The organism is Sphingomonas sp. GlSt437 (assembly GCF_048015635.2).
Classification (GTDB): domain Bacteria; phylum Pseudomonadota; class Alphaproteobacteria; order Sphingomonadales; family Sphingomonadaceae; genus Sphingomonas.
This window is the reverse complement of sequence record NZ_JBPGYA010000001.1, coordinates 1,198,727-1,255,101: the sequence shown is the minus strand read 5'-3', so window position 1 is coordinate 1,255,101 and position 56,375 is coordinate 1,198,727. Positions and strand designations below refer to the sequence as shown.

Below are 56,375 nucleotides of genomic sequence, written 5' to 3'. Positions count from 1 at the left end.
GCGCGAGGAAGGTCTGCGGATCGTCATGCTGACGGGCGATGCGCAAGGCACGGCGAACGCTGTCGCCAAAGCGATCGGCGGTATCGATGAGGTCCATGCCGGCCTCAAGCCCGAGGACAAGGCGCGCATCGTCGGCGAACTGAGGGCCAAGGGCGCAAGAGTAGCGATGGCGGGGGACGGCATCAACGATGCGCCGGCGCTGGCGGCGGCCGAGGTGGGTGTTGCGATGGGCACCGGGACCGACGTGGCGATCGAGAGCGCTGGCATGACTTTAACGAAGGGCGATCTCGCGGCGATGGTGCGCGCTCGCCGACTGGCGAAGGCGACGATGCGCAACATCCGTCAGAACCTGTTCTTCTCGTTTTTGTTCAATGGAATTGGGGTGCCGGTGGCCGCAGGCGTCCTTTACCCGGTCGCCGGCATTCTTCTGTCACCGATGATTGCTGGAGCAGCGATGGCGCTGTCGAGCTTCACGGTGGTGACAAACGCGCTCAGACTGAATGCGGCCAAGCTGTGAAGATCGGTCCGGCCTCGGCCGCCAGTGGCGTCTCGCCGCGCATGATCCGCCACTACGAGAAGATCGGTCTCGTTCCCTCGGCACCGCGCCGGGACAGCGGCTATCGTGACTATTCCGACACCGAGGTTCACCGTTTGCGGTTCATCGCCAACGCGCGCGACCTCGGATTTCCGGTCGAGGAGATCAGGACGCTTCTGGGACTGTGGAGCGATGCTTCTCGATCGAGCGCCGACGTCAAGCTGCTTGCCACCGCACGCGCCGACGAACTAGGTCGCAAGGCGGCTGCGCTCGAAGCAATGCGGCGGTCACTTCTCGACCTTGCCGGACGCTGCCACGGTGACGACCGGCCCGATTGCCCGATAATCGACGACCTCGTGGGCGATATCCCTGTCGCGTTGCGGAAGGACTATTTGCCCGACGACCAGTGAATGTGGACGATCTTCCAGATCTTGCCGAAGCGCCGCAGCACCATTGGTTCGGTCGAACTGATGTCGATTGCCCGCCCCTTGTAGATACTGCTCGTTCGAGATTCCGTTGCGATCCATGCCACGTCATCGATTGCCTCGCCCGATTGGCTCTTCACCGTTTGGGTGGTTGACTTGGAAAATTCCGCGTCGGCAGTAAGGTGATGTCCGGCGTATTCCGCCTTGCTGCGCTCGACGCCGCCGCTCTCGTAAATCAATGCACTGCTGTCGAGGAGTGCAGGGGCGACGCTCGGATTGCCATTCTTCAGCGATCGGTGAAACGCCTCAACGACCGCTGCCGCGTCGCGCGCTCCCGCCGGGATCGAAGAAGAAGTGGCCGAAGCCGCACCGGGATCATGAGCCTGAACGGACGTCGTCAGCAACGGCACCAAGATCGAGAGACAGAACAGTGCAAAGGTTGAACGCATTTTTACCCCGAACGACTTGAACGATGTCGAACCACCATACGGGTCGGAGCGGCCACCCCTCATAGGTCGAAATTCAGTTTTCGGGGGTTCCGGACTGTTGCCCGATCGACTTGCCGCAAAAGAAGGTCTGCTTGCCGCAGGAGTTCGTACCAATCCGCCACTGAAACCCGGACGCGAACCCGGATGCCGAGGCCGATTTCTAAAATAATTCAATGACTTCAGCGATCTTTGACGGAGCGGGAGGGAAGAGACCCCCATTGATTGGGATCTCTCTAAGCGCGAAATTGCAGGCGAGACTCATGTCCGCTACGGCTACCGCCGTGTCTATCACCTCCTTCGCCGGGAAGGCTGGGCGGTGAATGCCAAGAAGGTTTACAGGCTTTACAGGGCGTTGGGCCTTCAGCTGCGCAACAAGACACCCAAGCGGCGGGTGAAGGCAAAGCTGCGGGAGGACCGTGCGCCGGCGGTCCGCCCGAACAATGTGTGGGCGATGGACTTCGTCCACGACCAGCTGGCGACGGGTCGCAAGCTGCGCATCCTGACCGTGGTCGACACGTTCAGCCGGTTCTCGCCGGTGATCGATGCGCGGTTCAGCTACCGCGGCGAGGACGTCGTGGCCACGCTCGATCGCACCTGCCGGAAGGTGGGCTATCCGAAGACCATCAGGGTGGACAATGGCAGCGAGTTCGTCTCGCGAGACATGGATCTATGGGCTTATCAGAGGGGTGTGACGCTAGGCTTCTCGCGGCCTGGCAAGCCGACCGACAATGCCTTCATCGAGGCGTTCAACAGCAAGCTGCGCAGCGAATGCGTGAACACCCACTGGTTCCTGTCGCTGGAAGACGCTTGCGAGAAGCTGGACCGCTGGCGTAGACACTACAACGAAGAGCGACCGCACAGCGCGATCGGGAATATCCCCCCGATCATGCTGGCAAACCCGACCGGGGCCACCAGCCCTCCGGATCCAGGCCAGGCGGAAAACTCTAGACCCGAGCGTTCCAAGGTTGGGTAGCAGTGCAAAGAGAGCCGGACTCTACCTCTGACTGGTAACAATCAGGGGAGCACGTCACGGCGCTTGCTGCTTCGATCACATTGCCCGAAGGAAGCTAATCGGGCAAGGCGCAGCGATGAGAAGCCGCTAAATTCCGTTCAAGGTCGGGGCAATGTAAAGCCCCTGAAAGACGGTGTGGAATGTTGTACGCGTGGATCGATGGGGCAAAGCGCCCTCCCTTAGAGAAGGGCGAAAGCACGACCTGTCATGATTGCGGCAACCTGCTGACTTCCGTCATTCCCGTCGAGAACGTCAAGCACTGGCGACACAAGGCCGGGGATTGCGATGCCTGGAGCGAGCCGGAAGGTCCGTGGCATCTCGGCTGGAAAGAGCAGTTTCCAGAAGGCTGCCGCGAAATCGGGCTGATCGACCCCGCGACCGGGGAGCGCCACAGGGCCGATGTGCTCTGCGGAGCCGGCACGCCTGCTGCGACCGTGCTGGAGTTGCAGTTTTCACCAATATCGGAGGACGAGCGCACCGCGCGGGAGGTCTTCTATCGTCAGGCGCACCGCATGTTCTGGCTGGTGCACGTCCACGATACCCAGTCGAGCTTCACGGGTTGGAGCTTTGCCAGCTCCATCGACTTCAGTTCGCGGCCCGTCGACATTGACGGCCGCCGTTACGCGATCATGCAATGGTTCGGTCGGAGCAAGCAGTTCATCGAGAAGTGGAAGCGCGCGACCGCGCATGTCTTTTTCGAGTGCCAAGGCCGAATCTTCTTCCTCGCCGGCGATGCCCTGTCGCGCCGCATGACGGGCGGCGCGCCGCTGAAGCGGGGCCAATATGCCCTCACGTCATTGACGCGAGAAGAATTCATGCGCGCCGTTCAGGGGATCGGCTGACCCATGACGAATGGTAGCGGCATCCGCGTGGTGATGGATGGTAGTATGGACGCCTATATGGCCGCCGCCGACGAGACCTTGGCCGAGCTGCTCGTGTCAGATAGCGTGCTGGTCGCGGCGCTCAGGGAATATGATAGCTTTTTCCGGACACGCCTTTTTACGCAAGGCCCTGCCGAGCCCATTGCGCTTGTGCTCTTCATGAACGCCTATCAGCTGTTCCTCGCCGGCGCGCGCATGGCTTTGAGCGGCCATTGCGCCGCGGTCTTCCCGTTGCTGCGCACTGCTCTCGAATCTGCCGCCTATGGTGGACTGAGCGCCAGAAACCCCGCGCTAAGCGAGGTCTGGGCGGGCCGACATCGGGGCGATGCCGAGAAGAAGGCGTGCCGCAAGAGCTTCACCTTCGAGAAGGCCATTTCCCCACTGGAGGATCGCGCGCCCGATATTCACGCCCTGGCTGTTTTGGGCTACGAAGGGGAGATCGACTACGGCGCCCACCCCAATATCAAGGGCGTGTTCGGGCATGTCTCGCTTAACGACCAGCGGGAGGACGGCTGTAAGGCCGTGACCCATACTAGCCTTTATGGCTCCGCGCACATCGAGACCATCCGGGGTTTATGCGCCTGTCTCGATTTCGGGTTTGCCATCATCGGCATCATCGCCCTGTCGGGTCCGACGATCAGCGACAATCTGGTGGACGGGCTTCAGTCGCTCAACGACGCGAAAAATACTGCGGTTGCACCCTATCAGTCCCCGAATAGCTAGAAGCAGTACGGCGCTCGTGGCTATCAGCTAGACCGATGACGGCGTTTTTCTGGCGCTTTCATCGATCCAGCGCAAATAGCGGGACGGGCGCATTTTGAGGGCTGATAGCTCAATTCATCCGAGAGAGCCCACGGTTGGCCGCATCGTTCCACGCGGAGAACCGGGTCGCTAACCGGGTTGCTAGCCCCTCAGCTATAGAAAAATCTAATAAAATCAATTGGTTTTGGCGGAGACGGAGGGATTCGAACCCTCGGTACCCCTAATCGGAGTACGGCGGTTTAGCAAACCGCTGGTTTCAGCCACTCACCCACGTCTCCGGACAAAGCGCTGACACGGGCGGCTATAGACGGGGCTATGGGACGGATCAACCGCGCATCGTTCTCCGCGTGGCCAATCATTAAGCCTGTTCAGACTCGGTCTGGCGCACGTTCGATTCGGGTCACCGCGCCGCGATTGCATGCGGCCTGCGGTGGGCCGTACTGTTTCAAGATGATGGGTAGGGTCCGGGTCACGTCGCGATATGGCAAGGTGTTGGAGCTGGTCGCGGCACTCGCTCTGGCAGGTTCGGGCGCTGTGCCGAGCATGGCGCAGGTCAAAACCGTCGACCCCAATCAAGCCATCGACAGTGACTTGAGCAGTGGGCAGAAGCCGGCGCAGCCGCCGACGTCACCTGCATCGGCACAGACCGCGCCTGACAACGGCCTGGGCGAGCCGATCAAGCCCGACCAATCCGCCGGATCAGCGTCCGCCCCGGCCGCCGCTGCGCCAACGGCGGGCAGCCCCGACGCGACCCGATCCGCCGAGTCGACCTATTCGCGCAAAGACCTGCTGAGCGCCGGCGAAGGCGTTTTCGGCAAGGGCGCGCAAGGGCTAGCCGGCCTTTTGGAGAAGGTCCTGCGGGAGCAGGGCGAACCCAACGCCTATATCGCCGGCCGCGAAGCATCGGGCGCCTTTGTGCTCGGCGCGCGCTACGGCTCGGGTCTGATGTCGCACAAGGTAGAGGGCGATCGGCCGATCTACTGGACGGGGCCGTCGGTTGGCTTCGATCTCGGCGGTAATGCCAGCAAGGTGTTCGTGCTGGTGTATAACCTCTACGACACCGAAGACATTTTCCGCCGCTACCCGGAAGGCGAAGGCCATCTCTATTTTGTCGGCGGCTTTTCGGCGACCTATCTCCGGCGCGGCAACATCGTGCTCATCCCGATCCGGCTCGGCGTCGGGCTGCGGGCCGGCGTCAATCTCGGCTATATGAAGTTCAGCAAAAAGGCGAAGTGGCTGCCGCTTTGATCGGTTTCCGCCCGCGATGAAGGCTCCCGAGCGAGAAAGCGCGGCGCGGGCGGCGGGCCGTATCGTGCTCGCGCTGCTGTTTTTCGCGGTCGGCATCATCCACCTGAAATCGCCGGGCGGTTTCATGCCGATCATGCCCGATTGGGTGCCGTATCCCCGCCAGGTGATTATCGCGACCGGCTGGTGCGAGCTGTTCGGCGCGGCGGGCCTGCTTGCGCCGGTCAAGCGGCTGCGCTGGTGGGCGGGGCTGATGCTCGCGCTTTATGCGGTGTGCGTCTACCCGGCCAATATCAAGCACGCGGTGGACCATGTCACTGTTGCCGGCGTGTCGCTCGGCTGGGCCTATCACGCGCCCCGCCTGCTGCTCCAGCCGGTGATCGTCTGGTGGGCACTCTTCGCCGGCGGCGTGATCGACTGGCCGTGGCGGCGCTAAGCTAGCAGCGTCCAGCGGAGCACCTCGCCGGCGTGGAACGGTACGACGTCGGTGTCGCCCGCAGCGACGCGCGCCGGCACAGCGACGTCGCTGCGGCCAAGCGTGACGGTCGCGCCGTTCAGCGGCAAGCCATAGAAAGCGGGTCCGTGTTCGGACGCAAACGCCTCGAGCCGGTCAAGCGCGCCTTCCTGTTCGAAGACCGTCGCATAGCTCTCCAGCGCATAAGGCGCGTTGAAAATGCCGGCGCATCCGCACGCCGCTTCCTTTGCGCTGATCGCGTGTGGCGCACTATCCGTGCCGAGGAAGAATTTCGGCGAGCCTGACGTGGCGGCTCGGCGGAGCGCGAGCCGGTGCTGCTCGCGCTTGGCGATGGGCAGGCAATAAGCGTGGGGGCGGATGCCGCCGGCGAACATCGCGTTGCGATTGATATGGAGGTGGTGCGGCGTGATCGTCGCAGCGACCGTCGCGGATGCCGCGGCAACGAATTCCGCGGCCTCGGCGGTCGTGATGTGCTCGAACACGATCTTGAGCGCGGGGAAGTTGCGGACGAGGCCGTTCAGCACCCGATCGATGAATATTTTTTCCCGATCAAAAATATCGATGTCGGCATCGGTGACTTCGCCATGGACGAGCAGCGGCATGCCGATTGTCTGCATCCGCTCGAGTGTGGCGTGCAGCTTGGCGATGTCGGTCACGCCATGGGCAGAGTTGGTGGTGGCATGGGCGGGGTAAAGCTTCGCGGCGGTGAAAACCCCATCGACATGGCCGCGTGCCAGCTCGTCCGGATCGGTATCGTCCGTCAGGTAGCATGTCATCAGCGGCGTAAAGGGGGTCTCAGCTGGCAGTGCTGCCAAGATGCGGGCGCGATAGGCAGCGGCGTCCGCCGCGCGCGTCACCGGTGGCGCCAGATTGGGCATCACGATCGCGCGAGCAAACTGGCGTGCGGTGTAGGGCACCACCGATTGCAGCATCGCCCCGTCACGCAGATGGACATGCCAGTCATCGGGGCGGCGGATCACGAGGCGATCGGGTGCTTGGGAATTCATGCTCGGCGTCCTAGCTATAGGCGATGAGCGATACCAGCCCCGCCACGCTGCTTGACGACCGCGCACTGATCCGCGTGTCGGGAGACGATCCCCGCGCGTTCTTGAACGGCTTGGTGACCAATGACGTCGCGACGCTGGCGCCGGATAGGCCGCTTTGGGCTGGACTGCTGACGCCGCAGGGCAAGGCGCTGTTCGATTTCATCCTGTGGGACAATGGCGACGCGGTGCTGATCGATTGCGCCGCGTCCTCGGCAGAGCTGCTGGCACGGCGTCTCGCCGTCTATCGCCTGCGGCGCGCCATCGCGATTGAGCCGGTCGCCGACCTGGGGGTGCATTGGGGAGTCGATCGCGAGCACGGCGTTGCCGACCCGCGGTTGCAGGGCCTTGGCCGGCGATGGCTCGGGCCAAAAACCGGCGAGAGCGCTGCGGCGGCTTGGCGCGCGCATCGATTATCGCTGGGGGTGACCGAGGGCGTTGACGAGCTGGGCAGCGACAAGACGCTTTGGCTCGAAGCCAACGCCGATCTGCTCAACGGCGTCAGCTTCGCCAAGGGGTGTTATGTCGGCCAGGAGAACACCGCGCGGATGCATTACCGCGCCAAGGTCAACCGTCGGCTAGTCGTGGCGCCGATAAGCGAGGCGAGCGAGCGGACGCGCGCCAGTTATGAGGACCTGGGCATAATGGTCGAGCTGCGCCGGATCGAGGCGCTCGGTGACGCGCTGATGCCAAGCTGGCTGGTCGAAGGGATTCAGCCAAACGGCGACTGATTGCAGTCGCTTAGTTTGCAGATCTAGCCGAATCGAATATCCGCGGTGAGGCCGCGATACCATCAGCGTCGGCTCGGCCCATGGCTCTTCCACAAATGAAAAGGGAGGCCGGTTGCCCGACCTCCCCGATCATTGTTTCGACTGACGTCGAGCTTAGTTGCCCGAGCCAGGTCCGTAGGTGATTTCCACACGACGGTTCTGCAGTTCGCGAACACCGTCGGCGGTCTGCACGCGCAGGTGAGCCGGATCTTCACCGAACGCCTGCGTCGAGATCACACCATCGGGGATCGAGTGCGCCGTGAAGTACGCCTTCACTGCGTCAGCACGACGCTGCGACAAGCCGAGGTTGTACTTCGGCGTGCCCGAACGGTCGGTGAAGCCCGCGAGCATCACCTTCGCATTGCCGCAGCTCTGATACGAGGTGATGGCATTGTCGAGAATGCCGGCAGCCTCAGGGGTGATCGCCGACTTATCCCATTCGAAGAACACGATGAACGGGCCCGGGGCGCACACCACTGCCGGAGGTGGCGGGGGTGGCGGCGGCGGGGGTGGCGGCGGCGGAGGCGGCGGAGGCGGCGGGGGAGGCGGCGGCGGCGGCGTCGGCTCACCGAAGTTGTACGCCAGGCCCGCGAGCAGGCTGTGGCTGCGGAAGGTGCCATGATAGTTGGCAACTGTGCCCGCGCCAGTGAGGCCAGTCAGGTTCACACCCTGCGCCGTGAAGAAGCGATACTTCAGCGACACGTCGACATGGTGCGTCAGCGGCGCACGGACACCGGCGATCGCCTGATAAGCGAAGACCGTATCCGAGTCGTTCAGGAACGACGGGCCGACACGACCGCCCGAAATATCATACTTCGATGCACGGACGCGGGCGATACCGGCACCGCCGCCGACGAAGCCGTTAAGCTTGTCGTCGTCACCGAAGTCGAACAGGCCATTGACCATGAAGCTCAGCGCCGAATCCGCGCCGCCGGAGCTGTAGCTACCGGCCGGAGCGGCGACTACCCGACCACCCTGATTGATCAGGATCGACTGGGTCGACTGATAAGTCGAAATCGTCGCGCGCTTGTAGGCGACTTCGGCCTCAAGGCGGAATACGCCGAAATCATAACCGATGTTGCCGTCCACGTCGAAGCCGCCGTCGTGGTGCGACGTGCCAGCCTGCGTGTTGGTGCCGATATCATACTTGATGTTCTCAACCAGCAAAACACCGCCGTCGACACCGACATACCACGACTTGTCGCGGGCAATGGCCGGTGTGGCGAGCGCGGTGGATGCAAGTGCCAGTGTTACGGCAAGCTTCCGCATCATAATCCCCTTCGTTGGAGCGTCACTAAGGACCGCTTAAACTCCGTAGCCAAAGGAGGGTTTCCACGCAAGAACACAAATACCCGCGATTGTTGCACTCAAGCAACACTCTGCCGCTTGGATGGCTAGGAAGCGATCAATCCATGGCGGCGCAAGGCCGCGAGAATGGCCGCAATCGCGGTCCGCGCTTCCGGATCGACGACAGTGCCGCCGGTCGGCGACTCGATCCCGGGCTGCTGGCTTCCCACCACTTGAACGCCGCCCGCCGTCAGCCGCCTTATGGGGACGTCACCCACGGCCCAGCGGATGCCGTCAAAGCGGCAAAAAACGGCATCGGCGGTGCTCCAAGCAGACAAGCCTGCGCGCGGGGTGACAAAGCGCCAGCCGCCTTCGGTCCATCCGGCAAGCGCATTCGCATGCCCCGACCAGTCGCCCGTCGGCGCGTCGCCGATGATCCAACACTGCCCAAAGGTGGGCGAGGCCGGCGGGCTATCGAGCCCAACGCTTTCGACGGCCGCTGCGACGGTAAGATCGAGCAGCGCGAGTGCCTCGTTATGATACAGTTCCTTCTGTGCCTGCCCGGCCTGAAGCAGCGGTAGCGCCAGTCGGGATGTCGTGTCGGCCATAGCGGATCTCCGTGACGTTGGGGGAATCAGTGGCTGAGCGTCGTGATTGCTGGTCGCGATTCGCCCGCGGTGCCGATCTGGCGGACCTCGATCACCGTTCCGATCGGCGTAGCCGCGGCGGGGACCGAGATGCTCGTTTCGCTTGTCTCGATCGTGCTCGTCGTGCCGCCGGGCGCGATCAGCGTGAGGCGGTAGCGTTCGCTTTCTTCAACCAGCGGCACATCGACACCGTCGGCCCATCGCCAGCCCTGCCGGCTGCGGCGAACCCAGCTTAGCGTGAGGCCGCCTGCCGCCTCGCGGCGGGCGATCAGATGCACGGGCGACGGCGGCAATACCGATGCCCCGCTCACCGCCGCCGCGATCCGTGCCGGCTCTGAGTCGCTAAGGCCGGACGCCAGGATGAGCGCCTGGCCCCCGACCGCAGACAACGCGAGGTCGGTTGCGAGCAACGACTCTGAGTCGAGGAGCACGAAGCGGTCGCCCGCGCGCTGCGTGCCGATCGCCCAGTCGGTGCCGCGCCTGCCGCGCCACAAGTTGGACAAGCGCCAGCGCGCGCCGCCCAGCGGTGCGACCGGAGCGCGAACAGCTCGACCAGTGCGCCATCGCCATCGGTCAGCAGCTGGATATAGGCATTGCCGTGGAGCAGCAGATGCGTCGCCAGCGCCTCGGTCAACGCCTGGCCGCCGGAGCGCGCCGTCACCAGCGCGGCGAGCGCGGGGTCAGACGCGGTAAGCGGCGCCGAGGCGACGCCTTCCGCGACCAGCCGCACCGCGCGCTGCGCCACCGGATTGCGCTGATAGCCATCGCGCGCCTGCGCTTCATAGCTTTGCGGCCAGTCGCCCAGCGCGACGCCGGGCCAGCTCGCATAGCGCGACAGCGCGGGACGCGAGCCGTTGCTCCCGGCGGCTTTCCAGCCGAAGAGTTTCATGCCATGCTCCTGAAAATGGGGAATATTGATTGGTCGATGGTTGAGGACGTCGCGATGATTATCGCCGTCTTGGTCATACCTGTCGGACTAGGTGTCTGGTGGCTTTACGATACCGATGCATACGACCGGTTCACTGAGCGCTTCGGCGTCCAACCGTCTATGCTTGGCCTGATGTGTTTTTGGCTTTTCTTCGCGGTCGACGGCTTCCAGCAGCACACTTGGAAAGCTTTTGCTGGCGGGCTGCTCTATATTGGATTGACGATCCTTATGATTTGGCAGCTGGTTCGCAATAACCGATCGTTCAAAGCCCCTTGACCGAAGCCACCCCCCGCTTCCCCAGCAAAAGCTCGGTCAGTGCCCACACCAGCGCGTCCGCCCGGTCCGGCGAGCGCCCCGGCCCGGCATAAGCGCCACCCGCGATCAGGCCGCACAATTCATCCTCCAGCGCCGGAAAGCGCCCGGCGTGGAGCACCTCGCCCGCTTCGTAGCGCACCGCGATCGGCTCGGCGCGCGCCACCTTGCCGCGGGTCGCGTGGACCGAGGTCACCGGCAGCCCGGCATCGACCGCATGCAGCACGCTCGCCACCATCGCGCCGCCATTATTGACCTCGGCGACCACTCGGTCCGCCCCCCAACGTGCCGCGCAGTCGGCCACCGCGCGCGCCCAGCCTTCGGGTGACAAGCCGGCAACGCTGGCATCTTCCAGCACATAGCCGCGCCGCTGCCCGTCCACCTCGGCCACCCCGGCCGCGACGATGCCGCACGCATCACCCGTCGTGCCACCGGGGGGGTCGACGCCGACCACCACCCGATCCATCGCCGGCAGCACCCCGTCAAAGCGACTCGCCTCGATCATCGCCCGCGTCCACAGCGCGCCCTCGGCATCGGCCAGCAGCTCGCCGTCGAGCTCCTGCCGGCCGAGCCGCGTGCCGCCATAAAGCGTGTCCATCGCCTCGACGAAGCTCGCCGGCAGATGCGTATTGTCGCGCGTCGCTCCCCGCTTTTCGACAAAGCCCGGCATCGCCCTGATGCGGTGCATCAGCGGCGTCGGGCGCGGCGTCGTCGTCACCAGCACGCGCCAGTCGTCGGCGCCGCGCAAGCCGAGCAGCAGATTGTCCCACGCCTTGTCACCCTGCCGCCATTTGCCGAGTTCATCGCACCAGGCGACCGAATGTTCGGGCCCGCGCAGCTTTTCCGGCGCCTCCGCCGAATAAGCAAAGGCCTGGGCGCCCGAATCGAACGACAAGGTGCCGGTGCCGCTGCGCCAGCGCAGGGGTTCGTCGTCGCGCGCCACCTTGGTCAGGCCGCGTTCGCCCTCGATCATCACCGAGACGACATCGTCGATCGTCGCGCCGACCAGCGCGATCCGCGCTTTCGGATTGTCGCGCGCATAGCTGGTGATCCACTCCGCCCCCGCGCGCGTCTTGCCGAAGCCGCGCCCGGCACGGATCATCCACACCCGCCAATCGCCGGGTGGCGCCAGCTGCCCGTGATGAGCAAAGACCGGCCAGCGTGCGCCGATCTCGCGGCGCTGCTCCAGGGTTAACGATCGCAGCACCAGCTCGCGCTGCACGGGCGGCAGCAACGACAGTTCGCCGACCAGATTTCGATCAACCATCGCCCAGCTGTGCCTTTACCTTGCGAGCCAGCGCATCGAGCTTGCGGCGCAGCGCCTCGTCGGTCTCGGTGGTGGTCGCCCGTTTGCGGCCACGTTTGTCGAACGCTTCGCCTTGGACCTCGCTTCGATGTCTAGCCCTGACGTCCATCGCCAGTTTGATCGCTTCGGGCGAAATGCTGGCGGCCGGGGCAGCGGCAATCACGGCGGCATCGCCGGTCGGCTCGCCATCGCCTTGTTCCAGCGCTTCGTCGACCTCCGATGCGCCGACCGACCTCAGGCTATAGGCCAGGATCGCTTCCTCCAGCCGCGCATAGCCGATCGCCAGCGCTTCCTGCCACTGGCCGGCAAATTCGGGGTCCGTCCGCCGCCTGGCGTAGAGAATGCTGTGGGGAATCTTGGCGAGCTGCGCTGATCGACGGACGTTGCAATTGCCGGCAAGCGCATTGAGAAATCGTTTGCGCCGCGCAGCGGTCAGCCCGCGCTTATGCGTCTTGCGCTTCTGTAGCACGCGCCCGCGGCCGGGCCCTATTTCCTCATCCATGGAGCAGCCTCACCCACTACCAGCCCAAACAAAAAAGGCCGTGCAGGCGTTGCCGCCCCGGCCCTTGACGCAATTGTTCAGCGTTCCCGTTATATACCAAAAGAGCGTGACGATGTCAAGGGATTTATCCCATCTGGTTCGGGCTTTTGCGTAAAGGGCGTCGCACTGATGGCTTGAATGTCGCGCCGGTCGCGTCCATCACCACGAGCGGAACAGGGCCATCAAAACCGCCCGTCCGCAACTGGGAGCAACAATGATGTACAGCCACATCATGGTCGGCGCGAACGACCTTGCAGAATCCAAGGCATTTTATGACGCGACGCTCGGCGCGCTCGGCTATGGCCCGGGCCGTGCGGACGATAAGAACCGCGTGTTCTGGATGACGCCGACCGGCATTTTCTCGATCACCAAGCCGATCAATGGCGACGACGCCTGCCACGGCAACGGCGCGACCATCGGCTTTGCCGCCAGCTCTCCGCAAGCCGCCGATGCGTGGCACGCCGCTGGCGTCGCCACGGGTGGCACGACGTGCGAAGATCCGCCCGGCATCCGCGAAGGCGCGCTCGGCAAGCTCTACCTCGCCTATCTGCGCGATCCGGCCGGCAACAAGCTCTGCGCGCTGCACCGGATGTGACGGGAAGGGCCGCGACGAGGGTGCAAGCTCCCGTCGCGGTTACTTGCAGGTTGTCGGCAAAGGGCCGGCGCTCACCGCAGTTGTGTGAGTGCCAATGCATGATATGGTCGCGGCCTTATCGGCGAGAAAACAAGCTATGTTTGCCATTGCGCTGGCCGCCGCAAGCCACCTGATCGCCGTCGACGTGACTGGCATGCCGCCGCAGCTCGATCGGGCATTGGCCGTCGCAAAAACCGAGGGGTGGACAGTCGCGTGCAAAGGAAGCGCGGGCGAAGAAAGGGTAATCAGGTTCGCTTTTGCTCGCGATACTAACGAGGATGCCGTCGAAGCAGCCTTAGGCGGCCGCGCCCGTTTTGTGTCCTCGACCACCTATTACTATACCGACAAACCGATGCCACTGCGGTGCAACCACACCCCGGTTAGGGGCTACCTTAATCGACCGACCCAAGTGTTAGCACTAGGTCCGGACACGACGTTGGTAGCGCTCATGAATCTCGCGCATTCTTGTGGGCTCAAAAAGACTATCGTCCGCGATTTTTCGAAGCAGGACCTGGCGACGTCGACAATGGTCGTTCCCCCAGGTTGGAAGACACTCGATGCGGGTGAAGACATTGGCGCTCGCAACGGTCCGACGATTTGTTTTGCGCAGCTCATGCGTTCTGCAGTCGCGGCACGATCTGCCGACTAGCCAACGACCGACGCCGACCAATATCCTCCAACGCGGAAATGCCCATCGCGAGGCATGTCGCCCTGTTCACGCGCCTGCGGGCTCAGTCGCTCGCGATCCCATTAAGCACCCGCGCCCAAGCGGCCTGTTCGTCGGCATGGGTGCGGGTGACAACAAGATCATGCGCGACGCTGCGCTCCAGATCTACCGTCACCTCGCCTTCCCACTCGATCGTTGCGTTGCCCGCCAGCGTCACCATGCCGTCGGCGCTTGCCTCGGCGCGGATCATGCCGCCGCGGTTGAACACCGTCAGCGCGCGATCGAACGGCACGCGTGCCGTGATCCCCGCCGCATAAGTGCTCGCCGCCATCGCGCTGCCGCAGCTATCGGTGAGGCCGACCCCGCGCTCAAACGTGCGCACGTAGAGATCACCACCACGCACTTCCACGAAGGAGACGTTGGCGCGGTTGGGCAGCCAGTCGGGCGCGGCCTCGCACCGCTCGCCCAATGCCTGCAGCTCGCCATCGTCGATCCGCTCGACAAAGCTGATGAGATGCGGGTTGGGGATGGTGACGGCGGTAAAGGTGCGCGGCGAGCCCAGCATCGGCAGCGGCGCCTCGATCAGCTGTGCGGGCGCGCCGATGATCGGGAAGGCGCGCGTGTCGATGCCCGCCGGCCCTGCCGTCTCGCGCACCGTGAAGACGCCCGGCGCCATGTCCGGCTCGCGCTCGACGGCAGCCGAGGAAGTCTTGAGCTTGACCTGTGCCTGCTCGATGCCCAGCGCGGCAAACCCCGCGCGGGCCACACAGCGCAGACCGTTGAGGCACGTCTCCGCGTCCGATCCATCGCTGTTGCGCATCGACATGCCAAAGGCGTGCTCGGCATCGCCGGAGGTGAGCAGCAGCAAGCCATCGCCGCCGACCGGGCCGGCGCGATCGGCGAGCGCGCGCGCGACATTGGCCCAGGCAGCGCCATCGAGCGCGATCGCGCGCGCGTCGATCAGCGGGAAGTCATTGCCCGAGCCGTGGACCTTGGCGATGGAAAAGCGCATCGCCGCTATTTAGCGCGCCGTGGCGTTGCGGCAACGGCGCGCACGTTTCATGCGGCCGCGAGCATCTTCCGTTCGGCGCTCACGATCGGCGCGAAGCTTGGCCGGGCGACGATGCCGGCCACATAAGCGGCCAGGCGCGGATGGCTGCCGGCATCGACCGAATAGGCGCCATGGCCGAGATTGACGAAGACGCTCGCGACCGAAATATCCGCGATCGTCAGCCGGCTCGCGACGAGGAAGCCGCAATCGGGCACGGTCCGCTCGAGATAATCGAGCATCGGCGGCAATTCGGTCGAAACCGCTTCGGCGACCAGGGCCTCGTCCGTCTCGCGGTTCAGGAATTTGGGCGCGACCACGCGCTGAAAGAACACTTTAACCGCACTGGCGAACAAAATCGTGTCGGCAAACTCGTCGAACCAGATGGCGCGGCCGCGATCGACCGGATCGGCGGGGATCAGCGCCGGCTCGGGCTGTTTCGCTTCCAGATAATGGAGAATCGCGGAGGAATCGGCGAGCAGGAAGTCCTTGCCGTTGTCGGCGCCCGGGTCACGCAGCGCCGGCATCTTGCCGAACGGGCTCGCTTCGAGAAATTCCGGCGACCGATGCCCCATACCGACGCGCTCCAGCGTCACCTCGATCCCCTTCTCCCGCGCCGCCACCAACGTCTTCCGAACGAACGGTGACAGCGTCGTGCCGTACAGGATCATCTTGGCCTCCCTTATTTGACAATAAGAATGCCGATACAGCTTTCCGGGGCCGTGGCAAAGCCGGGTGTAGTCACGGCAATCGATAATGGTCCGCCAGCCGATCGAGCGCGATACCGAGCACGACGCGGCCTGATCGCGCCGGCCAGCCGAGCGCGCGTTCAGCGTGCGCCATTGGTTCGTCGGCACAAGCCACGCGCCAGAGAATATCGCTCAACCCCTGCCCGGAATTGGCCATGGCGTCGTCGAACCGGCGCTTGGCGCTGATCTGCGCGGTGGTGGGGTCCAGGCCGCCATTGGGCCGCCAACCGCCCCCGTCGACCCGCGCCGCATCCCAGCGCATCGTCACCGATGGCGCGAGCGCCGCGCCCTCATAATCGCGCCGCAACCGCTCCGCTGCCTCGAGCTGTCGCGCCGACACGAGCCCCCGTGCGGCAAGCCAGCCAAGCGTCGACTCGGCAAGGTTCACCGTCACGCTTCGGCTGCCGCGCCGAAGCGCCGTCCTCGGCGAAACGCCAAAGGCATCGACTGCCCGCTCGACCAACTGCTGTTTCAAGGCGACTCCCTCATGCTGCTCCTCGCCGCTATTGCCATTGCGGCTATGGTGTAGGACAGTACGAACCGTACCGGTTAGTGAGGGCCTATGATCACCGCTATTCGCGAAGTCCGCCGCGCTCGGGGAATGACCCTGGAAGATGTCGCGCGCGCGTGCGTACCGCCGACGACCGCACAAACCATCGGGCGGTTGGAGACGGGCACGCGCACGGTATCGGTCGCCTGGCTCAACCGTATTGCCGGCGCGCTCGGCGTGACCGCGGCCGATCTGGTTCGCTTGCCGGCGCGTGCCGACCTTGACGTCGCCGCGATCATCGACGGGGCGACCGTCAGCGCGCCGCGCCACCACGCAACACTGGCGCCGCCGGCGCCCGATGCAGCGATGGTCGGGGTCCGCGTCGTGGGCGGCGTCGGCGATTACCGCGCCGGCGATGAATTATGGTGCGAGCGGCTGTCGCCCGACCGCTATGGCCATGCGCTCAATCGCGATGTGCTGGTGCCACGCCCCGCCGGCCGTTTTCTCTTTGGTCGGCTGCTCGGGCGCGAGGCGGCGGATGGGAGCGGCAAGCTCCACCTCCTCCCGCTCGGCGCCGGCGCGCGCCAGCAAGTCGTCAATGATCCTCCGTGGATTGCGGTCGCCCGGCGCTTGATCCGGGCGCTTTGACATCGCGGTGACATGCTGGATTAAAGCAGGCGAGCGCCGCCGGCGGGCTCCTCGATCATTACCACTGGCGGGTCGCCGTCCGGGGTTCGGTAGCTGTTACCGATCGCCTGCGCCGCTTCTTCGATCACATTGCGCGCCGCAATGGCGACGACCGCACCGCCAAAGCCGCCGCCCGTCATGCGCACGCCGCCGCGATCGCCAATAAGCTCGCTTAGCTGTCCAACCAAAGCATCGATCGCAGGGGTCGTGATCTCGAAATCGTCGCGCATCGAGGTGTGCGACGCTGCCATAAGGGCGCCGAGCGTGGCCAGGTTTCCCTCGGTGAGCGCATCGGCGGCCGCCAAGGTGCGGGCATTTTCGGTAATGACGTGGCGCGCGCGGCGGAAGACGACGGGGTCCAGCCGATCGCCGGCGGCGTCGAGCTCTTCGGTGCTGGCATCGCGGAGCGCAGGGACACCGAGCCTCCGCGCGGCCTCCTCGCATTGGCGGCGGCGGGTATTGTATTCGCCCTCGACAAGTTCACGGCGGATGCCCGAATGGACGATCAGTACTGCGGTCTCAGGCGCCATTAGCACTGACATGGTCGCCAAGCTGCGGCAGTCAATCAGCAACGCGTTCCCGGCCGCCGCCCGCGCCGAAACAAGCTGATCCATGATCCCGCATTGGCAACCGGCAAAATCATGCTCGGCGCGCTGTCCGGCAAGCGCGAGCTGGGTCCGGTCATAGCCGTTCAAGCCGGCTAGCTCGGTAAGGGCGAGCCCGAGCGCGACTTCAAGCGACGCGGATGACGATAAGCCCGCGCCGGTCGGTATATTCCCGGCAATTGCGAGATCGGCACCGCGCAGATCTGCGCCTTGCGCCTGTAGTACCGCTGCGACGCCACGCAGGTAATTGCTCCAATCGCCCGGCAGGGCTCGCGTAATCGGGGCGTCGATAGGAAAATCGCAGACCGCATCGAAATCGAGCGCAGCCGCACGGATGCGGGCATCGGCCCTCGGTCGCGCCGCCACGATGGTGCCGACCGAAATCGCCGCCGGCAGCACCCAGCCGTCATTATAATCGGTATGCTCGCCGATCAGGTTGACCCGCCCCGGCGCGGCGGCGAGCAATTCTGGCGGCCCTCCAAAAGCGCGCTCGAAGCCGCTACGGGCACGTTGCTCGAGCGCCTTCATATGGCCGCGTCGCGCAGGCGCGTGGCAGCCTGCTCGGGCGTGATGTCGCGTTGCGCTTCGGCCAGCATCTCATAGCCGACCATAAACTTGCGCACCGTCGCCGAGCGGAGCAGCGGCGGGTAGAAATGCGCGTGCAGCCGCCATTCGGGGTGGTCCGCGCCATCGAACGGCGCGCCGTGCCACCCCATCGAATAAGGAAAGCTTACGCCAAATAGCCGGTCATAGGCGCGAGTAAGCTGGCCAATCGCGTCCGCCAGATCGGCGCGTTGACCGGCATTGAGATCGGGCAAGTGCTGCGCGGCGAATTTGGGCAGGAGCAGCGTCTCGAACGGCCATTTCGCCCAATAGGGCACGATCGCCAGCCAGTCGCGGGTTTCCACCACGCTGCGGAGGCCATCCGCCTCGCGCCGCATCAGGCCGGCCAGCAGTGCTTCGCCATGGTCCGCCAGCCACGCTGCTTGGGTGCGGCACTCGATCGCGGGCAAATGCGGCACGACGTCGGTCGCCCAGACTTGGCCGTGCGGGTGCGGGTTGGAGCATCCCATCTGCGCGCCCTTGTTCTCGAAGATCTGGACCCAGCGATAGCGCGCGCCCAGCTCGGCAGCTTGCGCGCTCCAGCAATCGATTACCGCGGTTACGGCAGCATGATCGAGCTCGGGCAAGGTGCGCGAATGATCAGGCGAGAAGCAGAGGACGCGCGCCTCACCGCGCGCCGGAGCAAACCGGAAATAGGGATCGTCGGCTGCCGCGCTCGCCTGATCGGCTACATCGGCTTCCAAGGCGGGGAAATCGTTGGCGAACACGAATGGCCCGCGATAGTCCGGGTTTCGCTCGCCATTGGCGCGCAAATTGCCGGGGCAAAGGTAGCAATCGGGGTCATGCGAGCGTATTGGCCGCGCCTCGGCAACCCCCTGCTCGCCAAGCCACGGCCGCTGCGTGCGCTGCGGCGACACCAGCACCCATTCGTCGCCCAGCGGATCGTAACGGCGGTGCGACTGGCGATCGGGATCGAAGCTCATGCCCGCTGCCCGTGAAAAATCGCGACCTGTTCGGCCCGGAGCGGCGGCAACGCCATGCCCGCATGTGCGAGCCAGCTCCCGCTATAGACTGTCGCCTCGCCCTGCCATCCCGGTGCGATCGGCGCGATGCGATACGCAGAGCCGGTATCGACAAACGGCATGGTGAAGGTCGGCGCGAAGCGTTGCCGCGTGGGTTCGATGCGATAGACGATCGTGATCCACTCGGCCGCGCTGCCAGCGGCGTGCCAGACGAGACCGTCGCCTAGCTCACCCTGCCAGACCGTCGCGTGGAGCAAATGGCGCCAGTGTTTGTAGAACGCGACCCAGCCCGCCAGTCGGTCCGAGTCCCCGCTGCTCAGCTGCGCGAGATCAAGCTCGATGCCGAAATGCCCCTGCAGCGCCACGGCCGCGCGGAAATCGAGCGGCTGGCTGCGGCCGGTGGTGTGTGCGGGCGCGGTGCCGACATGCGCGCCCATCAGCTCGGGCGGCAGGAACTGGAGGAAGCCACGCTGGATGTCGAGCCGCGACAGCGCATCGAGGCAATCGCTTGCCCAGAAGCGATGGACATGAGCGAGGACGCCATGGTCGATGCGGCCGCCGCCGCCGGCGCAGCTCTCGATCTCGACATTGGGGAACGCCGTGCGAAACCGGTCGAGCAGCCGGTAAAAGCCCAGCACCTGGCGCCGATAGGCCGCCTGCCCCGCCGCATCGCCCGCCGCCACCAGATCGCGATTATGATCCCATTTGAGGTAGGATAGCGGCAGATCGGCGATCAGCCCGCCGATCCGCTCGAACAGATAATCGGCGACCGCGTCGCGCGTCAGATCCAGCACCAGCTGGTTCCGGCTCAATTGCTGTAGCCGCCCCGCCAGGCCCAGCGCCCAGTCCGGGTGCGCGCGATGCAACTGGCTGTCCGGATTGACCATCTCGGGCTCGATCCACAGCCCGAACTCCATGCCGCGCGCGACGACATGGTCGGCGAGCGGCTTCAGGCCGCGCGGATATTTGGCGTCATCGGCCCACCAGTCGCCCAGCGCGCGGTGATCATCATTGCGGCGATGGAACCAGCCATCGTCGAGCACGAACCGCTCGATACCCAAGGCGGCGGCGCGATCAGCGAGCGCGATCAGTCGCGCTTCGTCATGATCGAAATAACAGCCTTCCCAGGTGTTGAGGTGGACGGGTCGCGGTCGCATCGCGCCGCCCGGCCAGTCGACGCGCCCCCGCGCAGCCCTGTGGAAATTGTGCGCGACGCCTTGCCAGCCCTGCGCGGAACACGTCGCGAGCACGGCCGGGGCGGCAACGCTTGCCCCCGGCGCCAGCCGCAGCTCGCCGGGTGCGAGGCCGATGCCGAGCTGCCATTGGCGGCGGCTATCGTCGAGCCGGTCGATCGCCTGCACATGGTTGCCCGACCAGGCCAGCTGCGCGCCATAGGCCATGCCCGCATGCGCGCTTGTCGTGCCGGCAACCGCGACCGCGCCGGGATAGGCTTCATGCGAGGTGATGCCGTGGCGGTTCTCGCGTGACCAGGTGGCGGCGCCGGGGCGATCCTCATGCAGCATGAATTCGTTGGCGTGGCGCCCGGCGTAATAGCGCACCCCATCCACGGTCGGGGGCAACGGCAGCACCGCGCTCGCCAGCCATTGGATGTCGAGCGGCTGCTCACTTTTATTGACGAGCGTCGTGGTCACCGACAGCACATCGCTCTCCGGGCACAGCGCCAGCATTACCGTGGCGCTCAGCCGGGCGACGCTGTCGCTGAGATGGATCTCAAGCCGGCCCTCGCCCGGCTCGACACGCGCCTCATCCCAGCCACAGGCGAAATCGGCACCGTTGCGATGCGCGCGCAAGCCGCTGCGGGAAAACCAGCCCAGCCCCGCGCCCGGCAGCACCGACAGCCGCGCCGGCGCATCGAGGTGGAAGCCGCGATGGTGGCGCTCCGAATGGATCGACGGGATCGTGACGCCATTGCTCAGCCGCGGTCCCCAATAGCGCCACAGCGGCGCCCCGCCCGCCACGCTTTCGATCGCGATGGAGCTGTCGCGACCCTGGAGGACGTGGATCATGCTCATGCGGTCGCGGGGTCGACCGTCGCCGCCGGCCCCATCGCCCGATTGGCCAGCAGCGCGACGGCGATACACGAGAACAGCGTCACCACCATCGCGTCGATATAGTGGAACCACGCGGGAAGAAACGCGGGCGGATCGAACGACAGCCAGGCATAAAGCGCCACCCCGAACACGATCGCCAGCGATGCCGCCGCCGCTCGCACGCCTTTGAACAACAGGCCCACCGCAAATGCCGACAGGATCGGCATCGAGGTCAGCCCATTCAGCTTTTGCAGCAGGTTGATAATGCTCGTCGCATTCTCGAAAATCGGCACCAGAACCACGCCGAGCACGGTGATGACCAGCGTTGCGCGCCATGAGACGCGCCAATGGTCGGCGATCGGCGCGATGAAGCGCTCATGGAAATCGATCGAATACAGCGCGACGGCGCCGTTCATGATCGCGGCGGTATGTGCGATCACCGCGGCCGCCATCAGCGCCGCGAAAGTGCCCGACAGCCATGGAGGCAGCACCTGCGCGACGATGCGCCCATAGCTCGCATCGCCCAGATTGCCGAACAGCTTCCACGCGACGACGCCGGGCACGACGACGATCACGGGGATGATCAGCAGGCGCACCACCGCGGCCGCGAGCACGCCGCGCTGCGCCTCGCGCACCGTTGGCGCGGTCATCGCCTTTTGGGTGATGTTCTGGTTGGTCGACCAGTAGAAGATCTGGATGAACACCATGCCGGTGAACAACGTGTGGAACGGAATCGGCGAATCATTGGCACCGATCAGCGTCACCCGCTCGGCGGGAACGCCGTTCAGCGTCCATCCTGCCGCGTTCAGGGCGAGGAAGACAACGAGCAGCGCGATCGCCAGCACGCCAATGCCGGCATAAGTATCCATCACCGCCACCGCGCGCAGGCCGCCCAGGATCGTATACAGCGCGGCGATGGCTGCCATCGGCACCGCGAACACGAGCAACGATCCCGAAAAACCGAGCATCGTCTTCAAAAACAGGCTGCCCGAATACAGCGCCGCCGGAATGTAGATGAGCACGCTGCCGATAAAGAAAATCGCGGCCACCAGCGTCCGCACGCTGCCTCCCTGGTAGCGCCGGTCGAGCAGCTCGGTCACGGTCGTGCATTGCTGGCGATAATAAATCGGCACGAAGACGAAGGCGAGGATCATCAGCCCGAAAAACCCGGCGAGTTCCCACCAGGCAAGCAGCAACATCTGGTTGCCGTTCATGCCGACGAGTTGCTCAGTCGACAGGTTCGTCAGCGTGATCGAGCCCGCGATGTAGAGCCACGATAAGCCGCCGCCCGCCAGAAACACATCCTTGCCTGATCCGTCGTGCTTGGCATGCGCGCTCGCTACCTTGCGCCAGGTGGCAAGGCCGATGAGCCCGGTGATCAGCAACGCAACCGCTATCTGGACGATCACGCGGTTCCTCCCCTAGCTAAGGCATCCGGCCACCGCGATCGGCCGTTGCCAATATTGTATCGTCCGTCGACAAGGCCTCTTATGAAGCTTGGCGTTTGTTACTACCCCGAGCATTGGCCCGAAAGCTATTGGGCAGATGATGCGCGGCGCATGGCGGAGATCGGCATCTCGCATGTCCGCATCGGCGAGTTTGCCTGGAGCCGGATCGAGCCCGAGCCGGGGCGGTTCGAATGGGATTGGCTCGATCGCGCGATCGAGACGCTGGCCGCGCGTGGCTTGTCGATCATCCTCGGCACACCCACCGCGACGCCGCCCAAATGGCTGGTCGATCGCCTGCCCGACATGATCGCTATCGATGCCGAGGGGCGCCCGCGCCGCTTCGGCTCGCGCCGGCATTACTGCTTCAGCCATGCAGGCTATGCCCGCGAATGCGACCGCATCGTGACCGCGCTCGCCCAGCGCTATGGCGAGCACCCGGCAGTCGTCGCGTGGCAAACCGACAATGAATATGGCTGCCACGATACCGCGATCAGCTACTCAGCTGCCGCCGCAGAGGCGTTCCGCGACTGGCTGGCCGCGAAATATCAATCGACGGAAGCGCTCAATCGCGCTTGGGGCAATGTCTTCTGGTCGATGGAATATTCGTCCTTCGCCGAGGTCGATCTACCAAACCTGACCGTCACTGTGCCCAATCCCGCGCACGCGCTCGACTTCCGCCGCTTTTCGTCGGATCAAGTCGTGCGGTTCAATCGTCGCCAGGTCGATGTCCTGCGGCGACTGTCGCCGGGCCGCGACATCGTCCATAATTTCATGGGCTTCTTCACTCAGTTCGATCATCACGCCGTCGCCGCCGATCTCGATGTGGCGAGCTGGGACAGCTATCCGCTCGGCTTCCTCGAGCAATTCTGGTTCTCGGCCGGGGACAAGGCGAAGTACGCGCGCCAGGGCCATCCCGATATCGCCGCTTTCCACCATGATCTTTATCGCGGTTGCCGGCCTGATGGGCGCTGGTGGGTGATGGAGCAGCAGCCAGGCCCGGTGAACTGGGCGCGCTATAATCCAGCGCCGCTGCCCGGCATGGTGCGGCTCTGGACGCTCGAAGCAATGGCGCACGGCGCCGAGCTGGTCAGCTATTTCCGCTGGCGGCAGGCACCCTTCGCACAGGAACAGATGCATGCGGGGCTGCTCCGCCCCGACAGCGCCGAGGCGCCGGGCGCGGCCGAGGCGCGGCGAGCGGCGATCGATATCGCCTCGCTGCCCGATCGTGGTGGTCCGCCGCGCAGCGTCGCGCTGCTCTTCGATTATCGCGCGGCATGGGTCACCGATATCATGCCGCAGGGTCAGGGCTTCTCGGCGCTGCGGGTCGCGTTCGATTATTACAGCGCGTTGCGCCGGCTTGGGCTCGACGTCGACATCCTCCCTCCCGATCGCGATCTCTGCGGCTATGCGATGGTCGTCATCCCGTGCCTGCCGATCATCGATGCGGCGCTCGCGGAGCAACTGGAAACGTTCAGCGGGCCAGTGGTGATCGGCGCGGCGACCGGCAGCAAGACCGTTGAATTCGCGATCCCCGCCAAGCTTCCGCCCGGCCCGCTGCAGCAGCTGATTCCGCTCAAAGTCGCTCGCGTCGAAACGCTGCGCGGCAATCCTTGCGACTGGATCGAAGAGATCGAAACCGATATGCCCGAGGGGTCGACGGGCACGTATCGCCACCATCACTATCACTACGTCGCACGCTACCCGATCAGCGCCGATGTCGAAGACTTGCTCCATCAGCTCGCACGCGATGCCGGGCTCAAGCCGGTCAGGCTCCCCGATGGCCTTCGGGTGTGCCGACGCGGCGACCTCGTCTTCGCGTTCAATTACGCAAGTCAACCGCGCGAGCTACCATCGGGCCTTATCAGCCGATTTTTGATCGGGAGCGATGATTTGCCGCCAGCGGGAGTTGCAATTGGTACGCGCGATGGTGGGCGGTGACGGGCTCGAACCGCCGACCCTCTCGGTGTAAACGAGATGCTCTACCAACTGAGCTAACCGCCCGAAGGCCGCCTCTTTGCCCAAGCCGCGCGGCGCGCGCAAGCTTCAGCTTACCATGAGGCCGTTCTGACGCAACGCGGTGAAGTATCGCGCCATGCCGTCGATCGTTGCTTCGGCAGGAGCCATATAGGCGCGCCGGCGATCGAAGGGATCGGGTCGCCGTTCGAGCATCCCGAGCTCGCTCATCCGGCCGATCCACCGCAACGCAGTGGTGGGCGGCACCGCAGCGGCGATGCACAAGCTTGAAACCGAGACTTTGTTGCCTTCAAGGTGCGCCGCGTAAAGATCGAGGAGGATGTCCCAGGCAGGGTCCTCGAACAGCCCCTCGCCCAGAATCTGGTCGCGCAATCGGCGGCCACGGATGATGCGCCGGATGTCGGCCGCCGTCGCCGCATCACCGTCGTTACCGTGATATCCGCGCCGTGTGTCGTGGATCGCCGCTGGCGGATCGGCGAACGCCGCCCTGCCGCGATCGGCGGATTCGCCGGCGGCGCGCGTCAGCCGGGCGAGCGTTTCCGCGATGCGCGCGACTTCCTCGTTGAGGCGACTAAGGCCAAGCGCATCATTGTCACGACCGGCCTCGTTGAGCGAGGTTGATCCGCCCCGATGCAGCGCCGCGGTGATCGCCCCCAGCCGTTCGGCGGCGCTCGGCGCGCACAGCAAGCTATGCGGGCCGCCGAGCATCATGGCGCTGACTGCATCGATCTGGTCGGGGTCGATCACGACCACAATCGAGCAGCCCGAGCTATCGGCAAAGGCGAGCGTGGCGTCCATGGCAGCGGTGAGCTCGCCCTCGTCGGCGCCGCCCGCTTCCACCATGATCAGATCGACGGGCGCCTGGCTCTTGAGCCGAGCAGCGCCGTCAACCAGCGGCAAGTTAGCGACGATGCGTGCACCCATTGCCGTGATAAGCGCTGCGCTGTCGTCGCTTGCCGGGTACTGGGCCGTGAGGAGCAGCGCGCTGGATTGCCAGCCAAATTGATCGACAATTCTCGCTTCGGCCATGCTGCCCCCGAATGCTCTCGACAATCAGCATTTTACGCATACCGCCAAAATGGACGAGCGGGGATGACTCCAATTCGGCGTGGTGCAGGATAATTGGCTAGGCCGGGACACGCGCGACCACATCCATTATGGATGTTGTTTCAGGAAAAATGCGGATCAGTCAGTGCTTTGCCCTACCGGCCGAAACTCGAATCGCACCGATCAGTCGAGCGACTTGACGATATCCTCGACCATCTTCTTGGCGTCGGCGAGCAGCATCATCGTGTTGTCCATGTAGAAGACGTCGTTGTCGACGCCGGCATAGCCGACACCGCCCATCGAGCGCTTGATGAACAACACCGTTTTGGCTTTTTCGACGTCGAACACCGGCATGCCGTAAATCGGTGAGCCCTTGTCGGTTTTGGCCGCCGGGTTGACCACGTCGTTCGCGCCGATGATGAACGCGACGTCGGTCTGCGCGAATTCGCTGTTGATGTCTTCGAGCTCGAAGACTTCGTCATAGGGCACATTGGCTTCGGCGAGCAGCACGTTCATGTGCCCCGGCATACGGCCGGCGACGGGGTGGATGGCGTATTTCACCCGCACGCCTTCATGCTTCAGCTTGTCGGCCATTTCGCGCAGCACGTGCTGCGCCTGCGCCACCGCCATGCCATAGCCGGGAACGATGATGACCTGCTCGGCTTGCTTCATCAGGAACGCCGCGTCCTCGGCCGATCCGCGCTTCCACGGGCGATCGACCTTGGCGGCGCCACCGCTCGAGGCTTCCGCGCCGAAGCCCCCGGCGATCACGCTGATGAAGCTGCGGTTCATCGCCCGGCACATGATGTAGCTGAGGATCGCGCCTGACGAGCCGACCAGCGCGCCGGTGATGATCATCGCGGTGTTATGGAGCGTAAAGCCCATCGCCGCGGCGGCCCAGCCCGAATAGCTGTTGAGCATGGAGACGACGACCGGCATGTCCGCCCCACCGATCGGGATGATCAGCAGGAAGCCGATCGCGAAGCTCAGGCCGGTGACGGTCCAGAAAATCCAGGGCGACTGGTCCTGCGTGAAATAGGCGACGAGCGCGAGGATCGCCGCCAGCGTGCCGAGGTTGATGAGGTGGCGGGCGGGCAGCAGGATCGGCTTGCCCGACATGTTGCCGTTGAGCTTGGCAAACGCGATCACCGAGCCGCTGAAAGTGATCGCGCCGATCGCGACGCCCAGCCCCATTTCGATGCGGCTCTGGATATGGATGACGCCCGCCTCGGCAATGCCGAACGCATCGGGATTGAGGAAAGCCGCGCCCGCGACGAGCACCGCCGCCAGGCCAACCAGCGAGTGGAAGGCGGCGACGAGCTGCGGCATCGCCGTCATCTGGATGCGCCGCGCGGTGGTGATGCCGATCGCCGCGCCGATCGCGATGGCGGCGAGGACAAGGCCCACTGCCCCGACGTCAAGATTGCCCACAGCGCGATAAGGCTCGTCCTGTCCAGGCAGGGCGTTCGCGGCGTCGGTAACGATACCCGTCGGAATATGAGTCGCCAGCGTCGTCAGCACGGCAATCGTCATGCCGATCATGCCATAGCGGTTGCCCTGGCGGCTCGATTCCGGGCTCGACAGGCCGCGCAGCGCGAGGATGAAGCATACGCCCGCCACCAGATAGGCGAGCGCTGCCCAGGGATTTACCGCGACTGCCTGTTCCATTCCTGCCCTTTGCCCTTGCCGTCGCCCCAGCGAAAGCTGGGGCCGTTCTCCGCTCGGTACGCCTGCCGCCAGCGGCCCCAGCTTTCGCTGGGGCGACGGCCTACTTAGCCGCCGGCCGCTCTTTCTTCTTGTACATCGCCAGCATCCGCTGGGTGACCGCGAAGCCGCCAAAAATGTTGATGCTCGCCAGCACGACCGCCAGCAGCCCCAGCCATTTCGACGTCGCCGATCCCGCCGCCGCACTCGCCACCAGCGCGCCGACGATGATCACCGAGCTGATCGCATTGGTCACCGCCATCAGTGGCGTGTGCAGCGCCGGCGTCACCGACCAGACGACATAATAGCCAACGAAACAGGCGAGGACGAAAATGGAGAGGATCGAGATGAATTCCATTAACCTTCTCCGATCAACCCAGCAGCCGGGCATTGACGACCTTGCCGCCTTGCGTCAGCCGCACGGCGTCGCCGATTTCCTCGTCGAGCACCGGCGCGCCCTTTTCCTTGTCCCAGAAGGTCGACAGGAAATTGTAGAGGTTGCGGGCGAACAGCGCGCTGGCGTCAGCGGGCAAGCGGCTGGCGACATTGCGATGGCCGACGATCCTGACGCCGTGGCGCTCGACCACCTCACCGGCGACCGAGCCCTCGACATTGCCGCCGCTTTCGACGGCGAGGTCGACAATCACGCTGCCCGGCCGCATTGTCGCGAGCTGCGCATCGCTGATCAGGCGTGGGGCGGGCCTGCCGGGGATCAGCGCGGTGGTGATGACGATGTCTTGCTTGGCGATGTGCGACGACACCAGCTCGGCTTGCGCCTTCTGATATTCCTCGCTCATCTCGGTCGCATAGCCGCCCGAGCCTTCGCCCTCGATGCCCTTCACATTCTCGACGAAGATGGGCTTGGCGCCGAGGCTCATGATCTGTTCCTTGGTCGCGGAGCGCACATCAGTCGCCGAAACCTGCGCGCCCAGCCGACGCGCCGTCGCAATCGCCTGCAGCCCGGCCACGCCAACGCCCATCACGAACACGCGCGCGGCAGAGACGGTGCCCGCTGCGGTCATCATCATCGGCAGCGCGCGGCCATATTCCGATGTGGCGTCGAGCACTGCCTTGTAGCCGGCAAGGTTGGATTGTGAGGAGAGGATGTCCATCGATTGCGCGCGGGTGATGCGCGGCATGAATTCCATCGCCAGCGCTTCCAGGCCGGCAGCGGCATAAGCATCGACGCGCGCGCGTTCGCCGAACGGGTTGAGGCCGGCGACAATCCAAGCACCGGGCGCCACGCCGGCCACGCTCGCCGGATCAGGCCCTTGCACGCCGAGTACGATCCCGGCGCCCTTCAGCACATCGGCGCGCGTGGCGAGCGTCGCTCCCGCCGCTTGATAATCGCTGTCGGCAATCGACGCCGTTGCGCCAGCGCCGGCCTCGACCGACACCTCCGCGCCGAGCGCGATGAATTTCTTGACTGTTTCCGGTGTCGCGGCGACCCGTTTCTCGCCGGCAGCCATTTCCTTGACGACGGCGATCTTCATGGCCACGCGCTCCGGCTCAGCCGCGCAGCAGGGCGACGACGACGAAAGCGAGGATCAGGCTTCCTGCCGCGCCCCACTTCAACAGCGACAAAACGCCCGAATAAAGCGCGCGATTGGCGTTGAGATCGCCATTGCCGGTCATGTCACTAGTCCCTTGCATGTGTATAAGCCCCCGCCACCTGCGCCCTCTTAACCATGGCATCGAGCGGGCTCAACCCCCTCACAAAGGCCATGCCCCCGGGCTTAAGAGGCCCTTTACCCGTGTCGCTTATGGTTAGCGGGACACCAGAAGTGTTCAGGGACGGGGTTGATGACAAGAAACGGCCAGCGCCTGCTGATGCTGATCGACGATGAACCCGCGCAGCGCCGGCTGATTGCGGCGCTCGCGGCGCGTGGCGGCTGGCGCGTGATCTTCGCCAATGATGCCGAAATGGCGATCGCGACACTGGGTACGCAGGACGGCATGCAGCTCGACTCCATCCTGCTCGATCAATCGATGATGACCGAGGAAGCCGCCGAGCTGATCGCGGAACTGCGCCAAAGGCGGCCCGCGCTGCCAATCCTGGTGTTGACCGCTAATGGCTCGGTTGCGGGTGCCGTCTCCGCGATGCGGTCGGGCGCAACCGATTTCCTGGTGAAGCCGCTGGCGCCGGAACGGCTGCTCGGCGCGCTTGATGCCGCCGTCACCGCCAACAGTGCCGGCGAATTGCGCCCGCTCACCGAGAAAATCCCCGCGATGCTCGGCTTCGACGAGATTGTAGGCTCGGAGCCGACGTTCCGCGCCGCGTTGGCGATTGCGGCAAAAGCCGCCCGCGCCCGGGTGCCCGTCTTGCTCGAAGGCGAAAGCGGCGTCGGCAAGGAAGTAATTGCCGAGGCGATCCATGCAGCTTCCCCGCGCTCCAAAAAGCCGATGTCGTCGCTCAATTGCGGCTCGGTGCCATCAAACCTGATCTGCTCGGAGCTGTTCGGGCATGAGAAGGGGGCGTTTACCGGGGCGTTTGAGCGTAAGATAGGGCGGTTGGCCGATGCGGATGGCGGTACGCTGTTCCTCGATGAGGTCAGCGAATTGTCGCCGGATGCGCAAGTCAGCCTGCTTCACTTCCTCCATACCGGGCTCGTTCAGCCGATTGGCGGGCGGCACCCGCGCGAAGTCGATGTCCGCATCATCGCCGCGTCGAACCGCCGCCTGCTCGACGATGTCGAGGCCGGGCGCTTCCGCGAGGACCTTTATTACCGGCTCAACGTCGTCCAGGTGACGATCCCGCCGCTGCGCGAGCGTGCAGGTGACATTCCCGCGCTGACGCGCCACCTGCTCGCGCGGATCGCGCAGCAGCCGGGCCTGCGCGCGCTGGGCATTACTGACGACGCGCTGCAGCTGCTCGTCGATTATGATTGGCCCGGCAATGTCCGCCAGTTGCAGAACGTGCTGTTCCGTGCAGCCGTGCTGTGCGAGGCGAACGCGCTCACCCGCGCCGACTTTCCCCATATCGCCGCCAGCCGGGGGGCGCGTGCGGCGGGCCCGGCGGCATCGGCAGTGCCGGCGTCGGCGGGCGTCACGCTCTATCGCGCCGACGGCAATTTGCGCCCGCTCGAAGAGATCGAGGCCGATGTCATCCGCCTTGCGATCGGCCATTATCGTGGCCGCATGACCGAAGTTGCGCGGCGGCTGGGGATCGGCCGGTCGACGCTGTACCGCAAGCTCGGCGAACTCGGGATCGACAACGCCGCCTGACCGGCGGCACGGACGACGCCGCCTGATCGGGCGCTTTAACGCCCGAGCAATACCCGCGCCTGGCCGGCGATCTGCGCGAGCATCGCCGCATTGGGCTGCGCCGCCCGCCGGGCGCGATCGACCAGCGACTTGAACTGGCGCACCCGCTCCTGATTGTCCACCAGCCAGCGATCCACCAAAGCCTGCGGTTCGCCCTCGACCGAACGTGCGAGGAATTCGAGCCGCAATTGCTGGAAATCGCGCGCCAGCCCGGCGATCAGCAGCCGCTCCCACGGATCGCTCGGCGAAATCCGCGCCGCATGCGCTTGCGCCCAATCGAGCCCCAACGCTTCGCCGAGATGGGTGAAAGCGCGCGTCAGCACCGCCTCATCAATCTTCAGCGTCGCGCCGAGATCGGCGAGCCCGACCGCACCGTCGAGATCGAACAGCCGCACGACCTTCTGCGCCAGCTTGCGGGGCGCTCCATAGGATTCGAGCCGATCCGCAATCCGCGCCGATTGTGCTCGCGCCTCGGCGATGAGCAGGTCCTTGGTCAGGCTGTCGAGGCGGCGGAAGCCCGGGCCGACGCGCGCGAGCACGGCGGCGGGGCTCGCGCCCGATCGCGTCACGCGCAGCAGATCGGCGATTTGCGACCGCGTCGCCAGCGCGACCTCATCGAACAGCGCGATGCGCGCGCCTTCCGGGATAATGGCGCTTTCGATTTCGCTCCAAAGCTTGGGCAAGTCGAACAAACGCTCGACGACGACGAACATCGCGGCGATGTCAGCCATCGCCGCGCCTTCTTCCTCGGCAAGTTCAAAGGGATGCAGCACGCCGAGCCGGTTGACGATGCGGTTGGCAAGCTTGGTCGCGACGATCTGGCCGCGCAGCCGGTGCTGCTCGATCGCCGCGCCGAATTTCTTGCGCATCGCGGGTGGGAAGGCAGCGTGCAGGTCAGGCAGCAGTTCGTCGTCGGTGGCGAGCGCGCTCTGCTCGATCGCATCCTGCAGCGCAAGCTTGGCAGTGGCGAGCAGCACGGCGAGTTCGGGTCGGGTCAGGCCGCGCCCTTCTTGCTGGCGACGCAACAGGTCATCATTTGCGGCAAGCCCCTCGACCGCGCGATCGAGCCGGCCGGCGCTTTCGAAAATCTCGATCAGGCGGACATAGCTCGGCAGTCCCTGCGCGCCGTCGGTTTCCATGATCGACAGCGCCAGCGTCTGCAGGCGGTTATCCTCGAGCACGAGATGCGCGACATCGTCGGTCATTTGGGCGAGCAGGGTGTTGCGCTTGGCTTCGGCGAGCCGGCCTTCGATCATCTCGCGGTTGAGCGCGATCTTGATGTTGACCTCATTGTCGGAGCAATCGACGCCGGCCGAATTGTCGATGAAATCGGTGTTGATCCGTCCGCCACGGGCGGCAAAGGCGATGCGGGCCGCCTGCGTGACGCCGAGATTGGCGCCTTCGCCGATCGCGGTCGCGCGCAATTCCTCGGCATTGACGCGGAGGCGATCATTGGCCGGGTCGCCGACCTGGACGTTGTTTTCGGCGGCCGCCTTCACATAAGTGCCGATGCCGCCGAACCAGATAAGATCGACCGGCGCGCGCAGGATCGCCGAGATGAGTGCCGTCGGGTCGAGCTCCGCCGCCTGAATGCCCAGCGCATCGCGCGCCTGTTTGCTGAGCTTGATCGACTTTTCGCTACGCGCATAGACGCCGCCGCCTTTGGAAATCAGCGCGGGGTTGTAATCGGCCCAGCTCGATCGCGGCAGCGCGAACATCCGCGCGCGCTCGTCCCAGCTTGCCGCTGCATCGGGATCGGGATCGATGAAGATATGGCGATGGTCGAACGCGGCGATCAGCCGGATCGACTTGGAGAGCAGCATGCCGTTGCCGAACACGTCGCCCGACATGTCACCGCAGCCGATGACGCGGACGGGATCGCTCTGCACATCGAGCCCGCGCTCGGCAAAGTGGCGCTGGACGGAAACCCAGGCGCCCTTGGCGGTGATGCCCATCGCCTTATGGTCGTAGCCGACCGAGCCGCCGCTCGCGAACGCGTCGCCCAGCCAGAAGCCGCGCTCCAGCGCGATCGCGTTGGCGACGTCGCTGAAGGTCGCGGTGCCTTTGTCGGCGGCGACGACGAAATAGGGATCCTCGCCGTCATGGATGACGACATGAGGCGGATGGACGACCTTGCCCTCGACGATGTTGTCGGTGACCGAGAGCAACGAGCGGATGAAAATGCGATAGCTTTCGGTGCCCTCGGCGAGCCAGGCGTCCCGATTGGAGGACGAAGGCAGCTGCTTGGGATAAAAGCCGCCCTTGGCGCCGGTCGGCACGATGACCGCGTTCTTCACCCGCTGCGCTTTCATCAGCCCCAGGATTTCGGTGCGGAAATCGTCGCGCCGGTCCGACCAGCGCAGGCCGCCGCGCGCGACCGGGCCGGCGCGCAAGTGGATGCCCTCGACACGCGGGCTGTACACCCAGATTTCGCGCCAGGGCAGCGGTGCGGGCAAGCCGGGGACAAGGGCGGAATCGAGCTTGAACGCCAGCGCCTCGCGTGCGGCGGGAGCAAAGGCATTGGTCCTGAGCGTCGCCTTGATGACGCCAGCGATCGCGCGGAGGATGCGGTCGTCATCGATCGCCGAAACGTCGTCCAGGCCCTTGTCGATCGCCTTGTTGGCCGCCTCGATATCGCCCTTGCTTGCCGGATGGTGCGCTGCCTCGAAGCGCTGGATCAACGCATGGGCGACCGCCGGCGCGCGGCGCAACGCGTCGACCACGGTCATCAGCCCATAAGTCAGCCCTGCCTGGCGCAGATAGCGGAACCAGGCGCGGAACAGCAGCACGCGCCCCGGCGTCATGCCGAGATCAACGATCAGGCGGTTGAAAGGGTCGTTTTCAGCAGTGCCACTCAGCACATCGGCGATCGCGCCTTCAAGCACGCTGAAATCGCCGTTCTTCAGCGCGCCGGGTGCCGCTTCGACCTCGAAGTCATGGATATAGCCGCGCGCCTCGTCCTGAAGCGCGGTCGGCACTTCCTCGATGACACGGAAGCCGAAATTCTCGAGCACCGGTACCGCGTCCGACAAGGCAAGCGCGCCGCCTTGCCGATAAATTTTGAGCCGCAGGTCCGCGCCGGCGCGATACAGCCGCACCGCGCGATCGGCATCGCTGTCGAGCGGCGCCAGCGCGACGATGTCGCGCGCGGCTTCCTCGGGCGGGTTGGTGGCGCGATAACCGGCGGGGAAGCTCGCGGCATGGCGCAGCGCGAGCCGCGTTGCGCGCGCCGGCTCGATCAGCTCGGCAAGCGCGGCTTCGACTGCCGGCTCCCAGCCGCGCACCATCCGCTCGATCCGCTCGGCAAGCGGCGCGGTCTCGGGCTTGCGGCCGTCGCCGCGCACATCGAGCGTGTAGCGGATCAGTGCGACGACGCCGTCTTCAAGCTCCATCGACCAGTTGAGCAGCGTGCCGTTGCACGCCTCGGCCAGCATATCGCCGATCGCGATGCGGCGGGCAGTCGACACATCCTCGCGCAGCAGCCAGACGAAGCCGAACAAGTGCCGGCCCAGGATCGATTCGACGAGGACCAGCTCGGGGCGCGGCCGATCGGCGAGCGACATCGCCGCCAGCGCCAGTTCTTCGAGCGCTGCGGGCGCAAAGCCGATCATCAGATCGTGCGGCAGCGCGGTCAGCGCGTGCGTCAGCGCCTTGCCGGCATGGCTTGCCGGCGCGAAGCCAAAGCGCGCTTCGAGTGCGGCGAGGCGCGCGCGGAGCACCGGCACGCTTTCGGGCAAGGCATTGAGCGCGGCGCTGGTCCATAGCCCGGCATGGATCGACAAGCCAACGAGCTCGCCACCCTCGGTCAGCGGCAGCAGGATGAGGTCGAGCGGCACGCGTCGATGGACCAGCGAGGCGAGGTTGGACTTGACCAGCAGCGGTGCGGCATTGCCCGCGGCGAACCAGTCGGCCGCCAGCGCGCGCGATGCCTCGGCGAGCAGCGGCACGCTCTGGTTGTGGCGCGCGATGCCGAGCCGCTCGCTCGATTTGCCGGTGCGGCGCCATTTCTCGTGGCCGAGCAGCGTGAAATTGCGATCGAGGAACCAGTCGAGCAGCGCGGCGCCTTCGCCGTCCAGATCGCGACCGCTGTCGCGCAACCACGCCGCATCTGCCGCCATGGCGAGTTGAAGTGCTTCCCAATCGCTGACCGCACTGCGCACATTTGCCAGCGCTGATTCGATCTCGCCGGCCAGCGCGCGGCGCGTGCGGGCGTCGGCGCGCTCCATCTCGATATAGATCATCGATTCGCGCGTGCCGTCGCCGATCTGCGTCAGCGCGCCGTCCGCACCTCGCGTGACGGGCACGATCGGATGGAGGATGCGCTCGATCGCGATGTCGTGCGCGGCAATCGCCGCCGCGATCGAATCGACCAGGAATGGCATGTCATCGTTGATGATCGCCAGCCGCATCCGCCGGTCGGTGTCGTCGGCGGAAATCGTCTCGAGGCTGAGCTTGACCGTGCCCGGCTGGCGCTCGGCAGCGGCGGCGGCAACAAACCGCGCGGCTTCCGCCCGGTCGGCTTTGCCGAACCCCTTGAGCTCGCCCGGCAGGGCCCCTTCAACCAGTCGAACGGCGAGCGCGTCCGACAGCGATTTCAGCGTCGTCTTGGCCATGGGCGCGCCCTATGCGCCCGGTGTGTGACGGGCGCAAGGCTTGTGGCGCGTGCGAAAAACTTATGCCGCAGCGCGGCGAGCGGCGCGTTCCGTAAGGGCAGGGTCGGCGACATGGGCGACGATGTCGATGCCGCCATCAGGCGCGGCGCGGCCGAGCAGCACGACGAAATCGCCGGCCGCAACGCCGGTGTCGACGGCGACGCGGGCGAGCGGCGCGCGCGCGAAAAGCTGTTCCCGCACGCGATCGAACGGCAGGGTACGCTCGGCAACGCGCCGTGCGGCGCGGGCAGCGGCAACGATGCCCTTGATGCCGCCCGGTGCAGCGTCGAGATAAGCGGAGAGACCGCCGGCAGCGACCGCATCGCGGCGCGCCTGATCGAGCACGGTCGCGAATTCGGTAATCCGCGTCTTGTCGTACTCGCTGCCGAAGACGAGCTTGACGATCGGCGTCATCGGCGCGCGATCCTGCACCTTCAGCCCAGCACGCTCGAGCAACGCAGCATAGCCCTCGGCATCATTATCGGTTGCGAGCGCGAAATCATAAGCACGGGCAAGCGCGCGATACAGTGCTGCGCGGCTGCGCACATCGGCGGCGCGCGCAGCGGCGGCGCTTTGCTGCGCCAGCATCAATTGGTCGGCCAGCGCGCCTGCAAAATCGCCAAAGTCGGCGACTGGCGGCGCGGGTGTCGCTTCTTCTGCCTCATCGAATGAAGCACTCGGGCCATCGGCCCAAACGGCCGCGGGAGCCGGTCGCGCCGGCGCTGCCTTCACCGCCTCGGCAACCTGGCTTTCCAGCGCGGCCTGCGTCGCGGCGTCGACCAGTTCCTTCCAGTTGATGACGCCATAAATGAAATCGATTTCGTCGCCGCTCGACGAGAAGGGCATCAGAATGCCGCGATACAGCGTATTGTGGCCGCGCGTACCGGTGAACTCGGCTTCAAAGCCGATCGGCGCACGATTGGCGATGATCTGGAGATAATGGTCGGTCAGCCGCGACAGCAGCGAGCGGCCCGGTACCGCGCTGATCCGCACATCATCGCCCTCCAGCCCGCATTCGGCGCGCAACGCGTTGCCGAGATAACGGATCGACGGATCCTCAATGCCATCGGTAAAGTCGAGCAAAACGCTGTGGGGGCCGAAATCGACGATATTGTCGGGGTCGAGATCGGCAATCCGGGGATAGGCGCGGCCGTCGAGCAGCGACACCCAGTGATTATAGGCGCGCACCTGCATGCGGCGCTCATCGGTGCCGATGTCGATCGTCGAGTGGTTGTCGTCCACGCTCATATCCGCCATGTCCGCTTCGCCTTCTTCGTCGATCTCGCCCCAGCCGTCGTTCGACAGGCTGCCCAGTCTGTCCATCTGCCCGATTCCCCGGCCACACGCGGATCCGCGCGCTTCAAGGCCGGTTGTGCCCGATTACGGTAAACAGAGCGTAAAGCGCAGGGGTGGCAAGCGCTGCTTCCAACCCTTGCTTGCCAGCAGCGCCGATCACTGTTATCGGCGCGCCCCGGATGACGGGGCCCACCGCCCCGCCGTGCGCCGCTTTAGCTCAGCCGGTAGAGCATCGCATTCGTAATGCGAGGGTCGCGTGTTCGAGTCACGCAAGCGGCACCATCCACTTCAAACGCGCATCATGAGTGGGGCCGCATCGGCCTTCTTCAACCCGTTTAGAACGCGTACGTCGCTTACCTGGCAGCTGTTGGGCAGCAGGCGGAATGGCCGCCAACAGTAGAGCCAAGGCCCTAAGCAGTCCTTCGGTGATTTACGCGTCCGAGCTGCGGATATGGAGAACCCGGGTGAGTACCGATCGCAGCGTTGCGGCGGGATCAGCCGCGACGTCGGCGGCGCGCCAGGCGACGAAGCGGTCGGGGCGAACCAGCACCGCACCGGCCGGGCCGATACCGCGCGCTTTTACCCAGGCCAAGCGCTGGTCGAACAAGTCGCCATCGATATGGCCGATACGGACCGCGTCGATTGGCCAGCCTTCGTCCGCCGCCAATTGCTCGGCAGCGCGACACCAGTTATCACCCTCCTCCCCCGCGATCAGGACGAACCGCCCAGCCTTTACCAGGTCCTTGATCGGTGACCGCTCGCCCGCCTCATTGTCGAGCCAGGCATGGGGCAAGGGAGCGCCGGGCCGGGCACAGGGTTGATAATCGCGAATGGCGTCGGCCAGCTCGGGCGCTGCGCTGCCATCGGGGATGATGGCGGACGAGGCGTAGTGATAGCCATATTCGACATTGAGCTCCGACGCTTCCATCGACATTTGCCGGATCGCACGCAACGCTGCGGATCGATAGGACCGGTCAGCCGGGTCATCGCTAAATACGCGTTGCAGCTGGCGCCAATTGGCCTGCTCGCCCGCGTCGAGCGACAGGCCGAACACCTGGTCCATCGCCAGATGGGCCGTCGAGTTCTGCAGGCTGCGTTCGATATTGCGCCCGTCAATCGGTCGACGCTCCGCCTCATAAGTATCGAGCAGGCCATCCCCAGCGGACCCGTTGAGCACTGCCGCGAGCTTCCAGCACAGATTGTGCGCATCCTGAATGGCGCTGTTGAGGCCAAGGCCGCCAGTGGGCGGGTGGCGGTGCGCGGCATCGCCGACCAGAAAGACGCGGCCTTGCCGGAACCTTTCCGCCAGCACGCCTTCGACTTTCCAGCGCGACAGCTTGTGGATGTGCATCGGGTGGTCGCCAATGCCGAGCGCGCCGCGCATCTGCGCTTCCACCTCGGCATCGGTCATGTTCCACAGCACGTCACCCGGATAGCTCAGGTGATAGACCCATTCCTCGCCGTCCGGCCCCCAGCGGGTCGGCCCCATCGGCACCATGGCGGACAAGGTGGCGTGGGAGGGCGACCAGATCCAGCGGATCAGCACCTCCGGGTCGCGCGCCCAGCGCGAAAAATCAGCGGTTGCGTGGATGGTCGCGGTGGTGGCGAGCACGCCCAGCCCCTGCATCTCGATGCCTAGCATGCGCGCCAGCGTGCGGCCGCCATCGGCGGCGATCAGGTAGCGGGCACGGACGCGATAATCGCTGCCGTCATCATAATTGCGGATCGTCGCGGTGACCCCGTCGTCGTCCTGCGCCAGCGCGGTCAGTTCGTGATGGAAGCGGATGCGGCCCGGCGCCAACGCATCGGCCCGCGCCTTCAGGATGGGCTCGAGCCGGATTTGCGGCAGGTTCATTGAGCGGAACGCGCTCGCGCCCGACCAGAGCGGATTGCTGCCGCCGCAGCCCCAGCTTTCGACCTTGGCGATGCACCGCCCGGCATCGGGATGGTCGCCCGCAAAGCCGGCATACCAGCCCATGGCTTTCATATTGTCGGCCGGCGTGCTCGCCTCGGCAATCGCCGCCGCCACGCCGATATCGTCCAGTATCTCCATGCTGCGCTGGTTGAGGACGTGCGCCTTGGGCAGGATCGAGGTGGTCGGCAGCGCGCTCACAAGCACGTGATCGACGCCCAGCGTCGACAGCAGCATCGTCGCGGTCAGCCCGGCGCCACCGCCGCCGACGACCAGCACGTCGATCTCGATCATGTCGGTCATCAAACCTCCGCTGGCAGGGCAAGCAGTTGCGCGCGCAATTCGGCCTTGGCGACTTTCTCCAGCGTCGACCGCGGCAAATGATCGACCAGACGGACAAGATGCGGTCGCTTGAACGGCGCGAGCGACGCCGCGCAGGCGGCATCGATCCGCACCTGAACATTGTCGGCGTCGGACGCGATGACGAAGGCGGCGGGCACTTCGTCGAACATCGGGTGCGGCATGCCGACCACGGCGACCTCGGCCACGCCGGGCACGGCGGCGATCACGCGCTCGATCTCGGACGCGGCGACATTCTCGCCCCCGACCTTGAGCATGTCCTTCGATCGATCGGCGAAGAACAATGAGCCGTCCCCGCCCAGCCGCACGCGATCCCCGGTGATGAACAGCCCATCGGGCCGAAACGCAGCGGCGGTGGCTGCCGGGTCATCGGCATATTCCTGAAACAGCGACAGGCCGCGCACGCCGCCGACCAGCAGATCGCCGGTCTCTCCGGGCCGCATCGGGCAGCCGTCATCGCCCAGCACATGAATCCGATAACCGGGCGATGGCCGGCCGATCGACAAGGGCGCGTCGACGCCATCATGCACGCCGACGGTGCCGTGGGTGACCGTTTCGGTCATGCCCCACCAGCCGATCGTCCTGACGCCGAAATGCGCGTCAGTCGGCGGCGCGCAGACGGCATTACCCCACAAGCGGTAATGATGCGCCGGCGGGACGGGCTGCTCGATCAACGCCTTGACGCAGAACGGCACGACCGAGGTCCAGGTCGCCCGGTGCTTGAGCGACAAGGGCCAGAAGCGCGACGCCGAGAAGCGCGGCATCAGCACGACAGTCGCCCCCGCCCAAAGCGAGGCGAGCAGCGAATAGACCTGCGCATTGGTGTGAAACAGCGGCAGATGGACGAGGTGGACGTCGTCGGCGCGAAGGTTTTCGTGATAGGCGCTCAGCCGCCCGCCCCACAGCGCATTGGCGTGGCTCCACAGCACCGCCTTTGGCCGGGCGGTTGTGCCCGAGGTATATTGGATGCCGAACGGCGCCCAGGGATCATGCGGTCGCGCGACCAGCCGATCAGGGTCGGCGGCGATCGCGTCGAAGCGGTCAAAGCCATGGGCAAGCGCGCCCGCCGCTTCGCCGCTGTCGGACGCGGTGACCGCCAGCCAGGCGAGGTGCGGCGCTGCGGCGGCAAGCAGGGTGGCGAAGCGCGGTTGGGTGACAGCGCCAACGGCGCGACTATGCGCGGCGAAATAGGCGAGCTCGTCCTGCGTCGACTTGGCGTTGGTGGTGACCGGGACGGCGCCGGCATAGGCCGTGCCTAGCCAGGCGATCACCGATTCCGGGCTGTTTTCCAAATGGACGATGACCCGATCGCCGGGCGTGACACCGCGCGCCTGCAAGCCGGCCGCGAACGACCGGACAACGTGGCCGAATTCGGCATAGCTCCACTGCTGGCCGGGGCCTTCGAACGGCTCCCAGATCAGGAAAGGATGGCTGACCCGCCGCGCCACCTGCGCGTCGATCAGCGAGCGGATGTCCATGCCCTCGAACGGGGTCAGCGGACGCGGTTCGATGGCCGAGTCAGGCATGGCACGGCAGCCCGACCGCAACGTCCCATGCCGCCGCAAGGTGCGCGGGCGATCCCGTACCGAAGACGTACCGATCCGGGCGCACCAGCACTGCATCCGCCGACTGCACATCGAGCCAGTCGGTGAGCGCGGCGCGAAAGGGATCGAGTGCGGGGTCCGCCAAGTCAGCGATAGTGACGGCATCGCTTGACGCGAGGCCCGGCGCGCGCGTGATCAGCCATGCTCCCGTGCCCAGTACGTCATCGAGCCTGCGGCCGTCAGCCGCGATCGGCTGCGCGAAATAGCGTCCCGCCTCCGCCGTCCCCGCCAGGATGCACCCGGTCTCGATCTCGGCATAGCGCGGCGGGCCATCCGGCGCGGGACCGGCAGCGCGCGCGGCGACCATCTGCGCGTCGCGCATGGCGGCAGCGGCGGGGTCGGTGATGCACACCATCTGGCCCATCATCATCGCCATGCCGATGATCGAGCGCACATTGGGCTCGCGCTCCGGCTGATAAGTGTCGAGCAGCCTGTCGGATGCGCCATCGCGGATGATCGCGGCGAGCTTCCACGCGAGGTTCGCCGCATCACGCACGCCCGAGCACAGCCCCTGGCCGGCAAAAGGTGGCATGCGGTGCGCGGCATCGCCAGCGATCAGGCCGCGCCCGCTGCGCCATGCGGTCGCGACCATCGCGTTGAAGCGATAGACCGCCTTGCGCTCGATCTCGACCGCACCGTCGACATTCCACGGCGCGAGCAAGGCGGCGATGCGGGCATCGTCGAGCAGATCCTCGGCACGCTCGCCTGGCTTGATCATGAATTCCCAGCGGTGGCGCCCCGCCCCCATCATCACGCACGTGGTCGGCCGGGCGGGATCGCAGATTTGCAGGTTGGTGAGGGGCAAGCGACTTTCGTCGCGCACGATCGTGTCGATGACGATCCAGGGCTCGTCAAAGCCGAGATCGTCCATGGCGATGCCCAACGCCTCGCGCATCGGCGATCGGGCGCCATCGCAACCGATGATATAGCGCGCGCGCACGCTTCGTTCGCCTACCGACGTGTCAAACGTCGCGGTGACGCCGTCCGCCCCCTGCGTCAGCGCGACAAATGCCCAGCAGTCGCGCACAGCCACGTGCTCACTGGCCGCCGCTTCACGGAGCAACGCCTCGATCGAGGGCTGGTGGATCATGTTGGCGATCGGCCAGCCGCCGCTGCCGATCTGGTCGGCACCGTCAAGCCGAAGCAGCACTTCGCCTGCGGCGCTGAGGAAATCATAGCGCGCGGCGCGCCGGCAACCCTTCAGGACCGCCTCGGCAAGGCCCAGCGACTGGAACACGCGGACGACCTCATGGTCGATGTGCGCGGCGCGCGGCAGCGGGTAGAGGCCAGCCTCTTTTTCCGCGACGATCGCGGAGACACCCCGCTGGGCAAGCAGCAACGCCAGCGTCAGCCCGGTTGGCCCGGCGCCGACGATCAGCACATCGCAGTCGATCGCGCCGCTCATGGCTCGGCGACCATGGTGCCTTCGATATGGCCCAGCCGCTCGACCTCGCAGCGGACCACGTCGCCGGGTTTCAAGAACTGGCGCGGGTCCATCGCCGCGCCCACGCCGCCGGGCGTGCCCGTGAAGATCAGGTCGCCCGGCTCCAGCGTCATCGCCGTCGACAGATGCTCGATCTGTTGCCACAGGTTGAACACCAGATGGCGGGTATTCGATTGCTGGCGCGGCTCGCCATTGACCGAGCAGCTGAGGTTGAGCGCATGCGGGTCGCCCACCTCGTCCGCCGTCGTCAGCCACGGGCCGATCGGCGCATGGGTGTCAAAGCTCTTGCCGAGCGACCATTGCGGGCCGGCATGCTGCCACATCCGCTCGGTCACATCGTTGCCGACACAATAGCCGAAGACATAGTCCGCCGCCTGCGCTGCCGGGATATGCTTGCCGCGCTTGCCGATGACCGCAACCAGCTCGACCTCATAATCGGCTGTCGCTGTGCCGCGCGCAATCTGGATCGGGTCGAAGGGCCCGTTGATGCTGGTTTGCGCCTTGGTGAACCACACCTGGCGCTGCGGCGTTTCCATCTTCGATTCGGCGATATGATCAGCATAGTTGAGGCCGATCGCCCAGATCTTGCCCGGCCGCTCGATCGGCGCGGCAAGCTTGACCGATGCCAGCGGCACCCCGCCGCCCGCCGCCGCCTTTGCCGCCAGATTGTCCTTCATCGCCGGCCAATGCGCGATCAGATCGATCATGCTGCTGGCAAGGCCGGTGTCGATCAGGCGATCGTTGACGACGATCCCCGTCCGCACCGTATCGCCATGATGATAGGCGGCAAGTTTCACTGATACTTTCCTGCTGCTTGGCCCAATGACGGGCTCTTGGGCGCGCGACGGAACAGCCGCCTCAACCGAACCGATAGCGCCATGATCGTGCCGACCGTCTTCGGCCCGGGCGCGAGGCGGCCGGTGAACATCGGGTGGGGTGTGCCCCATTGGACAGCGAGCAGGTCCTGGACCGTCGCCCGGTTCGACCCGTCGGCGGCGGTGAAGCGGTCGCCATCGGTCCAATGTTCGAGTTCGTGGCCCCAGGGGTCCTTCCAATAATCGAAAATCTGGCTGCCCAGGATGTGCCGCCCCACCCCCCAGGCCGGGGTCCGCTGGCGCACGAGCAGATGGTCGTGGCCGAGCATCAGGTCGTTGAGCCCCAGCACCTCGAACGCGGCGTGGTTGAAGCCCTTGCCCGATGGCAGCTGCGCCAGGAACAAGGTGTGGTGGTCGGAGGGCACGTCGCCCCGGTCGCAGCGCATGAACGCCCCCATCGACACGCCCCTGGCGGCCTCTATCTCGTCCGAGGTGATGAATCCGAAGCGTGCCTTGTACCACGCTTCCGATGTGCGGAAGTCGCCGACATTGAGGACGCAGTGCCCGAGGCGAAAGACATGCGATGGCCCCGGGGTGGTCCGCACGGCCTGGCGCGCACGGTTGAAATCGGCAGCGGAATTGACCGGCGGCTCGGGCGCGATCGCGGTAGCAGCGTCCCAGTGCTGTCCCGCGACGACCTCGACCAGATTGCCGTCCGGATCGGTCAGGCGAACTACCTTGCCGCCGCCTGGCGCATCGAGCGGCTCGATCGCTGCCCCTTCCGCTGCCGCCAGCCGGGCAAGGTCGTCAACGCTGGCGGCGCGCAACCCCAGCCCGATGAAGCGCGGCGGCCCCGCTTCGGTTGCGTGGAGGAAAGGCGCCCCGTTCATGCCCCGCGCATAGAGCCGGTCGCCGTGCCGAAACGCGGTCAGCCCGAAATCCGCGAGGAAGTCCGCCATCGCCGCCAAGTCGGGCGCGGCAAAGCGGACATGGGCAATATCCTCAACGCGGATCACGGGTGCCATGTGTCAGTATTTCAGGCTCAGCTGCAGGGTAATCGTCCGCGGCCGTTCGGAAACGGCGTTGTAATTGCCGGCCGGCAGAAACGGCGTGGGAAACACGAACGCGGCGGAATTGTCATTGGCCAGATTGCGACCGATCAGGCGCAATTCCCAATGCTGGTCCTTGGTCGCGAGCGCGATGCTGGCATTCACCGGCGTGAACGATGCGCTCACCGGCACCGCCGGGTCGTTTTGCGACGTCCGGCTGGACCGATGATCGACCGACCCGTCGACCAACAGATCGATGCCACCCGTAAGCGGCGTCTTGTACGCCAAGCCCGCGCTCCCCTGAAGCTCGGGCGCCAGAGGGATGCGCGCGCCACTGTTCCGATCCCGGGCATGGGCATAGGTCGCGTTGGCGAACAACCGCAGGCCCTTGATGGGCGACCACCAGGATTCAACCTCAAAGCCGCGGCTGCGCAGATTCTGGTTGGTGATGTCGAAGCTGATGCCGTTGAACGTCACCGTCTGGAACCCATCGACATCGGTGTTGAACAAAGCGACGTTGAGCAGCCAGCGACGGCCAGGGTCCTGCAGCTTGACGCCGCCCTCGACCGTGCGGGCGGTTTCGTTGGTGTATTCGGATCGGTCAAGCAGCGTCGCCGACGAGGCGAAACCGCCGCTCTTGGTGCCCTTGCCATAGGAGACATAGAGCAGCGCGTTGCGCCCCAGGTCGAACTGGACGCCGCCCGAATAGTCGACATTATTTTCCGACCGGCTGCGCTGGAACGGTGCGTAAGGCGGATTGGCGACCAGCGAATAAAAGCCGGGGACAGTCGCCACGCGACCAAGCACGACGGACTTGTCCTCATGCGTATAGCGCAAGCCGCCGAGCAGCCGGAGCCGCGACGTGATCCGGTACGTCGCCTGGCCGAATACCGAGCCGGTCTGCGTGCTCTGGTCGAAATCGGTCCGCGACGTGCCGGTCAGCAGCACGCCCGGCGCCGGTCCGAATGGATAATTGGCGGCGATCGTCGTCTGGTTGAACAACGTGTTGTCGACATAGAGCCCGCCAACGACGAATTCGAGCGGCCGGTTGACCGGCGACACCAGGCGCAATTCCTGCGAGACCTGCTTCGATCGTTCGAGCACCGAGCGCGTTGCCCAATTGCCGGCCTGACCATCGGCATCGAAGTCATTGGCGTCGCTATATTTCGAATAGCCGGTCACCGAGGTGACGGTATAATCGCCGAGCCGGACATTCGCCGTCAGCCCATAGCGATCGATCAGCAGCCGTTCGCGCTGTTCGCCCCCGGGAGTGCCGAAATAGGTCGCGTTGCGGCGATCGAGATTGGGATCCAGCGTGCCGGGGAAGCCGCCGAGCGCCTGCAGCAGCGGTGCCAGCGGCGGCGCGGCCGAGATGGCGATGAACTCGGTCGGGTTGCCGACGATGCGGGCAAGATCGTGCTGGGCAAAGGCGGTGATGTCGATGGTATCGCTGGGTTGCCACGCCGCGATGACCCGGAACGCATCGTCATGCGTCCGCGGGTTCTTCACATTGTTGATGACGTTATAGACCCAGCCGCCTTCGAAGCTGCTTTGGCCCGCGATGCGCAGCTGGAAGCGGTTGCTGATCGGGACGTCGACGCCACCGGTGACCAGCCTGGAGCCGAGCTCCGTCTCATACCCAATGCGCAGATCAGCGGCGAAGATCTTGCCGGGCTTGCGCGTGATCAGGTTGATCGCGCCCAGGCTGGTATTTTTGCCGAGCAGCGCCGCCTGGGTGCCGCGGATGACCTCGATGCGTTCGACATCGAACAGCGACCCGGCGAATTCGCGGGCGCGCGGCGCATAGATGCCATCGACAAACAGGCTGACCGAGCTGTCGAACGAGGGCGCGCCGGGCGCCGAGCCCAGACCGCGGATGGTGACGCCAGGCTCGGCGCCGGCGGGCGGCTTGGCGATGGTGACGCCCGGTGCCAGCGAGGGGAGATCGATGAGCGACGACAAGCCGGTCTTTGCAATCGCCGGTCCACCGACGACCCCGATGGAGATCGGCACGCGCTGCACCGTTTCATCACGCTTGCGCGCGGTGACGACGATTTCGCCTTCAGTATTGGCGCCAGTGTTAGCAGCGGGCGCGGCGGTGGCGCCGGGCGCGGGCGGTGCAGTTTCGGCGTGCGCGGCTGATGCCGCGGCAAGCACGAGCGGCAACGTCGCCACCCCGATCAGCAAATTGGGCGCGCGCCCATATCCCTTTGACATCTTGACGTCCCCTCCGATCCCCGGTCGGCTTTGTGCCGACTCCTTGATCTTTCCGTTTGCTGGCTCGCCCAGGCCAAACGGGCAGACTGGGCCATGGCCGATTACAACTCTCACGGGAAACGAAGTGATGTGATGCTTACCATCACTTATGGTGATACTATCGGTTGGACGCGGGGTGAGGCAAGGCAATGGACGAGGTCGAGCGGCGGCTGCGGGCCGTCAATCTGAACATGCTGCCGGTGCTGCGGGCGATCCTGAAGCACCGCAACCTGACTCGCGCCGCCGAGGAACTGAACCTCACCCAATCGGCGGTCAGCAACATCCTGAAGCGGCTGCGCGATCATTTCGACGATGATCTACTGATCCGCGACGGGCGACAATTCCGCTTGACCGAACGCGCCAACCGGCTGTTCGGGCCGCTCGACGATGCGATGCGGGCCTTAAGCCAGGTGGTGCGGCACGAACGCTTCGACCCCGCCACCGCAACGCACCGTTTCCGCATCGCCGCCGCCGATCACGTCACCGCGACGACTCTGCCCCGGATGGCGGCGATGATCGCCACCGAGGCACCCCGCATCGCCATTCAAGCGGTAACACCGACGGGAAGATCCTCGGAACAGCTCTTGTCCGACGCGATCGATATTATCATCTCGCCCAAGCAAGTGATCGACCCGCTGATGGAAGCGTCTGGCCGGCTGCGGCGGACGCTGGTCATTGAACCGTTGATTGAGGAACCGTTCGTCTGCATCCAGCGCGCTTCGGGCGACGACAGCGCGCGCGCGCTATCGCTGGCCGACTATGCCGGGCGCGCGCACGCGACCTTTGCGCTTGAAGTCAATTTCGCCGCCAGCCTTGAGCAATCCTATCTCGACGAGCACAATCTCAAGCAATTCAACCGGATCATCACGTCGGAATTCACCCTGCTGCCGCTGATCGTCAGCCAGTCGGACTGCGTGGCGCTGGTGCCGCGCAGCATCGCCAATCTGGCGGCGAGATCGCTGCCGATTACGATCACGCCCTCGCCGATACCGGTGCCCGACCTTGCCATGGTCGCGGTGTGGAACCGCCGCCGGCATGACGAACCCGAGCTCACCTGGCTGCGCGCCCTGCTGCGACGGAGCCTAGAGGGCATATAGATGAAACAAGCGAGACGATCGTGGAAATACGCCCTGTAAACGATGCATGTTAGTCGGGAAACTGTCGGCCGCCAGTTTCAGTTGCTGCACCGCCCGGCGGCTAACTGCGAGTATTGTCGTCGCCAGTCTAGAGCCCGCAACGGCGGGTCAAATCGGTAGCTGAGACAGTCACCGATGATTAGCAGCTTTTCGGATTCGCCTGATTGGCTGCGAGAATCTACGGTTGAGGCGTAAAGCGAAAGTCGAGTGGTTCACCGGCACTGGGGAATGGGCCGATGGCGGACGGCTAAATAAATCTGTCCGCATTTAGTAGGGCATCTGCGTCGGAGGCGTTCAACATCCCTCTGCCGCACCAATTAAGAAACTCATTGATCTGTAAACGCTATTTTTCCCAAATCCGTTTCACGCAAACTCCCTCGGCGCCGAATTTGCTAATTCGTAATGCGAGGGTCGCGTGTTCGAGTCACGCAAGCGGCACCATCCCATCAGACGAATTTTGCGCAGTGCGCTTGCCGCGCTTCTTAGGGCACGCTGGCCGGGCAGCCCCTTCGTACGCTGCGATGCCCACAACCACCTTGTAATTGAGAATGAGTATCAATAAAGAGTCTATTGCGACTCACTCTCAATATAAGGAATTGAAGCGTTGGCAATGTTGTGGCTCCGTCCGACCGTGTCTGCAGCCGTGCTGCTCGCCAGCCAGCTTAGCGCGGCCCCTGTTGCGGCAGCTGATGATGGCCTGAGCGGGGAGAGTAGCGGGCAGGATATCGTCGTTACCGCGACGCCTGATCGCTATAAGATCGACGGTACGACCAGTGCCACGCGCACCAAGACGCCGCTGGTCGACATTCCCCAGTCGCTGAATGTCATCACCAAGGCGCAGATCGACGATCAGGCGATCCGCTCGGTCACCGATCTCGTCCGACTGGTACCCGGCGTCAGCGGCGGCCAGGGCGAGGGGAATCGCGACCAGATCACGCTGCGCGGCAACAGCTCGACCGCCGATTTTTTCGTCGATGGCCTGCGCGATGACGTCCAATATTTCCGCAGCTTCTACAATCTCGACCGCGTCGAGGTGCTGAAGGGGCCGAACGCGACAGTGTTCGGGCGCGGCGGTGGTGGCGGCGTCATCAATCGCGTCACCAAGGCGCCGCTTGCCGGCATCACCGCGCTCGATACTGCCGTCAGCGTCGACAGCTTCGCGGATGCCTCGGTCGCGGTCGATGCCAACCACGCGCTTGGCGGCGCCGCAGCGCTGCGCCTGAACGGCTATTATGAGCGGCTCGCCAACAATCGCGATGTCTTCGATGGCGATCGCTACGCGGTGAACCCCGTCATCGGCACCACGACCAAGGGCGGCACCAAACTCCAGCTCGGCTATGAATATGTCGCGGACCACCGCGTGTCGGACCGGGGTGTGCCCTCGACCAACGGCCTGCCGCTCATCGGCTATCGCGATGCCTTTTTCGGCCAACCCGGGCTCAACCACAGCGATTTCATCGGCAATGTCGCGACCGCGCGGATCGAGGCGCCGCTCAGCGATGCGCTGACGCTGACCGCGCAGGCGCTCTATGGCGATTACAACAAGCGCTATATCAACGCCCAGCCGGCGACGGCGGTGGGCGGCAGCGCGTCCGCGCCGACGATCGGCATCGAGGCCTATGCCAATGCGACGCACCGCCGCAGCGCGCTGGCCCAGCTTTATCTCGAATGGCATGTCGCGACCGGTGGCATCCGCCACACGCTGCTGTTCGGCGCCGATGCCTCGCGCCAGACGACGCAAAGCGCGCGGACGACGGGCTTCTTCAATCCGACGACACCCAGCGCCGCCAATGCCCAGACGATCGTGCCGCTCGCCGACCCGATCGCGATCCCGCCCATCTATTTCATCGCCAGCCCTGCCGGCTACAACAACCGCTCGGTCACCGGTGCGCTCAACCAGGGCGCGCTTTACGTGCAGGACCAGCTGTCGATTGGCAGCCACCTCCAGCTCGTCGGCGGCATCCGCTATGATCGGGTATCGCTTGGCATCAGCAACCTCTACACGGGCCAGCGGTTCAAGCGAAACGACGATCTCTGGTCGCCGCGTGGTGCGATCATCGTCAAGCCGGTGGCGAGCGCCTCGATATACGCAAGCTACACCCGCTCGTTCCTGCCGCAATCGGGCGATCAGTTCAGCTCGCTTGATGTGACGACCTCGGCTTTGGCGCCCGAGCGGTTCGACAATTACGAAATCGGCGGCAAGTGGGACGTCACTCCGCAGCTCTCGCTGAGCGCGGCGATTTATCAGCTCGACCGGACCAATACGCGCGCCGCCGGGCCAGTGGCGGGGACGGTGGTGTTGACCGGCGCGCAGCGCACGCGCGGGGTCGAGCTATCGGCGACCGGGCATATCACCCCGCGCTGGCAGGCGACGCTGGGCTATGGCTATACCGACGCCGTCATCACCGCGACGACGACCAGCGCGCCGGCCGGGCGCCATGTCGCGCAGGCGCCACGCGACCAGTTCTCGCTGTGGAACCGCTACCAGCTGACCAAGGGCGTGGGGTTGGGCGCGGGCGTCTATTACCAGTCGTCGAGCTTTGCGAGCATCAGCAACGCCGTCACGCTGCCGGCTTATACCCGGCTCGATCTTGCCGCGTTCATCAAACTGAGCAAGCACGTCGAGGCGCAGATCAATGTCGAGAACGTGACCAACGCCGCCTATTTCCCGATCGCGAGCAGCGACAACAACATCTCGCCCGGCGCGCCGGTGAACGCGCGGTTCACGCTGCGGACGCGGTTCTGAGTCGGCCCTCAGGCCGCGATCGGGTAGCGCAGCAGCCGATTGGCGAGCGGCACCAGCGCTTCGGCATCGTCGCCCATGCTGCGCCGGATTTCGGGGTGCGCGGCGTCGAGGCCGCCGGTCAGCGCGCCGAACGCGGGCAGGATGATCTTACGCGCCGAGGCGACGAAGCAGCGGCGCGAGACGTGGCGGCCGCGCAGCCGCACGCGGTATTTGGGGTGAAAATGGCCGGAGATTTCGGGCTGCGCCTCGCCCGGATCAGCTTCGTGGCGCAGCAGGATGCCGTCAATTTCGGCCTCTATGCGTACCTCGCCGCCAAGATCAGGCGGCAGGGCGGCGTCGTGATTGCCGGTGATCCAGGTCCAACGCGTCGTCGCCATCAGGGCGTCGAGCATGGCGCGCTCGCCGGTGCCCAGCCGATCCGTGCCGGCGCTATCATGAAAGCTGTCGCCCAGGCACCAGACTTCGCGCACCCCCAGCCGCTCGACGATCGCGGTCAGCGCAGCCAGCGTGGCGAAACTGTCATAAGGCGGCAGCATCTGGCCGTGACGCGCGAAAGCGCTGGCTTTCTCCAGGTGCAAATCGGCGACCAGCAGCGCGCGCCGGCTCGGCCAGAACAGCGCCGCGTCGTGCAGCGCGACCAGCGATTGCCCGGCGAACGAAAAGGGAACCATGGCCCCCGCTATGCCGCCTCGCGCGCCGTGGATCAAGCCGTCATCGGCGGTTGATGCGCCGCACCATTTTTGCGCTTGCACTTCGCCCGCACAGGCGTAAAGCGCGCCGTCCTTTTCAGGGTTCGGGCCGCCGCTCTATGACGTCGATTGCTGCTGCGCCGTCGCCCCGCTCGCTGGTGGATCGGGCGACGTTGGTGCTGGCGCTGGGCGCGATCGGCGTGGTGTTCGGCGATATCGGCACCAGTCCGCTTTATGCTTTCCGCGAGGCACTCAACCTGACCAGCGAAGGCGGCATCGACGCCAGCGAGATTCTCGGCGTGCTGAGCTTGGCGCTCTGGTCGCTGATCCTCGTCGTCACGGTCAAATATGTGCTGTTCCTGATGCGCGCCGACAATCAGGGCGAGGGCGGCGTGCTCGCGCTGACCGCGCTCGCCCGGCGCGCGACCGGGCGCCGGATGGGGATTGCACTGGTGCTGGGCGCGGCGGGGGCGTCGCTCTTCTATGGCGATGCAATCATCACGCCGGCGCTGTCGGTGCTTTCGGCGGTCGAAGGGCTGAAGACGATTCCGGGCTGGGAAAATGCGATCAGCGAGGATGGCATCGTCACGCTCACCTTGGTCATCTTGGTGGCGCTGTTCATGATCCAGAGCCGGGGCACCGGCCACGTTTCCGCCTTGTTCGGGCCGATCTGCCTGGTCTGGTTCTTTGCGATCGGTGGCCTGGGTCTGGCGCATGTGCTCGATGAGCCGGCGGTACTGTGGGCGCTCAACCCGGCGCACGGGGTAACGTTTCTGGCGTCGCACGGCGTGCCGGGGCTGTTCGTGCTGGGCGCGGTGTTCCTGACGGTGACGGGCGCCGAAGCGCTGACCGCCGATATGGGGCATTTCGGGCGCGTGCCCATTCAGCTTGGGTGGTTCGCGCTCGTCTTTCCGGCGCTTATTCTCAATTACCTTGGCCAGGGAGCCTTCGCGCTCAACGCGCTGGAAGCGGCTGAAGCGGCGCATCAGCCGTTCGGCAATCAGGACTGGTTCTTCCTAATGGCGCCGGGGGCGTTGCGCGTGCCGCTCGTTATCCTCGCCAATCTCGCAACGATCATCGCCAGCCAGGCGGTGATCACCGGCGCTTATTCGCTTACCCAGCAAGCGATTCAGTTGGGCCTCTTGCCGCGCTTGCGCATCCGCCAGACCTCGGCCGATCATCTCGGCCAGATTTACCTGCCGGCGATCAACTGGCTGCTCTTGCTCGGCGTGATCGTGCTGGTCGTGCAGTTCCGCACCTCGTCGTCGATGGCGGCGGCTTATGGCATTGCGGTCACCGGCACGATGGTGATCACCACTTGCCTCGCCTATATCGTCGCCCGCTACCAATGGCATTGGCCGCGGTGGCGCGCGGCGGCGATCATCGCGCCATTCCTCGTCCTCGATCTGATCTTCTTCGGCGCCAATATCCTACGCGTGGTGGAGGGCGGCTGGGTGCCGCTGGTCGTGGCGGCGTCGATCGGTCTCGTCATCTCGACCTGGATCAGGGGCAAGCGCATCGTCAGCACGTTCGAGGCGCGGCAGAGCATCCCGCTCGCCGATCTGGCGGCCGCGCTCGCCAAGCGCCCGCCCGAGCGGGTGGAGGGCACGGCAGTGTTTCTGACCAGCAACCCCGCCAACACGCCGGGTGCGCTCCTCCACAACCTCAAGCACAACAAGGTGCTGCACAAGCGGAACCTGATCGTGACGGTGAAGACCGCCGACCGCCCGATTGTGCCGGCTGAGGAGCGCGCGACGGTGGCCGAGATCGACGATAACTTCACCACCGTTAAATTGCTCTATGGCTTCATGGAATCGCCGGACGTGCCGCACGACCTCGGCTTGGCTCGCGAGGCCGGGCGGATCGATGGCGATGGCAACAAGACCTCGTTCTTCATCGGCCGCAACACGATCAAGGCATCGGCCGGCGAAGGCATGCCCTTGTGGCAGGATCGCATCTTCATGTTCCTGCAGCGCAACGCCAATGATCCGACCGAATTCCTCCGCATCCCGCCCGGCAAGGTGCTTGAGCTTGGCGAGCAGGTGACCGTCTGACGGGGCTGGACTCTGCCGGCGAGGATGCGCAGGCTCCGCAAAGAACATTACCGATAGGGGGGAACGATGTTGTTGATCGCTCTGGCCGCCATGGCCGCTACAGCGCAGACGCCCGCAGCCGCCATTGGTGACGAGCAGGGGGATCTGCGCTGCCTTGCCACCTTCTCTTATGTGCTGAGCGAGAAGAAGGACGATACGACGCAAACCCAGCTCCAAATGGGCGCGCTCTATTTCGCCGGCAAATTGTTCGGCCGTAATCCCGGCATCGATCTGACCGCGAAGATGAAACAGGCGATCACGTCGTTCGGCGCGCAAGTCCCGATCGATGCCGAGCTCAAGCGCTGCGGCACGGAGATGGTCACGGCGGGCGACCGCCTGACGGTTACCGGCAACGCCCTGCAAGGCAAATAGGCGGCCGCCTAGTTACCCCGCATAGGCCTTCACCAGATCGAACAGATAATCGCGGCTGTCGTAGAGCGATTTCACGCGGATGCGTTCGTTGAGGCCGTGGGTGCCGTTGCCGTCGGGGTCGATGAAGGTACCCGGCGCGCCATAGACCGGGATGCCGATCGCTTCGAAGAAAATGCCGTCCGACGCGCCGGTCGACATGATCGGCAATATCGGCACACCGGGGAAGTGCTTGGCGGCAACCGCTCTCATCGGCCCGAGCACCTTGGGGTCGAGCGGCGGCGGCACGGCGACCGGGCGGATCGGCGCGTTGGCGGTGACTTTCACTTTCGGGCCGGCCAGTTCCTGCAGCTTGGCGAGCGTTTGATCCACCGTCTCACCAGGGAAGATGCGGCAATTGACGTTGGCGGTTGCGCGCTGCGGCAGCGCGTTCTCGGCATGGCCACCCGATAGCAGCGTCGCCACACAGGTGGTGCGTAGCGTCGAGTGGAAGGCCTTGTCGCGGCTGACGATCGCGTCGGCCTGCTTGTCATTGGGGTCGGCGAGGAGGCGCTTGATCGCGTCGCTGACCGGCGCCGGCGCGGTGCCAGACGCCGCAACCCCGCTGAAAAACGCCCGCGTCGTGTCGGTGAAGCGGACGGGGAATTCATAGCCCTGCACCGCCTTCAGCGCGTCGGCGAGCTGGTAGATGGCGTTGTCGGGCACCGGCTGCGAGCTGTGGCCGCCGGGGTTGGTAACCTCGAAGGTGAAGTTCTGCGCGGCTTTCTCGCCGACCTGCAGCGCGAGCACCTGGCGATTGCCTTGCGCATCGAGCCGTCCGCCGCCGCCTTCGTTGAGCACGAATTCGGCATCGATCAGGTCGCGCTTGTTCTTGGCGAGCCAATCCGCGCCGTTGAAGGCGTACGTCGTTTCCTCGCCGCAAGTCAGCGCCAGTTTGATGGTGCGCTTGGGGGCGTAATGCTCGGTCTTGAAGCGGATCATCGCATCCGCCCAGATCGACCCCATCGCCTTGTCGTCGACCGAGCCCCGACCATAATAATAGCCGTTTTCCTCGATCAGCTTGAACGGATCGCGCTGCCAATCGGCGCGCTTGGCTTCGACCACGTCGAGATGGGCGAGGAGCAGGATCGGCTTGGCTTTCTTGTCGCTGCCTTTGAGGACGGCGACAACGCCGCCTTCCTTGGGATGATCCGGCACGCTGAATTCGGTCACGTCGGCATCGGCATAGCCCGCCGCTTTCAGCCGCGCCGCGATCTGGTCGGCTGCCTGGGTGCAGCTGCCCGAGGAGAGTGTGGTATTGGTCTCGACCAGTTCCTTGTACAGCCCGAAATAGGCCTTCTGGTCGGGCCGGTCCTGCGCCGCAGCGACAAAGGGCAAAGTGAGCGCCATGGCAGTGGCGGCAAGGCGGATTGAACGCAATTTATGTCCCCCGGATCGGATGGTTTGCGCCAAGATTAAGCCGGTCGGCGATGAAAGCAACGCCCCAAGCGCCAGCTTTCGGACCGGCTAGCTCGGCATCCCGTCCGGCAAGGCAAAGCGGACTTCGCGATTGGCGAAATCGATGTCGACGCGGCGGAACAGCTTGATCGCGTCCATGCCGAGCAGGATCGCCGGCCGATCATCCAGCCCCAAGCGCCGGAACGGCGGCGCGTCGGCAAAGGCAATCGGCAGATTGTTGATCGAAACGCCACCGAGCATGATCGACGCGATCTGGGTATAGTTCGCGGTCAGCGACTTGCCGGTCACGCTGAGCAGCGAAACCGGGTGAAGCTCGCCGGTTCGGCGCGCAACCGCGCGCTGCAGCGCCAGATTGCCCATGCTGACTTGGGACCCGGTATCGATGACGACGCGGACGCGCGTGCCGCGAAACGAAGCGTCGGTTACCACGAGCTGGCCCAGCAAGCTCCGCGCCTCGACCACGATTTCGCCCGGTTCGGCAGGGCGGTGGCCATGCCGCAGCGAGGGCCGCACCAGCATCCGCTGATTCACGACGTCGATCGACACCGCATGGTGCTGGAGCGTATCCAGACCGAGCAAACCGACCGCGCCCAGATCATGCACGTCGAGCGCGGGTGCCTCGACGCGGGTCGTGCCCGTGGCGCTGACGGTCAGCGCGGGAATTACCACCGTGCCGACATCGCTCACGCCGGCCATCGCGGTCAGCCGCACTCTCGGGCCGGGCTCCAGCTGCAGCAAGTCGGCGAGCTGGCGCGCGATGACAGTGCGTTCCGCGCCCGTGTCGATGGTGAAATTATACGGCCCGTTGCTGCCGATCTTGACCGGCACCGTCATCCGCCCGGGACCATCGACGCCGAGCAACACATCGACCGGGGAGGCAGGCTTGGTTGTCGTGGCGATGGGATCGTCGGCCGAGGCGATGGCCGGCGCCAGCAGCATCAGGGCCAAGGCCGGGATACGGCGCGTCATGCTATTGCAATACGCCTCTCCCCGATCCTCAACAAGCGATTTCAATCGAGCCGCATCGCTTCGCGCGCCAGTGCCTCCGCCTCGATCAGGATCGCATCGTCGGCAGACGTGCCGGGGCCGACGCTTTCGCGACCAATCATCACCAGCACCGGCACGGCCAGCGGGCTGACCCGATCGAGCGCCACGTGCAGCATCGTCTCCGCCGCGCGGTCGAGCAGATCGGCGAGGCGGCCGACATCGGTCATCTTGGCGCGCGCATCCTCCCAGGCGGCGCGGAGCAGCAGATGGTCAGGCTCGTATTTGCGCAGCACGTCGTAGATGAGGTCAGTCGAGAAGGTGACTTGCCGGCCGGTCTTGCGCTTGCCGGGATGCTGGCGCTCGACCAACCCGCCGATCACCGCGACTTCGCGGAAGGCGCGGCGCAAGAGGTGCGATCCCTGCACCCAGTCGACGAATTCATCCTCCAGGATATCGGCCGAAAACAGCGCGGCAGGGTCGGTGATTTCCTCCAGGCCATAGCAAGCCAGCGCATAATCATTGGCGACGAAGCCGATCGGTTTCAGCCCCTGCGTCTCCATCCGCCGGGTGAGCAGCATGCCGAGCGACTGGTGCGCATTCCACCCTTCGAAGCTGTAGGCGACGAGGTGATGCCGGCCCTCATGCGGGAAGGTCTCGACCAGCAGCTGGCCGGGGCGAGGCAGCTGTGAGCGGCGCGCCTGGACTTCCAGCCACTCGCGCACGTCATCGGGGAAGCGGTGCCATTGGCCGGGCTCGGCGAGGAACTCGCGCACCCGCCGCGCCAGATGCGTGGTCAGCGGCATCCGCGCGCCGTTATAGCTCGGGATGCGCGCCGGCCGGGCGGTGGCGCGGACGATGATTTCCTCGGTATCGACGCGCTCGACCTCCAGGCTGGTGC

Annotated in this window: 48 protein-coding genes, 3 tRNA genes and 1 pseudogene (2 of these 52 running past the window's edge); 19 read left to right on the top strand and 33 right to left on the bottom strand. The window is 65.3% G+C overall.

The genetic code is table 11. The features are described from left to right. A protein-coding gene (locus ACLB0R_RS06160; RefSeq protein ID WP_434953780.1) for a heavy metal translocating P-type ATPase crosses the window boundary here: on the top strand, positions 1 to 517 show its 3' portion. 1,859 nt of this gene lie to the left of the window's left edge; the window shows 517 of its 2,376 coding nt (coding positions 1,860–2,376); its start codon lies beyond the left edge, outside the window; the stop codon is at positions 515 to 517. Then, positions 514 to 945, top strand: a complete 432-nt coding sequence (locus ACLB0R_RS06155; RefSeq protein WP_240885752.1) for a Cu(I)-responsive transcriptional regulator — start codon at positions 514 to 516, stop codon at positions 943 to 945. Before ACLB0R_RS06160 ends, ACLB0R_RS06155 begins: the two co-directional genes overlap by 4 nt. Here the strand turns inward: ACLB0R_RS06155 and ACLB0R_RS06150 are convergent. After that, the gene (locus ACLB0R_RS06150; RefSeq protein WP_416642455.1) at positions 924 to 1,409 is read right to left on the bottom strand and encodes a nuclear transport factor 2 family protein; all 486 of its coding nucleotides are present in this window, start codon (positions 1,407 to 1,409) and stop codon (positions 924 to 926) included. The genes ACLB0R_RS06155 and ACLB0R_RS06150 overlap by 22 nt on opposite strands. A gap of 277 nt (positions 1,410 to 1,686) precedes the next feature. Here ACLB0R_RS06150 and ACLB0R_RS06145 point away from each other — a divergent pair. The 3 genes and pseudogenes from ACLB0R_RS06145 to ACLB0R_RS06135 form a co-directional block, all read left to right on the top strand. After that, positions 1,687 to 2,421: pseudogene (locus ACLB0R_RS06145) on the top strand (IS3 family transposase); the annotation flags it as partial. Positions 2,422 to 2,600: 179 nt separating this feature from the next. Then, entirely contained in the window at positions 2,601 to 3,302 is a 702-nt protein-coding gene (locus ACLB0R_RS06140) for a hypothetical protein (protein WP_240885750.1), read from the top strand. Between the two features lie 45 nt (positions 3,303 to 3,347). Further along, entirely contained in the window at positions 3,348 to 4,064 is a 717-nt protein-coding gene (locus tag ACLB0R_RS06135; RefSeq protein ID WP_434953779.1) for a hypothetical protein, read from the top strand. Between the two features lie 224 nt (positions 4,065 to 4,288). On the opposite strand, the gene ACLB0R_RS06130 is transcribed toward ACLB0R_RS06135, so the two are convergent. Then, positions 4,289 to 4,381, bottom strand: a tRNA-Ser gene (locus tag ACLB0R_RS06130). Between the two features lie 175 nt (positions 4,382 to 4,556). Between ACLB0R_RS06130 and ACLB0R_RS06125 the strand changes: the two genes are divergently transcribed. Then, a complete protein-coding gene (locus tag ACLB0R_RS06125; RefSeq protein WP_416643028.1) occupies positions 4,557 to 5,351 on the top strand; it encodes a DUF1134 domain-containing protein in 795 nt (264 codons plus the stop codon). A gap of 16 nt (positions 5,352 to 5,367) precedes the next feature. Further along, positions 5,368 to 5,784, top strand: coding sequence for a DoxX family protein (locus ACLB0R_RS06120; RefSeq protein WP_416642453.1), 417 nt, complete (start codon positions 5,368 to 5,370; stop codon positions 5,782 to 5,784). Here the strand turns inward: ACLB0R_RS06120 and pyrC are convergent. Next, positions 5,781 to 6,830: a dihydroorotase gene (pyrC, locus tag ACLB0R_RS06115; protein ID WP_416642452.1), complete on the bottom strand. Its 1,050-nt coding sequence runs from the start codon at positions 6,828 to 6,830 to the stop codon at positions 5,781 to 5,783. The genes ACLB0R_RS06120 and pyrC overlap by 4 nt on opposite strands. Before the next feature lie 23 nt (positions 6,831 to 6,853). On the opposite strand from pyrC, the gene ygfZ reads away from it, so the two are divergent. After that, positions 6,854 to 7,597, top strand: coding sequence for a CAF17-like 4Fe-4S cluster assembly/insertion protein YgfZ (ygfZ, locus tag ACLB0R_RS06110; protein ID WP_416642451.1), 744 nt, complete (start codon positions 6,854 to 6,856; stop codon positions 7,595 to 7,597). Positions 7,598 to 7,750: 153 nt separating this feature from the next. On the opposite strand, the gene ACLB0R_RS06105 is transcribed toward ygfZ, so the two are convergent. The 3 genes from ACLB0R_RS06105 to ACLB0R_RS06095 form a co-directional block, all read right to left on the bottom strand. Beyond that, a complete protein-coding gene (locus ACLB0R_RS06105; protein ID WP_416642450.1) occupies positions 7,751 to 8,905 on the bottom strand; it encodes an OmpA family protein in 1,155 nt (384 codons plus the stop codon). A gap of 125 nt (positions 8,906 to 9,030) precedes the next feature. Beyond that, complete coding sequence (locus ACLB0R_RS06100) at positions 9,031 to 9,531, bottom strand: DUF2793 domain-containing protein (RefSeq protein ID WP_416642449.1); 501 nt, start codon at positions 9,529 to 9,531, stop codon at positions 9,031 to 9,033. A gap of 26 nt (positions 9,532 to 9,557) precedes the next feature. Beyond that, positions 9,558 to 9,881, bottom strand: coding sequence for a hypothetical protein (locus ACLB0R_RS06095; RefSeq protein WP_416642448.1), 324 nt, complete (start codon positions 9,879 to 9,881; stop codon positions 9,558 to 9,560). A 215-nt stretch (positions 9,882 to 10,096) separates the two neighbouring features. Between ACLB0R_RS06095 and ACLB0R_RS06090 the strand changes: the two genes are divergently transcribed. After that, positions 10,097 to 10,774 (top strand): hypothetical protein, encoded by a 678-nt coding sequence (locus ACLB0R_RS06090; RefSeq protein WP_434953778.1) that lies wholly within the window; start codon positions 10,097 to 10,099, stop codon positions 10,772 to 10,774. Here ACLB0R_RS06090 and ACLB0R_RS06085 read toward each other — a convergent pair. Both ACLB0R_RS06085 and ACLB0R_RS06080 read right to left on the bottom strand, forming a co-directional pair. Further along, on the bottom strand, positions 10,761 to 12,077 hold the full coding sequence (locus ACLB0R_RS06085; protein ID WP_416642445.1) for a DNA-packaging protein: 1,317 nt from the start codon (positions 12,075 to 12,077) through the stop codon (positions 10,761 to 10,763). The two genes, ACLB0R_RS06090 and ACLB0R_RS06085, sit on opposite strands and share 14 nt — an antisense overlap. Next, positions 12,070 to 12,618, bottom strand: a complete 549-nt coding sequence (locus tag ACLB0R_RS06080) for a hypothetical protein (protein WP_416642444.1) — start codon at positions 12,616 to 12,618, stop codon at positions 12,070 to 12,072. Before ACLB0R_RS06080 ends, ACLB0R_RS06085 begins: the two co-directional genes overlap by 8 nt. Before the next feature lie 256 nt (positions 12,619 to 12,874). Here ACLB0R_RS06080 and ACLB0R_RS06075 point away from each other — a divergent pair, with 256 nt between their 5' ends. Beyond that, the gene (locus ACLB0R_RS06075; RefSeq protein ID WP_416643027.1) at positions 12,875 to 13,252 is read left to right on the top strand and encodes a VOC family protein; all 378 of its coding nucleotides are present in this window, start codon (positions 12,875 to 12,877) and stop codon (positions 13,250 to 13,252) included. Between the two features lie 94 nt (positions 13,253 to 13,346). Then, positions 13,347 to 13,940, top strand: coding sequence for a hypothetical protein (locus ACLB0R_RS06070; protein ID WP_416642443.1), 594 nt, complete (start codon positions 13,347 to 13,349; stop codon positions 13,938 to 13,940). A gap of 82 nt (positions 13,941 to 14,022) precedes the next feature. On the opposite strand, the gene dapF is transcribed toward ACLB0R_RS06070, so the two are convergent. From dapF to ACLB0R_RS06055, 3 genes are all read right to left on the bottom strand, one after another. Beyond that, complete coding sequence (dapF, locus tag ACLB0R_RS06065) at positions 14,023 to 14,970, bottom strand: diaminopimelate epimerase (RefSeq protein WP_416642442.1); 948 nt, start codon at positions 14,968 to 14,970, stop codon at positions 14,023 to 14,025. A 47-nt stretch (positions 14,971 to 15,017) separates the two neighbouring features. Then, positions 15,018 to 15,677, bottom strand: a complete 660-nt coding sequence (locus ACLB0R_RS06060) for a glutathione S-transferase family protein (RefSeq protein ID WP_416642441.1) — start codon at positions 15,675 to 15,677, stop codon at positions 15,018 to 15,020. Between the two features lie 70 nt (positions 15,678 to 15,747). After that, positions 15,748 to 16,230, bottom strand: coding sequence for a DUF6456 domain-containing protein (locus ACLB0R_RS06055; protein WP_416642440.1), 483 nt, complete (start codon positions 16,228 to 16,230; stop codon positions 15,748 to 15,750). 87 nt (positions 16,231 to 16,317) lie between these two features. On the opposite strand from ACLB0R_RS06055, the gene ACLB0R_RS06050 reads away from it, so the two are divergent. Then, a complete protein-coding gene (locus ACLB0R_RS06050) occupies positions 16,318 to 16,893 on the top strand; it encodes a helix-turn-helix domain-containing protein (RefSeq protein ID WP_416642439.1) in 576 nt (191 codons plus the stop codon). 20 nt (positions 16,894 to 16,913) lie between these two features. On the opposite strand, the gene galK is transcribed toward ACLB0R_RS06050, so the two are convergent. From galK to ACLB0R_RS06030, 4 genes are read right to left on the bottom strand one after another with little or no spacing between them, the layout of a single operon-like run. After that, the gene (gene galK, locus ACLB0R_RS06045; protein WP_416642438.1) at positions 16,914 to 18,065 is read right to left on the bottom strand and encodes a galactokinase; all 1,152 of its coding nucleotides are present in this window, start codon (positions 18,063 to 18,065) and stop codon (positions 16,914 to 16,916) included. Continuing rightward, a complete protein-coding gene (locus ACLB0R_RS06040; RefSeq protein WP_416642437.1) occupies positions 18,062 to 19,084 on the bottom strand; it encodes a UDP-glucose--hexose-1-phosphate uridylyltransferase in 1,023 nt (340 codons plus the stop codon). Before ACLB0R_RS06040 ends, galK begins: the two co-directional genes overlap by 4 nt. Further along, entirely contained in the window at positions 19,081 to 21,156 is a 2,076-nt protein-coding gene (locus ACLB0R_RS06035; protein ID WP_434953777.1) for an alpha-galactosidase, read from the bottom strand. Before ACLB0R_RS06035 ends, ACLB0R_RS06040 begins: the two co-directional genes overlap by 4 nt. Beyond that, positions 21,153 to 22,583: a sodium:solute symporter family transporter gene (locus ACLB0R_RS06030; RefSeq protein WP_416642435.1), complete on the bottom strand. Its 1,431-nt coding sequence runs from the start codon at positions 22,581 to 22,583 to the stop codon at positions 21,153 to 21,155. Before ACLB0R_RS06030 ends, ACLB0R_RS06035 begins: the two co-directional genes overlap by 4 nt. Positions 22,584 to 22,664: 81 nt before the next feature. Here ACLB0R_RS06030 and ACLB0R_RS06025 point away from each other — a divergent pair, with 81 nt between their 5' ends. Next, positions 22,665 to 24,560 (top strand): beta-galactosidase, encoded by a 1,896-nt coding sequence (locus tag ACLB0R_RS06025; protein ID WP_416642434.1) that lies wholly within the window; start codon positions 22,665 to 22,667, stop codon positions 24,558 to 24,560. Here the strand turns inward: ACLB0R_RS06025 and ACLB0R_RS06020 are convergent. From ACLB0R_RS06020 to ACLB0R_RS05995, 6 genes are all read right to left on the bottom strand, one after another. Then, a tRNA-Val gene (locus ACLB0R_RS06020) sits at positions 24,548 to 24,623 on the bottom strand. The genes ACLB0R_RS06025 and ACLB0R_RS06020 overlap by 13 nt on opposite strands. Before the next feature lie 42 nt (positions 24,624 to 24,665). Then, a complete protein-coding gene (locus ACLB0R_RS06015; protein WP_416642433.1) occupies positions 24,666 to 25,625 on the bottom strand; it encodes a hypothetical protein in 960 nt (319 codons plus the stop codon). Between the two features lie 201 nt (positions 25,626 to 25,826). Next, positions 25,827 to 27,311, bottom strand: coding sequence for an NAD(P)(+) transhydrogenase (Re/Si-specific) subunit beta (locus tag ACLB0R_RS06010; RefSeq protein WP_416642432.1), 1,485 nt, complete (start codon positions 27,309 to 27,311; stop codon positions 25,827 to 25,829). A 100-nt stretch (positions 27,312 to 27,411) separates the two neighbouring features. After that, positions 27,412 to 27,705, bottom strand: coding sequence for an NAD(P) transhydrogenase subunit alpha (locus ACLB0R_RS06005; protein ID WP_416642431.1), 294 nt, complete (start codon positions 27,703 to 27,705; stop codon positions 27,412 to 27,414). Positions 27,706 to 27,718: 13 nt separating this feature from the next. Beyond that, a complete protein-coding gene (locus ACLB0R_RS06000) occupies positions 27,719 to 28,840 on the bottom strand; it encodes an NAD(P) transhydrogenase subunit alpha (protein ID WP_416642430.1) in 1,122 nt (373 codons plus the stop codon). Between the two features lie 16 nt (positions 28,841 to 28,856). Then, the gene (locus tag ACLB0R_RS05995; RefSeq protein WP_416642429.1) at positions 28,857 to 28,982 is read right to left on the bottom strand and encodes a hypothetical protein; all 126 of its coding nucleotides are present in this window, start codon (positions 28,980 to 28,982) and stop codon (positions 28,857 to 28,859) included. A 168-nt stretch (positions 28,983 to 29,150) separates the two neighbouring features. On the opposite strand from ACLB0R_RS05995, the gene ACLB0R_RS05990 reads away from it, so the two are divergent. Continuing rightward, entirely contained in the window at positions 29,151 to 30,572 is a 1,422-nt protein-coding gene (locus tag ACLB0R_RS05990) for a sigma-54-dependent transcriptional regulator (protein ID WP_416642428.1), read from the top strand. A 35-nt stretch (positions 30,573 to 30,607) separates the two neighbouring features. Here the strand turns inward: ACLB0R_RS05990 and ACLB0R_RS05985 are convergent, their stop codons facing one another. After that, positions 30,608 to 35,224 carry an NAD-glutamate dehydrogenase gene (locus tag ACLB0R_RS05985; RefSeq protein ID WP_416642427.1) on the bottom strand — a complete coding sequence of 1,539 codons (4,617 nt, stop codon included), beginning with the start codon at positions 35,222 to 35,224 and terminating at the stop codon, positions 30,608 to 30,610. Positions 35,225 to 35,284: 60 nt separating this feature from the next. Further along, positions 35,285 to 36,586, bottom strand: coding sequence for a PAS domain-containing protein (locus tag ACLB0R_RS05980; RefSeq protein WP_416642426.1), 1,302 nt, complete (start codon positions 36,584 to 36,586; stop codon positions 35,285 to 35,287). A gap of 179 nt (positions 36,587 to 36,765) precedes the next feature. Between ACLB0R_RS05980 and ACLB0R_RS05975 the strand changes: the two genes are divergently transcribed. Then, a tRNA-Thr gene (locus ACLB0R_RS05975) sits at positions 36,766 to 36,841 on the top strand. Positions 36,842 to 36,989: 148 nt separating this feature from the next. Here ACLB0R_RS05975 and ACLB0R_RS05970 read toward each other — a convergent pair. From ACLB0R_RS05970 to ACLB0R_RS05945, 6 genes are read right to left on the bottom strand one after another with little or no spacing between them, the layout of a single operon-like run. Beyond that, positions 36,990 to 38,774 (bottom strand): FAD-dependent monooxygenase, encoded by a 1,785-nt coding sequence (locus ACLB0R_RS05970; protein ID WP_416642425.1) that lies wholly within the window; start codon positions 38,772 to 38,774, stop codon positions 36,990 to 36,992. Beyond that, positions 38,774 to 40,357, bottom strand: coding sequence for an AMP-binding protein (locus ACLB0R_RS05965; RefSeq protein ID WP_416642424.1), 1,584 nt, complete (start codon positions 40,355 to 40,357; stop codon positions 38,774 to 38,776). Before ACLB0R_RS05965 ends, ACLB0R_RS05970 begins: the two co-directional genes overlap by 1 nt. Then, positions 40,350 to 41,840 (bottom strand): bifunctional 3-(3-hydroxy-phenyl)propionate/3-hydroxycinnamic acid hydroxylase, encoded by a 1,491-nt coding sequence (locus tag ACLB0R_RS05960; protein ID WP_416642423.1) that lies wholly within the window; start codon positions 41,838 to 41,840, stop codon positions 40,350 to 40,352. The genes ACLB0R_RS05965 and ACLB0R_RS05960 overlap by 8 nt, the downstream gene beginning before the upstream one ends. Beyond that, entirely contained in the window at positions 41,837 to 42,676 is an 840-nt protein-coding gene (locus tag ACLB0R_RS05955; protein ID WP_416642422.1) for a fumarylacetoacetate hydrolase family protein, read from the bottom strand. The genes ACLB0R_RS05960 and ACLB0R_RS05955 overlap by 4 nt, the downstream gene beginning before the upstream one ends. Continuing rightward, positions 42,673 to 43,719 carry a VOC family protein gene (locus ACLB0R_RS05950; protein WP_416642421.1) on the bottom strand — a complete coding sequence of 349 codons (1,047 nt, stop codon included), beginning with the start codon at positions 43,717 to 43,719 and terminating at the stop codon, positions 42,673 to 42,675. The genes ACLB0R_RS05955 and ACLB0R_RS05950 overlap by 4 nt, the downstream gene beginning before the upstream one ends. Positions 43,720 to 43,722: 3 nt before the next feature. Then, positions 43,723 to 45,960 (bottom strand): TonB-dependent receptor, encoded by a 2,238-nt coding sequence (locus ACLB0R_RS05945; RefSeq protein ID WP_416642420.1) that lies wholly within the window; start codon positions 45,958 to 45,960, stop codon positions 43,723 to 43,725. A 188-nt stretch (positions 45,961 to 46,148) separates the two neighbouring features. Between ACLB0R_RS05945 and ACLB0R_RS05940 the strand changes: the two genes are divergently transcribed. Together ACLB0R_RS05940 and ACLB0R_RS05935 are read left to right on the top strand one after the other, a co-directional pair. Next, positions 46,149 to 47,096, top strand: coding sequence for a LysR family transcriptional regulator (locus tag ACLB0R_RS05940; RefSeq protein WP_416642419.1), 948 nt, complete (start codon positions 46,149 to 46,151; stop codon positions 47,094 to 47,096). A gap of 649 nt (positions 47,097 to 47,745) precedes the next feature. Further along, on the top strand, positions 47,746 to 49,881 hold the full coding sequence (locus ACLB0R_RS05935) for a TonB-dependent receptor (RefSeq protein WP_416642418.1): 2,136 nt from the start codon (positions 47,746 to 47,748) through the stop codon (positions 49,879 to 49,881). An 8-nt stretch (positions 49,882 to 49,889) separates the two neighbouring features. Here the strand turns inward: ACLB0R_RS05935 and pdeM are convergent, their stop codons facing one another. Next, positions 49,890 to 50,552 carry a ligase-associated DNA damage response endonuclease PdeM gene (gene pdeM, locus ACLB0R_RS05930; RefSeq protein ID WP_416642417.1) on the bottom strand — a complete coding sequence of 221 codons (663 nt, stop codon included), beginning with the start codon at positions 50,550 to 50,552 and terminating at the stop codon, positions 49,890 to 49,892. 137 nt (positions 50,553 to 50,689) lie between these two features. Here pdeM and ACLB0R_RS05925 point away from each other — a divergent pair, with 137 nt between their 5' ends. Continuing rightward, on the top strand, positions 50,690 to 52,624 hold the full coding sequence (locus ACLB0R_RS05925) for a potassium transporter Kup (RefSeq protein WP_416642416.1): 1,935 nt from the start codon (positions 50,690 to 50,692) through the stop codon (positions 52,622 to 52,624). Between the two features lie 66 nt (positions 52,625 to 52,690). Beyond that, complete coding sequence (locus ACLB0R_RS05920) at positions 52,691 to 53,035, top strand: hypothetical protein (protein WP_416642415.1); 345 nt, start codon at positions 52,691 to 52,693, stop codon at positions 53,033 to 53,035. A 12-nt stretch (positions 53,036 to 53,047) separates the two neighbouring features. Here the strand turns inward: ACLB0R_RS05920 and ACLB0R_RS05915 are convergent, their stop codons facing one another. The 3 genes from ACLB0R_RS05915 to ACLB0R_RS05905 form a co-directional block, all read right to left on the bottom strand. After that, complete coding sequence (locus tag ACLB0R_RS05915) at positions 53,048 to 54,421, bottom strand: M20/M25/M40 family metallo-hydrolase (RefSeq protein ID WP_434953776.1); 1,374 nt, start codon at positions 54,419 to 54,421, stop codon at positions 53,048 to 53,050. Between the two features lie 117 nt (positions 54,422 to 54,538). Continuing rightward, a complete protein-coding gene (locus ACLB0R_RS05910) occupies positions 54,539 to 55,459 on the bottom strand; it encodes an aspartyl protease family protein (RefSeq protein ID WP_416642413.1) in 921 nt (306 codons plus the stop codon). Positions 55,460 to 55,500: 41 nt separating this feature from the next. Further along, positions 55,501 to 56,375, bottom strand: partial view of a ligase-associated DNA damage response DEXH box helicase gene (locus ACLB0R_RS05905; RefSeq protein ID WP_416642412.1) — the end only. The gene runs 1,540 nt beyond the window's last position; 875 of the gene's 2,415 nt are visible here — the last part of the coding sequence; the start codon falls outside the window, past its right edge; it ends in the stop codon at positions 55,501 to 55,503.

What these genes read in the sequence shown, in the direction of transcription:
- ACLB0R_RS06150 (WP_416642455.1), bottom strand. Translation starts at nt 1,409, where the DNA reads ATGCGTTCAACCTTTGCACTGTTCTGTCTCTCGATCTTGGTGCCGTTG.
- ACLB0R_RS06140 (WP_240885750.1), top strand. Translation starts at nt 2,601, where the DNA reads ATGTTGTACGCGTGGATCGATGGGGCAAAGCGCCCTCCCTTAGAGAAG.
- ACLB0R_RS06135 (WP_434953779.1), top strand. Translation starts at nt 3,348, where the DNA reads ATGGACGCCTATATGGCCGCCGCCGACGAGACCTTGGCCGAGCTGCTC.
- ACLB0R_RS06125 (WP_416643028.1), top strand. Translation starts at nt 4,557, where the DNA reads ATGGGTAGGGTCCGGGTCACGTCGCGATATGGCAAGGTGTTGGAGCTG.
- ACLB0R_RS06120 (WP_416642453.1), top strand. Translation starts at nt 5,368, where the DNA reads ATGAAGGCTCCCGAGCGAGAAAGCGCGGCGCGGGCGGCGGGCCGTATC.
- pyrC (WP_416642452.1), bottom strand. Translation starts at nt 6,830, where the DNA reads ATGAATTCCCAAGCACCCGATCGCCTCGTGATCCGCCGCCCCGATGAC.
- ygfZ (WP_416642451.1), top strand. Translation starts at nt 6,854, where the DNA reads ATGAGCGATACCAGCCCCGCCACGCTGCTTGACGACCGCGCACTGATC.
- ACLB0R_RS06105 (WP_416642450.1), bottom strand. Translation starts at nt 8,905, where the DNA reads ATGCGGAAGCTTGCCGTAACACTGGCACTTGCATCCACCGCGCTCGCC.
- ACLB0R_RS06100 (WP_416642449.1), bottom strand. Translation starts at nt 9,531, where the DNA reads ATGGCCGACACGACATCCCGACTGGCGCTACCGCTGCTTCAGGCCGGG.
- ACLB0R_RS06085 (WP_416642445.1), bottom strand. Translation starts at nt 12,077, where the DNA reads ATGGTTGATCGAAATCTGGTCGGCGAACTGTCGTTGCTGCCGCCCGTG.
- ACLB0R_RS06080 (WP_416642444.1), bottom strand. Translation starts at nt 12,618, where the DNA reads ATGGATGAGGAAATAGGGCCCGGCCGCGGGCGCGTGCTACAGAAGCGC.
- ACLB0R_RS06075 (WP_416643027.1), top strand. Translation starts at nt 12,875, where the DNA reads ATGTACAGCCACATCATGGTCGGCGCGAACGACCTTGCAGAATCCAAG.
- ACLB0R_RS06070 (WP_416642443.1), top strand. Translation starts at nt 13,347, where the DNA reads ATGCATGATATGGTCGCGGCCTTATCGGCGAGAAAACAAGCTATGTTT.
- dapF (WP_416642442.1), bottom strand. Translation starts at nt 14,970, where the DNA reads ATGCGCTTTTCCATCGCCAAGGTCCACGGCTCGGGCAATGACTTCCCG.
- ACLB0R_RS06060 (WP_416642441.1), bottom strand. Translation starts at nt 15,677, where the DNA reads ATGATCCTGTACGGCACGACGCTGTCACCGTTCGTTCGGAAGACGTTG.
- ACLB0R_RS06050 (WP_416642439.1), top strand. Translation starts at nt 16,318, where the DNA reads ATGATCACCGCTATTCGCGAAGTCCGCCGCGCTCGGGGAATGACCCTG.
- galK (WP_416642438.1), bottom strand. Translation starts at nt 18,065, where the DNA reads ATGAAGGCGCTCGAGCAACGTGCCCGTAGCGGCTTCGAGCGCGCTTTT.
- ACLB0R_RS06040 (WP_416642437.1), bottom strand. Translation starts at nt 19,084, where the DNA reads ATGAGCTTCGATCCCGATCGCCAGTCGCACCGCCGTTACGATCCGCTG.
- ACLB0R_RS06035 (WP_434953777.1), bottom strand. Translation starts at nt 21,156, where the DNA reads ATGAGCATGATCCACGTCCTCCAGGGTCGCGACAGCTCCATCGCGATC.
- ACLB0R_RS06025 (WP_416642434.1), top strand. Translation starts at nt 22,665, where the DNA reads ATGAAGCTTGGCGTTTGTTACTACCCCGAGCATTGGCCCGAAAGCTAT.
- ACLB0R_RS06015 (WP_416642433.1), bottom strand. Translation starts at nt 25,625, where the DNA reads ATGGCCGAAGCGAGAATTGTCGATCAATTTGGCTGGCAATCCAGCGCG.
- ACLB0R_RS06010 (WP_416642432.1), bottom strand. Translation starts at nt 27,311, where the DNA reads ATGGAACAGGCAGTCGCGGTAAATCCCTGGGCAGCGCTCGCCTATCTG.
- ACLB0R_RS06005 (WP_416642431.1), bottom strand. Translation starts at nt 27,705, where the DNA reads ATGGAATTCATCTCGATCCTCTCCATTTTCGTCCTCGCCTGTTTCGTT.
- ACLB0R_RS06000 (WP_416642430.1), bottom strand. Translation starts at nt 28,840, where the DNA reads ATGAAGATCGCCGTCGTCAAGGAAATGGCTGCCGGCGAGAAACGGGTC.
- ACLB0R_RS05995 (WP_416642429.1), bottom strand. Translation starts at nt 28,982, where the DNA reads ATGACCGGCAATGGCGATCTCAACGCCAATCGCGCGCTTTATTCGGGC.
- ACLB0R_RS05990 (WP_416642428.1), top strand. Translation starts at nt 29,151, where the DNA reads ATGACAAGAAACGGCCAGCGCCTGCTGATGCTGATCGACGATGAACCC.
- ACLB0R_RS05985 (WP_416642427.1), bottom strand. Translation starts at nt 35,224, where the DNA reads ATGGCCAAGACGACGCTGAAATCGCTGTCGGACGCGCTCGCCGTTCGA.
- ACLB0R_RS05980 (WP_416642426.1), bottom strand. Translation starts at nt 36,586, where the DNA reads ATGGACAGACTGGGCAGCCTGTCGAACGACGGCTGGGGCGAGATCGAC.
- ACLB0R_RS05970 (WP_416642425.1), bottom strand. Translation starts at nt 38,774, where the DNA reads ATGACCGACATGATCGAGATCGACGTGCTGGTCGTCGGCGGCGGTGGC.
- ACLB0R_RS05965 (WP_416642424.1), bottom strand. Translation starts at nt 40,357, where the DNA reads ATGCCTGACTCGGCCATCGAACCGCGTCCGCTGACCCCGTTCGAGGGC.
- ACLB0R_RS05960 (WP_416642423.1), bottom strand. Translation starts at nt 41,840, where the DNA reads ATGAGCGGCGCGATCGACTGCGATGTGCTGATCGTCGGCGCCGGGCCA.
- ACLB0R_RS05950 (WP_416642421.1), bottom strand. Translation starts at nt 43,719, where the DNA reads ATGGCACCCGTGATCCGCGTTGAGGATATTGCCCATGTCCGCTTTGCC.
- ACLB0R_RS05945 (WP_416642420.1), bottom strand. Translation starts at nt 45,960, where the DNA reads ATGTCAAAGGGATATGGGCGCGCGCCCAATTTGCTGATCGGGGTGGCG.
- ACLB0R_RS05940 (WP_416642419.1), top strand. Translation starts at nt 46,149, where the DNA reads ATGGACGAGGTCGAGCGGCGGCTGCGGGCCGTCAATCTGAACATGCTG.
- ACLB0R_RS05935 (WP_416642418.1), top strand. Translation starts at nt 47,746, where the DNA reads ATGTTGTGGCTCCGTCCGACCGTGTCTGCAGCCGTGCTGCTCGCCAGC.
- pdeM (WP_416642417.1), bottom strand. Translation starts at nt 50,552, where the DNA reads ATGGTTCCCTTTTCGTTCGCCGGGCAATCGCTGGTCGCGCTGCACGAC.
- ACLB0R_RS05925 (WP_416642416.1), top strand. Translation starts at nt 50,690, where the DNA reads ATGACGTCGATTGCTGCTGCGCCGTCGCCCCGCTCGCTGGTGGATCGG.
- ACLB0R_RS05920 (WP_416642415.1), top strand. Translation starts at nt 52,691, where the DNA reads ATGTTGTTGATCGCTCTGGCCGCCATGGCCGCTACAGCGCAGACGCCC.
- ACLB0R_RS05915 (WP_434953776.1), bottom strand. Translation starts at nt 54,421, where the DNA reads ATGGCGCTCACTTTGCCCTTTGTCGCTGCGGCGCAGGACCGGCCCGAC.
- ACLB0R_RS05910 (WP_416642413.1), bottom strand. Translation starts at nt 55,459, where the DNA reads ATGACGCGCCGTATCCCGGCCTTGGCCCTGATGCTGCTGGCGCCGGCC.